Here is a 56723-nt window from a genome sequence, read left to right as displayed (position 1 = left end):
CAGCGTGAGGCCGAACTCCGAAAGCACCTGCCGCGGCCAGCGCACGAGGCGACGGCGGTAGTTGGGTGTCCGGTACCACTCGGGGGAGTTGCCCAGGATCGGGCGCGGGTAGCAGGAGCACAGCGCGCAGACGATCACGTGATGCAGTGTGGGCGTGTCCTCGAGGATCTTGAATGCGACGAAGTCGCTGGGGGTGCCGAAGCCGGTTGGGTCCAACCAGTCGACGCCGACCTCCTTGGCCGCAGCCACCGCGTCGGTCACCGCCAGATCTTTGAAGGCGGGGTCCAGCCAGGCCTTGGCCACCAGTCGGGACGCGGGTGTGGGACCGATCTGTTCGGCGTACTCCGTGAAGACGCGATGCTCTTGCGGGGTGAACAAGCCCTTCTCGATACACAATTCCCGCAGCGCGATCTCCAGAACTTCGAAGTCGGTGATCTCGTCGACCATCGGCTTTACCGTGCGCTCGTGCTGGTGCTCGTGGGTGGTCATCACGCTTCTCTCAATCGACGGCTTGCAGCCAGCGCTCGGGGATCTCGGTCTGCAGGGTGTCGTTCGGCGGCCCGGTGTAGTTGTCCCAGAGCTGCGACTGGTTGAACCGCACGATGTAGAACCACTCGGGCCTGGCGTCCTCGCGGTCCCAGGCTTCGTCCTCGGGGGCGGGGCTCTCGTACGTGACCTCGGCGATGATCCCCTCCGCGCCGCGCACGTACTCGGGCGTGCGGGTGTAGAACATCGCCGGTAACTCGCGCACCCTGACCCGATCGCCGACGTCGAACTTGGCCTTTCCGGCTTGGCCGGCGAACCGCTGCGGGTCACCGATACCGACGGCGGCGAGGTGATGTTCGTTGCGTTGGACGGCGGAGCCGTCCCCTTCGAACTTCGGCTGCGCATCGGGACGGCGACCCTGCAACCCGCCGGCATACCGGTCCTGCACCTCGGCCAGCCGAGCGGTCAGCTCGCCCCACGTGATGTGCTTCTTTTCAATGAGCAGCCGTCCCACCGACCACAGCCAGCGGCTGTAGTAGGGCAGTCCGAGGTAGACCGCCCGCCCCACGTCGACGTTGGCCAGCCGCCGCCGCTCCTCGGACACCCAGATGCCGCGCCAACCGAGAACTTCGCACAGCACGTAGGTCATCAATTCCCACTGCTCTTCTTCTTTGTTCTCGTACGAGTGCGGGTAGTCGAATTCTCCGCCCACGTCGTGGCTGGTCTTCATATAAGCCAGCCAGTGGTCGTGGGTGATCTCGTCCGGGGCCGGCCATTCCGATACCTCGGGATAAATCGTCTTAAGCCGGGAAACCAGCGCAAGCTGAGCGGCACGTTCGGCTGCAGTGCTCACAAAAGCTCCTTCCGCATGGAATCCTCCACATGGACGGACGGGACCATCAAACTACCACTGCCCGGGAGCGCCACGGAAGGTGAAAAAGCGCTGAATCGCAAGCAGTTTCGCGGCAAATCGCGGATGCCCACTGGGACGTGGCCGCCACCACACCACAGTTGCCCGAACCACCGGCCGGTCGTTTATAGAATGCGCGCATGAATCGCGGTACCGGGTCGACGCCCGCGGCGCCTGAGGGGCTGCTGCAGATCGAGGATTGCCTGGACGCTGAAGGCAACATCGTCCTACCGCCGGACACCACGCTGATCTCGCTCATCGACCGCAACATCAGATACGTCGGCGACACCACCGCCTACCGCTTCCTGAACTACGGCGGCTCCGGCGAAGGCCACGCCGACGAGATCAGCTGGGCCGAGTTCGGGGTCCGTTTGCGGGCCGTGGCGGCGCACGTGCAGCAAGTCGCGGGCCCCGGTGACCGGGTGGCGATCCTGGCGCCGCAGAGCATCGACTGGGTCATCGGCTATTACGCGGCGATCAAAGCCGGCGCCATCGCCGTGCCGTTGTTCGCACCCGAGCTGCCCGGCCACGCGCAGCGCCTCGACACGGCGCTGCGCGATTCGCAACCGACCGTCATCCTCACCACAGCAGCGGCCAAGGACGCCATCGAGCAGTTCCTGGCTACCCTGCCGCAACTGCACCGGCTGCGGGTCCTGGTGATCGACCAGATTCCCGACGAGGCGGAGCGCCTCTTCGCCCCCGTTGAACTGGATATGGATGCCGTTGCCTACCTGCAGTACACCTCCGGAGCGACCCGCCCCCCCATCGGAGTGGAGATCACGCACCGGGCGGTGGCGACCAATCTGACGCAGATGATCCTGTCGATCGACCTGCTGAACCGCAACACCCACGGGGTGAGCTGGCTGCCGCTCTACCACGACATGGGTCTGTCGATGATCGGCTTCCCCACCGTGTACGGCGGCCACACCACGCTGATGTCGCCGACGGCGTTCGTGCGCCGCCCGCTGCGCTGGATCCAGGCGTTGTCGGAGAGCTCGCGAATCGGCCAAGTGGTCACCGCCGCACCGAACTTCGCCTACGAGTGGGCGGCACAGCGCGGGCTACCGGCGGCCGGCGACGAGATCGACCTCGCCAATGTGGTGCTGATCATCGGTTCCGAGCCGGTCAGCATCGACGCGGTGACCAGCTTCAACAAAGCGTTCGCGCCGTACGCCCTGCCGCGCACGGCTTTCAAGCCGTCCTACGGCATCGCCGAGGCGACGCTGATGATCGCCACCATCGATCACGCCGCCGAGACGTCGGTCATCTACCTCGACCGCGAGCACCTCGGCGCGGGCCGCGCGGTTCCGGTCCCGGCCGATGCGCCCAATGCCGTCGCGCAGGTGTCGTGCGGTCAGGTTGCCCGCAGCTTGTGGGCGGTGATCGTCGACCCCGAAACGGGCGCCGAGTTGCCGGACGGGCACATCGGCGAACCTTGGCTGCAGGGCGACAACGTCGGGCGCGGTTACTGGGGCAGGCCGCAGGAGACCCGACTGACGTTTCGCGCCAAGTTGAGCGCGACGCTCGAGGACGGCAGCCATGCCGCCGGCGCCGACGTCGACGGCGATTGGCTGCGCACCGGTGACCTGGCCGTATACCTCGACGGCGAGCTCTATGTGACCGGGCGGATGGCGGACCTGGTGACGATCGACGGCAAGAACCACTATCCACAGGACATCGAGGCCACCGTCGCCGAAGCGTCGCCGCTGGTGCGCCGGGGATATGTCACCGCCTTCGCGGTGCCTCAGCAGGACCGCCAGGCTCTGGTCGTGATTGCCGAACGCGCCACCGGCACCAGCCGCGCCGACCCGCAACCCGCGATCGATGCCATCCGCGCGGCAGTGCTCGCCCGGCACGGAGTGTCCGTCGCGGACATGCGTTTCCTGCCCGCCGGCGCCATTCCCCGTACCACCAGCGGCAAACTGGCGCGGGTGGCCTGCCGGGCCCAGTACCTCGACGGCACCCTGGGCGTGCATTAGTCACCACCTTGGCGTAGCGGAATTCGCTCCGAGTCCGGCCTGCCGCGTGAGACTATCCACGGCATCGGGCAATAAGGAGGCACAGTGGTCGACCTGCCGCGGACAGCCGGGCCGTTCGCCGGGGTGATCAATCCGTCGGTGGCGGATTCGACGCCGGTCAAACCGGCGATCACCTACCCACCACAAGGCGCTCCCAACGTCGTGGTGGTCCTGCTCGACGACGTCGGGTTCGGGGCGTCCGCCACGTTCGGCGGGCCGGTGCCGACCCCGGCCCTGGACCGTGTCGCGCGAGACGGGCTGCGCTACAACCAGTTTCATACCACGGCGCTGTGCTCGCCGACCCGCGCCGCGCTGCTGACCGGGCGCAACCATCACAGCGCCCACATGGGCACGATCTGCGAAATCGCCTACGGCTTCCCGGGCTACGACAGCGTCATACCGCAAAGTACCGCCACCGTGGCGGAGATACTGCGCCACAACGGCTACAACACCGCGTTGTTCGGCAAGGCGCACTTCACTCCCACCTGGGAGCTGGGCCCGACCGGACCATTCGACCGGTGGCCCACCGGGCTGGGCTTCGAACGCTTCTACGGCTTCCTCGGCGGCGACACCTCGCAGTACGAGCCGGCATTGTTCGACCAGACCACACCGGTCGAGCCTTATCTCGGCCGCGACGACTACCACCTGACCGAAGATCTTGCCGAGCGGGCGATCGACTGGATTCAGCGTCAACAGACTTCGGCACCCGGAAAGCCGTTCTTCCTCTACTTCGCTCCCGGCGCCACGCACAGTCCCCACCAGGTGTGGCCGGAGTGGTCCGACCGGTTCGCCGGACAGTTTGACGACGGCTGGGATGCGTTGCGGCAGAGCATATATGAGCGCCAGATCGAGCTGGGAATCATCCCGCCCGGCACGCGGCTGACGCCGAGGCCATCACAGATTCCCGCATGGGCGGACTACGAAGACCGCTACAAGCCGGTGGCCCGTCGTCTGATGGAGGTGTACGCCGGCTTCCTGGCCCACACCGACGCGCAGATCGGACGGGTCATCGACGCCATCGACGACCTGGACCAGTGGGACAACACGCTGTTCATCTACATTTGCGGCGACAACGGCGCGTCGGCGGAGGGGACGGTCCACGGCGCGTGGAGTTCCCCGTCGTTCCAGAACGGCCTGCCCGAAGATCCCGAGTGGCTGCTCGCTCATCTGGACGACTTCGGCACCGCGCGGTGCGAAAACCACTACAACGTGGGCTGGGCCTGGGCGCTCGACGCGCCCTTCCAGTGGATGAAGCAGGTCGCCTCCCACTTCGGCGGCACCCGCAACGGGCTAGCGGTTTCGTGGCCGCGCAAGATCGCGGCCAGAGGTGAACAGCGCGGCCAGTTTCACCACGTCATCGACGTGATGCCGACCATCTTGGAGGCGGCCGGCATTCAGCCGCCGGCGCGCGTCAACGGCGTCGAACAGAAACCCGTCGAAGGCGTCAGCATGCAGTACTCCTTCGATCATCCGGATGCCGAAAGCCGGAGATCGACACAGTATTTCGAAATATTCGGGAACCGTGCGATCTACCACGAGGGCTGGATCGCGTCATGCTTTCACGGGCGGCTACCGTGGGTGCGCACCGGGCGTCATCCGTTCGGTGAGACCGAACGCTGGGAGCTCTATAGCCTCGCCGACGACTTCAGTCAGGGCGTCGATCTCGCCGTCCGCTACCCCGAGAAGTTGGGAGACTTGCAGGCCGTCTTCGACTCCGAGGCGCGCAAGTACGACGTGTACCCCCTCAGCGACGCCACGCTGGCCCGGGCCCTGCCCGCCAACCGGCCGAACCTGTTGGGCGACCGCGCTTCTGTCACGTATTACCCCAGTCACGTACGGATCCCCGAGACATCGACGCTGACCTACACCAGCACGTCGTTTCGATTGCGGGCCCACGTGGCGATCCCGGCGGGAGGGGCACAGGGAGTGGTGATCTGTCTCGGTGGCGCGATGGGCGGGTGGAGCCTGTATCTGCAGTACGGCGTTCCGATGTTCACCTACAACTACCTCGGGCATGAAGTCACCACGGTGACCGCTGTCGAGCCGCTACCCGAAGGCCCTGCCGTCATAGGTGTTTCGTTCGACTACGACGGCGGGGGACTAGGGAAGGGGGCGACGGTTTCGCTGCTGGTCGACGAGCGCAACGTGGCCCATGGCCGCATCGAGCGAACCGTCCCGTTCCGCTTCTCGATGAGCGGCGAAACGCTGGACGTAGGTACCGATACGGGGTCACCGGTAGCGCCGTACGGGCGGGCCTTCCGGTTCACCGGGGGTATCGATCGAGTCGAAGCCGTCATCGACCCGCGGCCCGCGGACCTTGCGGCAGCGTTAGCCGAGGCGGAGATGCGCTCGGCGATGGGATCGCAGTAGCGGTGTGGAGCAGCCTCGTTCCGCTGATTCTCGGCGGCGCACTGGAACCGATCGAAATCATGATCACGATCATGCTCCTGGGCACGCCGTCGCGGCTCCGGGCCGCCGGCGCCTGGATCTCCGGTCATGTCGGCACGAGGCTGCTGCAGGGCCTGATCTTCGGCACCATCCTGCATTGGGGAACCCGTAGCGACGACTCGAAACACTCCAATCACTGGGTGGTGTCGACCGTTCTGCTGGTCGTTGCGCTGCTTTTCCTCGTCACCGCCGCCCGAGAGCTGCTCAGCGACGAAGACCCAGACGCACCGCCACCAAGGTGGATGGCGATGCTGATGTCGGCGTCACCCACCAAGGCGTTTTTCATTGGGGCGGGTGTCGTCACGGTGTCGGTGAAAGCGTGGGTGTTCACCCTGGCGGCGATCGGCGTGATCGGCAGCGCCGACCTGGGGCACCCCGCCAAGATGGCCACGTACGTCGCCTTCGTGCTGCTGGCAGCCAGCGCCAACCTGATCATCATCGGCGCGGCCGCGGTTTTCGGCGACCGGTCACGCTCCGTGCTGGACCGGGTGCTGCGCTGGTTGCAGGCCAACGACCGTCCTATCGTGGTCGTCGCCGGGCTGGTTTTCGGGATGTGGTTCGGCTTAAAAGCCCTGCGTGGCTTCGGGATTGTATAGCCGTTAGGCGGACTGCGCGGCGCGCCTGCGACGTAACCATCGCGTATACACGACGCCGACGAGCGCTGTGACTACGCCGTAAAGCGCTACCGCCCCGCGTTCGTCGGCGTTGGGGAAATTCGCCGAGGCGATGGTCAACGCGGTCGCCGGGTGGCGGCAGGCGCTTGCAAAGGCGACCACCGCCGAGAACTGGCGATCGGGCCCACCCAGCAGGTGTCCGACGGCGAAGGCGCCGAGGACGAATATCAGCATGGCGACCACGGTCACCTCGCCCAGCAGCTTCCACATCTGCGGTGCCGCCGCGACCAATAGCACCACCATCGCCACCGGCAACGCCCAGCGCTGCGCGCGTTCGATCGGCCCCCCAATCCGCTGGGCCATTGCGGGCCAGAACTTTCCGATCGCCATCCCGGCAATGAGCGGCGAGAGCACGGAAATCAGCATCAATCTGCCCACCGACCACGGACTGGTGACGTACTGCCGTCCGAACACGTCTCCGAGCACCCGGGCGGCCACAGCCAGCGCCGGCACGGCGAGCACAGCCAGCACGATGACCAGTCCCAGCCCGAACTGCACTTGCCCGCCGGCCTTCTCACCGCGCCGCGGCAGCAGCGGCGGTAGCGGCGAAATAGCCAGTGTGACAAGCGCAATGGCCACCTGCGGTCGCAGATCGACGGCGTTGACCAGCAACACCGCGAGGGCGGGTGCGGCGACGAGCACGGCCAGCAGCGAGCGCGCCAGCAGTCCCGGATGCTGCAGCACGTATCGGACGTCGGCGAATTGCGCCGTCAACCCGTAGCCCAGGATCACCACGAACAGACTCATCTGGAATGCGAGCTTCGCCGCTTCTGCCACCGTCACGACGGACAGCCTGCCACGGCCGAGGTGAGCAATCAGCCCACTCGCGCGTGCCCGCCGGGATTCGATTTACTCGGCGCTGCTCTCTTGGTGCGGTGACGGTCAGCCGCGTCAGGGACTCATCGCCTGGTTGACGATGAGTGGCGGCGGTCCGACTCCGTCGTGAGGGTCGGCCTGGGTCTTGTAGAACCGTGGCAGGGTAGCCGCGCCGGATTCGAATCGGCTGAGATATTCGGCGTCGAATGTCACCTGATACCACTGAATTCCCAGTGACGCGGAGACCTCCGGGTCGTTCATCGTGGCGCCGGTGACCGCGGTGACGCGTACGCAGCGCACATGCTGACGCATGCTCGAGGAGAAGCTGGCCAGGCCGTCCGCGTCCTGCTCGGGCGCGATCGCGCCATATGCCGAACGCACCTGCCGGCCCAGGTACCCCCACGCCGTGAGGTAATCCTTGCTGTTGACCGCCGCGAAGTAGTCGACCAGCACCTGCTGCCCCTTACCCGCTGGCCGGGCGTCCGGCTGGCCGTTGGCGCAGGCCGCGTCGGCGGCAGCCGGTGCAACCGGCGTGAGCATCGCTCCGGAAAGCGCCCACACTGCCAGCCGCGTTCGCCGATTCCATAGCTGACGAATACCCACCCGCATATGGATGACTTTGGCCTCTTATCCGCCGCTGTCAAGGGCGGGACCATGGCGACAGCCCATCACCGAGGAGCACACCATGATCGACTTCGAACTCGACGCGGCTCATTCCGTCCTGCTGGTACGACCGGAGTCGGCGCTGGCCAAGGAGGATTTCGTTGCACTCGCCAAGGTCGTCGACCCGCAGATCGAGGCAAACGGTGACCTCAACGGTCTGATCATCAGCGCTCCCGGATTTCCTGGCTGGGACAGTTTCGCAGCGTTGGTCACCCACTTCCGATTCGTTCGAGATCATCACAAGCACATCAAGAAGGTGGCGGTGGTGACCGACTCCCATTTCGGGGATGCCGCCGAGCATTTGGCGTCGCATTTCGTCTCAGCCGAGATTCGCCACTTTCCCGCCCACGAGCAGGACCAGGCACGGCAGTGGGTCGCGGCGGGCACCTAAGTGCATGCGCTGCAACGCGGCTCACCGCCAAGCTGACTTCCGTGCCAGGATGTTGCGGTGACTGCCTCCCCTGACTTGCCGGGTGCCGGGTCCGACGGGGAGTCGGTCCTGGCCGGTTACCCGGTGACGCCGCCGCCGCTGCGGCGTCCCGTCACGTTCGACCAGCGCTGGATCGACGTGACCTTCGTGCACTGGCCGGTGGCTCCGGAGACCGTCGCCCATTTTTATCCGCCCGGCACCCGTCCGGATGTCTTTGCCGACGGAAGCACCTACGTGGGGTTGATCCCCTTCGCAATGCGCTACACCAAACTTGGTACGGCGCTGCCACTTCCGTATTTCGGGCGCTTTCTGGAGACCAACGTCCGGCTGTACTCGGTCGACGATGCGGGCCGCCACGGTGTGCTGTTCCGGTCGTTGGAGACGGCACGGCTGGCCGTCGTTCCCGTCACCCGGATCGGGCTCGGGGTGCCCTACACCTGGGCGAAGATGCGAATAACCCGGTCCGGCCGCCAAATCAGCTACCACAGCGTGCGCCGCTGGCCCCGGCGCGGACTGCGCAGCCTGCTGACGGTCAACGTCGGCGACGTCGTCGAGCCGACACCGCTGGAGGTCTGGCTCACCGCCCGCTGGGGCGCGCACACCCGCAAGGCGGGCCGAACCTGGTGGGTCCCCAACGAACACGACGTCTGGCCCTTACACGCGGCCGAAATCTCGGAACTGCACGACGAACTGGTAAACGCGGCCGGGGTGCAGCCCACCGGTGACCGACTGCGCGCACTGCATTCGCCAGGCGTGCAAACGTATTTCGGTCGGCCCTGCCTGGTTCAGTGAGCCCGAGTGTGAATCCGACGACACGACACGCCGCAGCGACGTCGTGAGGTTCACCGTCACCGGCGAAGGTCAGTAAGCCAGCACGTGGAAGTGCCCGCGTGGGCAGTCGCCTTCGATGCCGCTGTACGGGTCGTCCTCGAATGTTCGCCAATTCCAGTGCGTACCACAGTAAGACGCGGCGCAGTCCGGGCAGTGAAACGGTGCATAGCTGTACGCGATGCGGTACAGCGCGGCCGCGTCGGCCTCGGCGATCGCTCGGCTCACCGGCCCGATCCGCTCCGCCGACACCGCCACACTCGAGATTCCGAAGAAGGTCTGCACCAGCAGAGCGGCCTGATCGTCGGGCCGCAACAGCACATCCAATTCCGCCAGTGCCTGCAGGCCGGGCCGATGGCACACCGCGTCGGCGGGAGCCACGAACCGCACGCTGCCGGCGACCTCTCCGCAGCGCGCGCAGCGGAATTCAGGGCAGGCAGTATCCACCGTCGATCACCAGATCCGAACCCGTCATGTAGCTGGACGCCGCACTGGCCAGGTAGAGGTACAGCCCGTTGAGCTCTTCTGGCCGCCCGATGCGGCCCATCGGGATCTTCGGCTCCCACAGCCGGTGGTATTCGGCGAGGGGTTCGACGAGCTCGGTCATGATGTAGCCAGGGCTGATGCTGTTGACCCGAATGTGGTGCGGCGCGAATTCCACCGCCATCGCCTTGGTCAGATGAATCACCGCCGCCTTGGACGTGCAGTAGTGGCCCACTTGCTGAGGGATGTTGATGATGTGGCCGGACATCGATGCCGTGGTGATGATGGAACCGCCGCGGCCCTGGGCGACCATCGCCCTGGCCGCCGCCTGCGCGGTGAGGAAGACTCCCGTCACATTCGTGTGCTGAATCCGTTCGAACTCTTCCAGCGACATGTCCAACATCGGGGTCACCGAGACGATGCCGGCGTTGCAGACCGCGATGTCGATCCCGCCCAACTCCGCGGTCATCCGATCGACCATGGCGGTCACCTGATCTTGCCGGGTCACGTCACACGCTATCGGTACGGCGGTGCCGCCGGCCGCCGCGATCTCCTCAGCGAGCGCCTCCAGGGCATCCAGATGCCTTGCCGCCAACGCTACTTCGGCGCCCGCCTCCGCATAAGCCAGAGCCACCGTGCGGCCGATGCCGCTGGATGCCCCGGTGATCAGAGCCTTCTTGCCGCGCAAGTCGAACAGTTCCAGCACGCTCATGCCTCTAGTGTGTCCGCTATGGGCAGGTTCACCAAAGCAGAGATCGAAGAGGCCGTCCGCAACTACACCACCGTCGTCGAGGGATGCAGCGCATCGGGTGACTGGCGCCCGTTCGCCGACCTCTTCACCGAGGACGTGGTCTACATAGAGCACCACTACGGCGTCTTCCATGGTCGCGAGGAAGTGCGCCAGTGGATCGTCGACGTCATGGCGCCGTTCCCGCACATGCGGTTCCCGTCGGATTGGACCGCTTATGACGAAGACAATGACGCCGTGGTCATCATGATCAAGAACCTGCTCGACCATCCCAGCGACCCGGACGGGGAGCCGTTCTGGTTCCCCAACTGGACCCGGCTGGTCTACGCCGGTGACGGCCTGTTCTCCAGCGAGGAGGACATCTACAACCCCAACCGCGACGCGCCGCGCGTGGTGGCAGCGTGGATGCAGGCCGGCGGCAAGCTGGCCACCGACGCGATCCCCGCGCCTAAACGCTGACGGGCTGCCGCTTGCGCCGGCGGGATCGCGCCGCCGCGAGGGCCTGCTCCCAGGCCAGCAACGTGGTGGCCTTCAGATTGGCCGGCTTGAGGCTGTCCTTGGAGAGCAACGCGGTAGCCGAGGCTTTCGTCGTCGCCGACGCCTTCGACATGTGACCGGAGTCGAACGGGGGCTGGGGGTCGTACTCGATCGCCAGCTGGATCGCCTTCGCGCGACCTTCGCCACCGAGCTGCGCGGCCAGCCACAACGCGAGGTCAAGTCCGGCGGAGACCCCGGCGCTGGTGATGATGTTGCCTTCGTGCACGATCCGCTGGTCACCGACGGGCGTGACCCCGAACGCTTTCAGCGCCGGGAGTGCGATCCAGTGCGAGGTGGCCCGCTTGTCCCGCAACAGGCCGGCCGCCGCGAGAATCACCGAACCGGAGCACACCGAGGCGGTCCAGGCTGCGCTCTGATGAGCCTGCCGAAGCCAGTCGAGCAGCTTCTCGTCGCGGGCATGCACTGGAGTCGCGGGCCCACCGGGCACGAGAACCACGTCGGGGGAGGGGGTTTCGGCGAACGAATGGGTCGCACCCACCACCAGGACGCCGGAGTCGGCGGTGATCGGACCCACGTCGTGCCAGACGAACCGGACGTCGGCGTCGGGTAGCTGGCGCAACACCTCGTAGGGACCGATCATGTCCAATGCGGTGAACCCCGGGTAGGCCACGAACGCGATCTGAGTCATAGCGGTTTCCTTTCTAGGCGAACGCTTTCCGGTACTGGTCGGGTGGTATGCCCACGCGCCGAATGAAATTGCGCCGCATGGTTTCCGCGGTGCCGAAGCCGCAGCGCGATGCGATCGCCACCACGGTGTCGTCGGTCTCCTCCAACTGCCGGCGTGCCGCCTCGGTGCGCACCCGCTCCACGTACTGGCCGGGTGCCTCACCGACCTCCTCGGTGAAGATCCGGGTGAAGTGCCGCGGACTCATCGCGGCCCGCCGGGCAAGTTCGTCGATGCGGTGCGGGCCCCCCGGTTCGGCCTCGATGGCTTCCTGAACCTCGCGGATCGAGGGCCGTTTTGCGCGTGGCATCCATACCGGCGCGGCGAACTGGGTCTGTCCGCCGGGGCGCCGCAGATACAGCACCAGCCACCGCGCCACCGTCTGGGCCACCTCGGTGCCGTGATCGTCCTCGACAAGGGAAAGCGCGAGATCGATTCCGGAGGCCACGCCGGCGGCGGTCCAGATCCGCTCTCCGCTGCGGATGAAGATCGGGTCCGGATCGACCTCGACATCCGGGAACTGCGCGGCCAGTTGTTCGGCGAAGGCCCAGTGGGTGGTGACGCGATGCCCGTCCAGCAGTCCGGCTTCGGCGGCCAGGAAGGCACCGGTGCAGACGGTGACGACGCGGCGGGCGGTGCGGGCGATCGCTGTGATCCAGTCCAACAGGCCGGCATCGGCCCGCGCGGCTTCGACGCCGAAGCCGCCGGGCAGCACCACGGTGTCGACCTGCTCATGCGGATCGGGCAGCGGTACGGCGGTGAAACCCAGGCCGCCCGCCGTGGTGATCGGTTGCCCGCCGCGCGAGGCTATGACTACGTCGTACCCGCCCTCAGTGAGCAGCGACGCACCCGTGAAGACCTCGTAGGGTCCCACCAGGTCGAGCGCCTGAGCGCCGGGAAAGCCGGCGATGACCACGGTGCGAGCCATGACCCCAGTGTTGGCCACCACCGCTCATGTCGTCTAGGCCATGCACCCCACCAATCAGGACATGCGACCTTGCCGCAGACCACCGCCGGCGCCTTTGGCAGACTGTGCCTATGGCACAGATAACCTTGCGGGGAAATGCGATCAACACCGTCGGCGAGCTTCCGGCCGTTGGGTCTCCGGCTCCGGCCTTCACGATGACCGGTGCCGATCTGAGCCCTTTCAGCAGTGCCCAGTTTGACGGTAAACCGGTGCTGCTCAACATCTTTCCGTCTATCGACACCCCCGTGTGCGCCGCCAGCGTGCGGACCTTCAACGAGCGCGTCGCAGACGGCGGCGTGTCGGTGGTGTGCGTGTCCAACGACCTGCCGTTTGCGCAGAAGCGCTTCTGTGGCGCCGAAGGTATCGAGAACGTCAGTGTGGCGTCGGCGTTCCGGGACAGCTTCGGCGAGGACTACGGCGTCACGATCGTCGACGGGCCGATGGCCGGCCTGCTGGCCCGGGCGGTCGTCGTGATCGGCGCCGACGGCAAGGTCGCGCACACCGAGTTGGTGCCCGAGATCGCACAGGAGCCCGACTACGACGCCGCCCTCGCCGCGCTGAAGTAGCGAGAGTTCCCTCAGCGCCCCGGGACCTCGACGGCCACGGTGTGGGCGGCCCGCGGCGCAAGGGGCGGTTGCGCACCCACCGGGCAGCCGGTCAGCATCGTGGCTCCCATGACGGTCATCAACAGGGCCAGCACCGCCCGGACTGCCAGCACTCGACCTCTGTCGGTCATCGCTTCCTCCTAGCAGGCCGACGCCACGGCGGCGGCGCGCAGTTTCGAATTCTGTCCCATGTCGATCGCGCATCCGGCCAGTGTCATGCCGACCAGCACCGCCAGCGCCGCACCCAGCACCCGGACTGTCCGCCGTCGATTACCGGTGGTCATAGGACCCCCTTTTTTTGTCGGCAGGGAATTATCACAACGGCACGAGGGTATCGCCGAATGAACGTCGCGGGAAGTGCCAGATCATGGAAATTATTGTGATGCAGTGGCTTTCGCGGACCTCAATTGTCCAACCGTTTTACATCGGCCAATCCTAAGCCCAATGACCGCGCCGCGTGTACACGCAAATCGACTTTGCGGACTTTCCCGTTTGCAGTCATCGGGAAATTGTCCACCAGGTGGACATAGCGCGGAATCTTATAGTGCGCTATCCGCCCGGAACAGAACCGCCGCACGGCATCGGCGTCCAGCACCTGCCGCCCGGGGCGCATCCGGATGCAGGCGCAGACCTCCTCGCCGTACCTGTCGTCAGGTACGCCCACCACCTGAACATCGTCGACATCGGGGTGGGTGTGCAGGAAGTCTTCGATCTCCCGCGGCGACAGATTCTCACCGCCACGGATGATCAAGTCCTTGATTCGTCCGGTCACCACGCAGTACCCGTCCGCACGCATCACCGCGAGGTCACCGGTGTGCATCCACCCCTCGTCGTCGACCACCTCACGGGTCCGCTCGTCGTCACGCCAGTACCCCTGCATCACCGAGTAGGCGCGGGTGCACAGTTCGCCGGCCTGGCCTCGCGGCACGATCCGGCCACTGCCCGGGTCGACGACCTTGACCTCGACGTGCGGGTGCGCCCGGCCGACCGTCGCGGTGCGGCGCTCCAGGTCATCGTCCACCATGGTCTGGCAGGACACCGGTGAGGTTTCGGTCATGCCGTAGGCGATCGACACCTGCCTCATGTGGAGTTCGTCGATGCAGCGCTTCATCACCGCGACGGGGCAGGAGGCGCCGGCCATGATTCCGGTGCGCAGAGACGACACATCTCGGCCGGGCAGGTCGGGGTGCCCGAGCATGGCGATGAACATGGTGGGCACGCCGTAGACGCCGGTGCAATGCTCCCGCTCGATGGCCAGCAACGTCGCCGCGGGGTCGAAACCTGCCGCCGGGATCACCATGGTGGCGCCGTGGGTGGTACAGCCGAGGTTGCCCATCACCATGCCGAAGCAATGGTAGAACGGCACCGGGATGCACAGTCGTTCGCCGGACCGGAGGCCGATCTGCTCGGTGACGAAAAACCCGTTATTCAGGATGTTGCGGTGCGAAAGCGTGACGCCCTTGGGTGAACCCGTTGTGCCCGAGGTGTATTGGATGTTGATCGGATCCGTGGGCCGCAGGTCCGCCATCCTGGCCCGCAGGCGCTCGCTTTCCGACCCGTACCCCCGCCGCTGAAAGCACTCCCAGTCATCGGTGCCGAGGAACACCACATCGGTCAGACCCGTTGCTTGACAACGAACTTCGTCGACCATGCGCCGGTAATCCGAGGTCTTGAATGTCTGGGCCGAGACCAGCAGTCGGGTGCCGGAGTGGCGCAACACGTGGGACAACTCGTGGCTGCGGTATGCCGGGTTGATGGTCACCAGGATTGCGCCGACCTTGGCGGTGGCGTACTGCAGGATCGTCCACTCCGGGCAGTTGGGCGACCAGATGCCGACCCGGTCCCCGTGCTCGATACCGCTGGCCAGCAGGGCCATTGCCAGCCGGTCGATATCGGCGTCAAGTTCGGCATAAGTCCAGCGCCGCCCGCTGGGCACATCGACGAGAGCCTCGGTGTCAGGCAAGGCACGGGCGGTGCGCTCGAAGTTGGCACCGATAGTTTCCTCGAGCAGTGGGACGTCGACCGGCCCGGCCGCGTAGGAGTCCACCGCTACAGACCCGCGCGGTCGGCGAGCAGGGCGCGGTGTTGCGCGCTGCTGCCGAACAGTGCCGCGGTCGTGGTGGCTCGCCGGAAATACAGGTGCAGGTCGTGCTCCCAGGTGAACGCGATGCCACCGTGGACCTGGATCGCCGCGCCGGCGCACTGCACGAAGGTGTCGGCGGCCTGCGCCTTCGCCAACGGCGCGGCGAGGTGCAACTCGTCTCCGGTGGTGGTGCTCATCGCGGCGTACATCACCGCCGCGCGGGTGGCGTCGATTTCGATCATCATTTCGGCGCAGGTGTGCTTGACCGCCTGGAACGAGCCGATCGGCCGATCGAATTGAGTTCGCCGGCAGGCATACTCGACCGCCATGTCAAGGCAGGCTTCCGCCCCGCCGAGCATCTCGGCGGCCAACCAGACCCGCGCCACGTCCATCACCCGGCCGAAGTCGCCGGGGGAGCCCGCGGCAAGGACATCGGCGGGCGCCTGGGAAAGCCGCACCCGGGCCACCGGGCGGGTGAGGTCGAACGAAGGGAGACGTTCGACGCAGACACCCGGAGCGTCGGCCGCTACGACGTGCAGCACCACCCGGTCATCCACCATCGCCGGGACCACGATCAGATCTGCGACGTGGCCGTGCAGCACCGGCCCGCACTCGCCGGTGAGCAGAGTCCTCTCGCCGCGCCGTTCGCCCCGCACCGCGGACAGCTCGGCGCTGTCGTGCCCGCCGGCTGCCAGCGTTGCGACCTGTTCTCCGGTGAGCAGTCCGGCCAGCAGCTTCTTGCGCTGTTCGTCATCGCCCATCCGCAGCACGGCCTCGATCGCGAACATCGTGGCCGCGAAGGGAACTGGTGTCAGCGACCTGCCGAGTTCACTGAAGGCGATCGCCGTTTCGACCATGGTGGCGCCGACTCCGCCGTACTGGGAGGGCGTATGCAGTGCGGTCAGCTCGAACTCGCCGCACAACCGCTGCCACAACCGCCGGTCATGACCGTCATCCGCCGTCGCCTCGCGCATCCGCGCCGGCGGTGCCTGTTGACGCAGAAAGCGCCGCAGTGACGCTTGGAAGTCTGCTTGTTCGGTGCTGTAACGAAAGTCCATGTCAGATTTTCAGTTCGTGCCGGGTGTCCCGGCGTGGTTCCTTCGGGAGACCGAGCAATTGCTCACCGATGACGTTGCGCTGAATCTGGGAGCTGCCGGCATAGATGGTGGCGGCCCGCCCATAGAGCAGCTCGTCCAGCCAGCACGCGGCCGAGTTAGGAGTGCCGACCGCCGGGACGATCAGCGCTTCGCCGTTACCGGCGCCCTGCGCGCTCAGCGCCTCCAGGCTCAGGATCTCGACGGCCAGTTCGGTATAGCGCTGGAAATACTCGCTCCACATGACCTTGCTGATCGCGGCCTCGGGCCCGGGGCGTTGACCGTTGATCAATGCGGTCAGACCGCGATAACCCTGGTAGCGCATGATCTGAACCCGCGAATAGCACCACGCCAGAGCATCGCGGATCCGTGGATCGGAGCGCAGCCCGCGGTCCCGGGCGAGTTCGCACAGCCGGTCGAGCTCGCGCCCGAAGTTGATGGCGGCGGTGGTGACCTGGGAGGCGCGCTCGAACCCGAGCAGCGTCATCGCCACTTGCCAGCCGTCACCGACTCGACCGATCACATTGGCGGCCGGGGTGCGGGCGTCGTCAAAGAAGACCTCGCTGAAGGAAGCGTGCCCGGCCGCGTTGACGATCGGGCGAACCACGACACCGGGCTGGTCCATGGGGACTAGCAGCATCGACAAGCCGGTGTGCTTGGGTCCGTCCGGATCGGTGCGCGCCAGCACGAATATCCAATTCGCGGTGGGTCCCGCCGACGTCCAGATCTTCTGCCCGTTCAGTGTCCACTCGTCACCATCGAGCACCGCCCTGGTCCGCACCGACGCCAGGTCCGAACCAGCTTCGGGCTCGGAAAAACCTTGGCACCAACGGTCTTCACCGCTGAGAATGCGTGGCAGGTAGTGCGCCTTCTGCTGCTCGGAACCCAGCGCGATCAGCGTATTGCCCAACAGCTGGATGCCGAGCAAGTCATTCTCCAGGCCCTCCGGCGCGCCCGCACGGGCGAATTCCTCGTCGAGTACCGCCTGCGACATCGCCGAGAGACCGGCGCCGCCATACTCCTGCGGCCAGGACACGGCGACCAGGCCGTTGTCCGCCAGCAACTGCCGCCATTGCCGCGCAAACTCATTCCGCGCGGCCGGCGGTAGGGCCCCGGGTCCCGACCAGCCCGCGGGCAGGTGCTCGCGCAGGAAGTCACGGATCCGTTCCCGGAAGGCTTCGGCTTCCGGCGGGTAGGTGATGTCCATCGCCGGCCGACCTCAAGGGCGATTCTTGGTCGCGGGCAGGATCTCCGGCGCGGCGCGCCAGTCGACGAGTCCGTACTCGACGGTGCCGTAAGACAGTTTCCCGCCCGTGACTTCACCCCAGTGCGCGTGGTTGAGCTGATGGATCTTGAAGCAACCGTCCAACGCGGTGGAGAAACCCATCGCATCGACGGTCTGGTTCACCGACTCTTTGATCAGCAGCGCGGCCATGGTCGGCACTTTGGCGATCCGGCGTGCGAATTCAATTGCGTTGCTGGTCAATTCATCGTTCGGGAAAACCTTCGAGACCATCCCGAGCGCATGCGCCTCGTCCGCGCCGATCGAGTCGCCGGTGAGCAGAAGTTCCTTGGCTTTGCGGGGCCCGAACTCCCAGGGATGGCCGAAGTACTCCACCCCGCACATGCCCAACCGCGTCCCTACGACATCGGCGAACACGGTGTCCTCGGCGGCGACGATCAGATCGCAACACCACGCCAGCATCAGGCCCGCCGACAGGACCGTGCCGTGCACCTGGGCGATCGTGATCTTGCGCAGATCGCGCCATCTCTTGGTGTTCTGGAAGAAGTAGTGCCACTCCTGCCGGTTACGCGACTCAACGCCGCCGAAGGTGCCGCCATTGCATTGGTAGGTGGGGTGCTGGTCGGGACCGGGGGTGCGCTCCCGCACGTCGTCGGCCGAACCGAGGTCGTGTCCGGCCGAAAATGCGGAACCGGCACCCCTCAGGATGACGACCCGGACCCGGTCGTCGGTCTCGGCGATTTCGAACGCGGTACCCAACTCCACGAGCAGTCCGCGGGTCTGGGCGTTGCGCTGCTTCGGCCGGTCGAGGGTGATGACCGCTATCAGGCCGTCGTCGAGCGTCTCGTAGCGGATGAAACGGAAGTCTCCCGCGGGGCGCTCCCCGTTCGACCGGTGATCGACCGGACCGACCCCGGTGACACTCATGGCTACTCCTAGCTGGTGGCTGCGCGCAGAACGCGTGACGTGTGCGAGGTTACGCGGAAGTTCGTCATTATGTCCATAGCCGATACGCGGCTGTCTGGCGTCTGTGCTGGCGAATCACCAAGCAAAAAGCATCTTGTGTACAACGAAGTATCTTGCTAGTACTGTGATATACCTAGAGACGAGCCAACCGCGGCGCGCCGGAATCCCGGCCCCGGGCACACACCAAGAAGGGTTACAGATGGAAATCGGAATTTTCCTCATGCCGGCCCATCCACCGGAGCGCACGCTGTACGACGCGACCCAGTGGGATCTCGACATCATCGAGCTGGCAGACCAGCTGGGTTACGTGGAAGCCTGGGTCGGCGAGCACTTCACGGTGCCCTGGGAACCGATCTGCGCACCCGACCTGTTGTTGGCGCAGGCGCTGCTGCGCACCAAGAACATCAAGCTCGCGCCCGGCGCACACCTGCTGCCGTATCACCATCCGGTCGAATTGGCGCACCGCGTCGCCTATTTCGACCATCTGGCGCAGGGCCGGTTCATGCTCGGCGTAGGCGCCAGCGGCATTCCCGGCGACTGGGCTCTCTACGACGTCGACGGCAAGAACGGCGAGCACCGTGATATGACGCGGGAAGCGCTCGAGATCATGTTGCGCATCTGGACCGAGGACGAGCCCTGGGAACATCGGGGAAAGTACTGGAACGCCAACGGAATTGCACCCATGTTCGAGGGCCTGATGAAACGCCACATCAAGCCGTTCCAGCAGCCTCATCCCCCCATCGGGGTCACCGGGTTCAGCGCCGGCTCGGAGACACTGAAGCTGGCCGGCGAACGTGGTTATCTGCCAATGAGTCTGGACCTCAACGCCGAATATGTGGCCACTCACTGGGACGCTGTGCTGGAGGGAGCCGAACGCAGCGGCCGCACCCCTGACCGCCGCGACTGGCGACTGGTACGTGAGGTGCTGGTTGCCGAGACCGACGAGCAGGCGTTCCGTTACGCCGTGGACGGCGCGATGGGCCGGGCCATGCGCGAGTACACGCTGCCCACGTTCCGCATGTTCGGCATGACGAAGTTCTACAAGCACAACCCGACGGTGCCCGACGACGACGTGACCGCGGAGTACCTGGCCGAGAACACCTTCGTCGTGGGTTCGGTGGAAACGGTCGTCGACAAACTCGAGGCAACCTACGACCAGGTGGGCGGCTTCGGTCACCTGCTGGTGCTCGGCTTCGACTACCGGGAGAATCCCGGGCCGTGGAAGGAGTCGCTGCGTCTGCTGGCCGAAGAGGTCATGCCCAGACTCAACGCCCGCATCGCCAGGAAACCGGTAGCCCTGGTCGTCTAGCGCGGCCAGTCCAGGAAGGGCACGTTCCAATGTCGGTTCGCCAAGTCACCGTCGGCTATTCGGACGGAACAACCAAGACGATGCCGGTGCGACCGGACCAGTCCATGCTGGATGCCGCCGAAGAGCACGGCGTCGCCATCGTCAACGAATGCCAGAGCGGCATCTGCGGTACCTGCGTGGCCGGCTGCGTCTCCGGCCAGTACGAGATGGGCCGCACCGAGGGACTGTCCGACGTGGAGCGGGCGGCGCGAAAGATCCTGACCTGCCAGACGTTCCCCACGTCGGATTGCCGCATCGAACTGCAGTACCCAGCCGACGACAACGCCGCGCTGCTGGTCACCGGCGACGGTGTGGTGACCGGTGTCGACCTGGTGTCGCCCAGCACGGCCATCCTGCGGGTCGACGCCTCCGGTCTGGGTACCCCGCTGCGCTACCGGGCGGGCCAGTTCGCGCAGTTGCAGGTTCCGGGCACCGACACCTGGCGCAACTACTCCTATGCCCATCGCGACGGCGGCACCGAACTGGAGTTCATCATCAGGCTGCTGCCCGACGGCGTGATGTCGAACTACCTTCGCGACCGCGCGCAGCCCGGTGACCGAATCGCCCTGCGCTGCAGCAAGGGCAGCTTCTATCTGCGTCCGATCGTGCGACCGGTCATCCTGGTCGCCGGTGGCACCGGATTATCGGCGATCTTGGCAATGGCCGACAGTCTCGAGGCTGACACCAGCCAACCCGTATATCTGCTGTATGGCGTCACCGCGCCCGAAGACCTGTGCAAGCTCGACGAGCTCACCTCGTTGCGGCGCCGGGTCGCCGCCCTGGAAGTGCACGTCACCGTGTCGAATCCGGACGCCACCTGGGATGGGCGCGCCGGGCTGGTCACCGATCTGCTCGACGAGCGGATGCTGGCCGGTGGCGACGCCGACGTCTACCTGTGCGGTCCGGCGGCGATGGTCGAGGCTACTCGAACGTGGTTGGACAACAACGGCTTCCACCGCGTGGGCCTGTACTACGAGAAGTTCGTGCCCAGTGGCGCCGCGCGCCGGCGCACCCCGGCGCGTCTGGACTACGCAGGCGTGAATGTCGGCGAGGTGCGTCGGCGCGGCCGCGGAACCGCGGTGGTCATCGGCGGCAGTATCGCGGGCATCGCGGCAGCCAAAGTGTGCAGCGAGACCTTCGAACGCGTGATCGTGCTCGAGAAGGACGACCCGCACCGCCGGCGGGAGGGCCGGCCCGGCGCCGCGCAGGGCTGGCACCTGCACCACCTGCTCACCGCCGGGCAGATCGAGCTGGAGCGTTTCTTTCCCGGCATCGTCGACGACATGGTCCGCGAGGGCGCCTTCAAGGTCGACATGGCGGCGCAGTACCGGATTCGGCTGGGCGGCTCCTGGAAGAAGCCGGGCACCAGCGACATCGAGATCGTCTGCGCCGGAAGGCCACTGCTGGAATGGTGCGTACGACGCCGGCTGGATGAGGAGCCGCGGATCGACTTCCGATACGAGTCGGAGGTCACCGACCTGGTGTTCGACCGCGAGAACAATGCGGTCATCGGAGTCGCCGTCGGGGCCGAAGCCGAGGTGATACCGGCCGAGTTCGTCGTGGACGCCTCGGGCAAGAACACCCGCGTCCCGGAATTCCTGGACCGCATCGGGATCGGCGCTCCGGAAGTGGAGCAGGACATCATCAACTGCTTCTACTCGACGATGCAGCACCACGTTCCGCCCGAGCGCCAGTGGCAGGACAAGGTCATGGTGATCTGTTACGCGTACCGCCCGTTCGAGGACACCTACGCCGCGCAGTACTACACCGACAGCTCGCGCACGCTGTTGTCGACCTCGCTGGTGGCTTACAACTGCTATTCGCCTCCGCGAACGGCCGCGGAGTTCCGCGAATTCGCGGACCTAATGCCATCGCCGGTGATCGGGGAGAATATCGACGGCCTCGAACCGGCCTCACCGATCTACAACTTCCGCTATCCCAACATGCTGCGCCTGCACTACGAGAAGAAGCGCAATCTGCCGCGGGCACTGGTCGCGGTCGGTGATGCCTACACCAGCGCTGATCCGGTGTCCGGTTTGGGAATGAGCCTGGCGCTGAAGGAAGTCCGCGAAATGCAGCTGCTGCTGGCCAGATACGGCCCCGGCCACCGCGACCTGCCGCGCCGCTACTACCGCACGATCGCCAAGATGGCCGACACGGCGTGGTTCGTGATCCGGGAGCAGAACCTGCGCTTCGACTGGATGAAGGACGTGGACAGGAAGCGTCCCTTCTACTTCGGTGTCCTCACCTGGTACATGGACCGGCTGCTGGAGCTGGTGCACGACGATATCGACGCCTACCGGCGGTTCCTGGCCGTCGTGCACCTCGTCGATCCACCGTCGGCGCTGATGAAGCCGGGTATCGCCGGCCGCGTCATCGGCAAGTGGGCGCGAACGCGGTTGTCCGGCCAGAAGACCCTGATCGCCCGCAACTACGAAAATCGGGTCGTCCCAACCGAGTCCGCGAATCAACTCGTGGGCGCGGCCGCGGGTCACGGACACTGATAGAGAGGTCAGCATGGTTCATCGGATCTTGAACTGCCGGGGCACCCGGATCCACGCCTATGAGAAGGGGCCAGAAAAGGCTGAGGCGCCGCTGGTGGTGCTGATCCACGGTTTTCCGGAATCGTGGTATTCCTGGCGCCACCAGATTCCCGCACTGGCCGAAGCGGGCTACCGGGTGGTGGCCATCGATCAGCGCGGCTATGGCCGTTCATCGAAGTATTTCCTGAATTCCGCCTACCGCATCAAGGAATTGGTCGGCGACATCGTCGGCGTCGTCGACGCCTACGGCGCGGACAAGGCCGTCGTCGTGGGCCATGACTGGGGCGCTCCGGTCGCCTGGACCTTCGCCTGGCTGCACCCCGAGCGCTGCGCCGGCGTGGTCGGAATCAGCGTCCCGTTCGCCGGCCGCGGCGTAATCGGTTTGCCGGGAAGCCCTTTCGGCGAGCATCGCCCCAACGACTACCACCTGGAACTGGCCGGTGAGGGCCGCGTCTGGTATCAGGACTACTTCTCCGCGCAGGACGGCATCATCGCCGAGATCGAGGAGGACGTGCGCGGCTGGCTGCTCGGGCTCACCTACACCGTCTCCGGTGAGGGAATGATGGCCGCCACCAAGGCAGCCGTAGACGCCGGCGTCGATCTGACCGCGATGGACCCGATAGATGTCATCCGGGCTGGCCCGCTGTGCATGGCCGAGGGCGCCAAGCTCAAGGACGCCTTCGTCTATCCCGAGACGATGCCGTCCTGGTTCACCGACGCCGATCTCGATTTCTACGCAGGGGAATTCGAGCGCAGCGGATTCGGCGGTCCGTTGAGCTTCTATCACAACATCGACAACGACTGGCACGACCTGGCCGACCGGGAAGGCACACCACTCACCCCGCCGGCCCTGTTCATCGGTGGCCAGTACGACGTCGGCACCACGTGGGGTGCTGAGGCCGTGGAGCGGGCGGAAGAGGTCATGTCGGATTACCGCGGCACACACATGATCGCCGACGTCGGGCACTGGATTCAGCAGGAGGCGCCGGACGAGACCAACCGGCTCCTGCTCGATTTCCTTGGCGGGCTGCGTGGGTCATGAGTGAGGTGACGACCGAACGCCTCGACGCTGCCGCGTTGCGCACGGCGTTCGGCTGCTTCCCGTCCGGGGTCGTCGCGATCTGCGCAGCCGTGGACGGCACACCACTGGGCATGGCGGCCAGTTCCTTCACCGGTGTCTCACTCGACCCGCCATTGGTGTCCGTGTGCATCCAGCACAGCTCGACGACGTGGCCCCGGTTACGGGAACGCCCGTACCTCGGCGTCAGCGTGCTCGCCGAAGGACACAGCGACGCCTGTATGAGCCTGTCGCGCAAGGCCGGTGACCGGTTCGCCGGAGTGACCTGGACGGAGCTGCCCGGCGGTGGTGTCACCGTGCACGGTTCCACCGCCCGGTTGAATTGCCGCCTGCGCGACGAGATCACTGCCGGTGATCACCTCATCGTGCTGCTCGAGATATGTTCCCTGCAGGCCGATCCCGACACCGCGCCACTGGTCTTTCACGGCAGCCGATTTCGCGCGTTGGCCGCACCCACCACAGGGGAGCTGCGATGAAGACCACCGATCTGCGGGTCAGCCGTGCGGTCACCGCGGTGGCCGCCGGGCGCCCCGTCCTGCTGCGAGACGACGTCGCCGAGGACGCCGACGGCTACCTGGTTTTCGCGGCGGACGCCGCGACTTCCCAGCTGCTGAGTTTCACCATCCGCCACACGTCGGGTTATGTGCGGGTGGCGTTGCCGGGCGCCGAGTGCGAGCGGTTGAACCTACCGCCGATGTGCCATGGCGACGACAGCTTCTGCGTGTCTGTCGACGCGCGCGGCGTTGGAACCGGGATCTCGGCACGGGATCGCGCCCACACCATCGCGGCGCTGGGCTCGGCCTCGTCCCAGCCCGCGGATTTTCTGCGGCCCGGCCACGTGGTCCCCGTACAGGCCGGTGCTGACGGGGTTCTGGGACGACCGGCACCGGCCGAGGCGGCCGTCGACCTCGCCTACCTGGCCGGGCGGCGGCCGGCCGCCGCGCTGTGCGAAATCGTGTCCCGACGCAATCCCGTGCTGATGGCCCGCGGGGCCGAATTGGTCGAATTCGCCGTCCAGCACCGGCTTCCGGTGGTGTCGGTCTCCGAGCTGGTGGCATTTCGGCGCCGCACCGAACCGCAGGTGGTCCGCCTGACCGAAACGGTCATACCCACCTGGGCCGGCGATTCCCGAGTCATCGGCTTCCGCAACAGCCATGGCGGGGGCGAGCACCTGGCGGTCATCATCGGAGCCGTGGACGCGGGAGTCCCCGTTCCGCTTCACATCCACGTCGAGTGCCTGACCGGCGACGTGTTCGGATCCGGCGCGTGCCGGTGCGGCGGCGAACTCCGGGGTGCCCTGTCCCGGATGTCGGTCCAGGGCGGGGGAATGGTGCTGTATCTGAGGCCCTCCGGTACGCCGCGTGCCTGCGGCCTGTTCGACGGTGGTGCCGCGCGCGGGGACTTCACCTCGGCGACGGTGTCGTGGATGCTGCGCGATCTCGGCGTGTACGCCATCCGGCTTTCCGAGGACATGCCAGGATTCGGCCTGGTGTTGTTCGGAGCCATTAGGCAGAGTGGTATCCGATCGCCGCAACCGGACGCCACCTGGGCGGCCGTCGGCTGAGTCAGCTCACCAAGTGGTGCAACGGGATTCGTGAGGAGATCGGTGAGTCATCCAGACCTGGCCGGCAAAGCGGCGATCGTCACCGGGGCAGGCGCCGGTATCGGTCTAGCGGTCGCCACGCGGCTGGCGGCCGAGGGCTGCAACGTGCTGTGCGCGGACATCGACGGCAACACCGCCGACGCCACCGCAGCCAAGATCGGATCCGCAGCGGTGGGCCACAAAGTCGATGTCAGCGACGAGGAACAGGTCATTGGGATGGTCGCGGCGTGCGCCGACGCGTTCGGCGGGGTCGACAAGCTGGTCGCCAATGCCGGTGTCGTGCATTTCGCGTCGCTCACCGACACCACCGTGGCCGATTTCGACCGCGTCATGGCGATCAACCTGCGCGGTGCGTGGTTGTGCACCAAGCACGCCGCGCCGAGGATGATCGAACGGGGCGGGGGAGCGATCGTCAACATGTCGTCGCTGGCCGGCCATATCGCGGTGAACGGCTCAGGGGCCTACGGCATGTCCAAGGCTGCCATCAGCCACCTCAGCCGCGTCACCGCCGCGGAGTTGCGTCCGCACAACATCCGCGCCAATGCGTTGCTGCCGGCATTCGTCGACACCCCGATGCAACAGACCGCCATGACGATGTTCGACGAGGCGCTCGGCGAAGGCGGCGCGCTGGCACTGATCGCCCGGTTGCAGGGCCGCATGGCCGCCCCGGAGGAGATGGCCGGCATCGTCGCGTTTCTGTTGTCCGACGACGCTTCGATGGTCACCGGCACCACGCAGATCGCCGATGGCGGAACCATCGCCGCGCTGTGGTAGCTCAGTCGGCGGGCCGGCACGGCAACTGGCCGAGGAAGTCCAGGAGCAGCCGGTTCGTTTCGGCGGGCTTCTCCTGCTGAATCCAGTGGCCCGCACCGGGAATGAGGTGGCTGCCCCGGTTGTCGCACATCTTCTCGTCGGCCCGCGCGATCGCCTCGGCGCCCCAGATCGACGCCACGTCGTACTCGCCACCGATGAACAGCGCCGGCGGCGTCAGCTTCCGGTGCTCGACGTCGGCGAGCACCTCCCAGCCGGCATCGACGTTGTGGTAGAACGCCAAACCGCCGGAGAAGCCGGCCCGTTCGAACTCCTCAGCGTAAAAGTCGAGATCCTCCGCGGTGAACCACTCCGGCATCGATTCCGGCCAGACGAATGCATCGTCCAGCCTGGCGCCGTCGGCCATACACAGTGGCCCGAAGCGCAGTGCCTCGATCGGATCGGCCGGCATCGAACCGGCGGCGACCGCCGCCGCGGCGGCCTCGCCCGACACCGTATAAGTCAAGCCCAGCAACCACTTTCGGAGATCCTCCTCGATCTCATTGATGATTCCGTCCTGCTCGGAGAAGTAGTCCTGATAGAACGTCCTGCCCGGGCCGGCGAGTTCGACGTGGTAGTCCCGTGGGCGGGTCTCCCCGAACGGGCAGCCGGGGAGACCGATCAGGCCGCGCCCGGCGAATGGAACGCTCAAACCGACCACGCCTCGGCAGCGTTGGGGACGAAGCCAGGCGAAGGTCCAGGCGACCGGCGCGCCCCAGTCGTGCCCGACGACGACGGCCCGGTCCGCACCGTAGGCATCGATCACCGCTTCGACGTCCGCGACCGTCTTGTCGATGCGGTATGCGCTGTTGACCCGGAATTTCGACGACCTCCCGAACCCTCGCTGATCGATTGCGACGACCCGGTAACCGGCGTCGGCCAGCACCGGAATCTGGTGCCGCCAGGAGTACCAGGACTCCGGAAAACCGTGCAGCAGAATGATCAACGGTCCGGATCCCTGCTCGACCGCATGGATGCGGGTCCCGTTGCAGTCGATGTTCAGGTGCTTCATCGTCACTCTCGTCTCTGTGTCGTCCGACATGTTTCGCTACTGAGCCACCAGTCCACCGTCGACCAGCAGCGGGTGTCCGGTGACGAAGCTCGCCTCCTCCGATCCCAGCCAGATCGCGGAGCGCGCGACTTCTTCCGGTGTGGCCACCCGTCCGAGCGGCGTCTGCTGATCCAGCGAATCGCGAAGGCCTGGAATCTCGTTGGTCACCTTGTCCAGCATCGGGGTGTTAACCAGATGCGGGCAGATGGCGTTGACCCGGATGCCGTAGCGCGCCACATTCGTGGCGGTCGACTTCACCAGCCCCACCACGGCGTGCTTGCTCGCCACGTACGCGGGGAGCCCCGGGGGCCCGATGACGCCGGCCGCCGATGCGGTGGCGACGACGACACCACGCCGCCGCTCGATCATTCCCGGCAGGACCGCACGAAAGGTTCTCCAGGTGCCGGTGACATTGATATCGAGGATCGTGGTGAAGTCCTCTTCCGGATAGGTCCACACGTCGCCCGGGATCCCGAGGACGCCGGCGTTGGCGAATGCCACGTCCACCGGACCGGTCTCGTCGGACCCACGGCGTACCAGTTCGTCAACGTCGCTGGTCCGGGAGATGTCGCACCGCGAGTAATAGACAGCCGCGCCGGCCGCCCTCAGCTCCGCTGCCGTGTCGGCGAGCCGATCGACCTGCACGTCACCGAGGATCAGCCCCGCGCCTTCGCGGGCAGCCGCGAATGCGATGGCGCGGCCGATGCCGGAGGCTGCTCCGGTGACCAACACCGTCTTGCCGCGATATCGTTCGTTCACACTCGCCGTTCCGCTCAGACATCTGTGGAAAGTCGGCCCTGACGCTAACTTTCAGGCCATGGGGTGTATACGGGTTAGCAAGAACGTCCAACCAGATGCGCAATCACATCCCATGCTGGGCCGCCACTCATTCGACGACGGGGGGCAGGCCGCGGGCCTACAATCTCGGTAGCGCAACTCAGCGTCACGGCAGGTGGGGCTGCGTTACTTCGGAGGTACGATGACGCCCAAGGGTTTCGAGGACGTGGATGCCACGGGTGTGGATCGCCTGGTCCCGGCCAAGTGCGTGGTCGCCACCCGCGACGGTGAGTTGCCCGGAGCGGATCTCCGTGTCTACCAATTCCATTCCTGCCACACCGAAGTCCCTCCGCTGCGCGACATCGCCGTCATCGCCTGGCACACGCCCGCCCAGATCGCGCTGCGCTGCGGCGCCATTCGCAGTCGCACGCAGATGGTCCCGGGCGACTTCTCCATCCTGCGGCCAGGCTATGAATCGACCTGGCAATGGAGCAGGTCGTTCCAGGCGACCGTGCTCTATCTCAACGAACGCCGGCTGGCGGATTTCGCGTCGGAGGTTTTCGACCGCCACGTCGAATCCGTTGCGATTCGCGAGGCGTTCCAGGTCAGGGACCCGGTCATCCAGCACGGAATCGAGGCCCTGGCAACGGAGTTGCGCCGGGACGAATTCGGCGGCGCCCTCTACAAGGAGGCGCTGCTGACGCAGCTCGGCGTCCACATATTGCGCCACCACGCCGAGGCGCGACTGCGGGCGCCCAGATGTCCGGGAGCACTGAGCGCCTCCCAAGCGCGCCAAGTCGCCGAGTTCATCGACGCCAATCTCGCTGCGGACCTGTCCCTGCGCGCGCTGGCCCGAATCGGGGGTATGAGCCAGTACCATTTCGCGCGGCTGTTCAAACGGCGCTTCGGCGCTCCACCACACGCCTACGTTCAGCAGCGGCGCATCCAGCGGGCTCGCCACCTCATCCTGCAGACCGACATGGCGCTCAAGGAAGTGGTCGGCGCGACGGGCTTCTGCGATCAGAGCCATATGACCAGATTGTTCAAGCGCGCCTTCGGCATGACACCGGCCGAGCTGCGCAACGGGGCGTCCGGTCAGTAGCGGCCGCCCGCCGGGCGCAAACCCGAACCAAGAACGGCGCAAGGCCGTCCAAGACGGCGCGCCGCGGCGGTTTGCAGACTTCGATCATGACTGGAAAAACCATGGTCCGGTATGGCGGCCTGGGCGGTCGGCACGCCGTCGTGATCGGTGCCAGCACCACCGGTATGGCCGCATCCGCTGTTGCGGCAAGGCATTTCGACTTGGTGACGACCATCGACCGGGATCGCATGCCGGGCGAACCGCGATGGCGCAAAGGCGTTCCGCAGTCGCACCACGGTCACATCCTGCTGCGCGGCGGGCAGAACGTTTTCAACCACTACTTTCCGGGACTGACCACCGACCTGCTCAGCAAGGGTTCGGTCGAAGTCGACATGGCCAACGACATCTGCTGGTACCACTCGGGGGGCTGGAAGAAGCGTTTCGACAGCGGGCTGACCATGCTGTGCCAGACCAGGGGTTTCCTGGAGCACTACATCCGGCAGCGGTTGATGCAGCTGCCCAACGTGACAATGCTGGAAAACACCAAGGTCAATGGCTACCGGGCTCACAGTGGCCGCATCACCGGGGTAGAACTCGCCGACGGAACCTTCCTGGATGCCGACCTCGTCATCGACGCGAGCGGACGCAACTCCGAGACCCCGCGGCACCTCGCCTCGCTGGGGTTCGGTTCCCCGGAGGTCAGTGAGCTCAAGGTGGATATCGGTTATTCCACTACGCTTTTCACACCGCCGGACGGACCCCGCGACTGGAAGGCAATGCTGATCCACTCCCGGCCTCCCGCCACTCGGACCGCTGCGCTGCTGCCCACCGAAGGCGGCCGCTGGATAGTCACCCTGCTCGGTTGGCAGGGTGATTACGCCGGGACCGATATCGAGAGCTTTCTCGACTGGACGAAGGGCCTGCCGGTGCCCGATCTGTACGAGGCCTTGCGCGGCGCGACCTGCGTGGAAGACGTTCACCGCTGGCGTTTCCCGGCGAATCTTCGGCGCCACTACGACAAGTTGACGTCGGCGCCCGACGGCTTGGTCGTCATCGGCGACGCCAATACATCGCTGAACCCGCTTTATGCGCAGGGCATGTCACACGGCGCCGTGGGGACGAGCATTCTGGACAAATGTCTGAGCGACCACCGGCTGGCGGCGGGTCCCGGCCGGATCGACGGCCTGGCCAAGCGCTTCCATCACGCATACAGCCGATTCCTCGACGAGTGCTGGTTCACGTCGACCGTTGAGGATTACGGTGCTGTCTCCGCCAATGGCGGGGCCCGGCTGGTGTCCAAACTCGCGAGCTGGTACTTCGGCAAGGTCACCGAGATGACGTGGTACGACGCAAATGTCGCCCGCGAGTTCATCGACGTGATGCACCTGCAGCGCGCGCCGCTGACCCTGATGCGGCCTTCTGTCGTCATGAAGGCGCTGCTGCCGACTTCGTCCGCCGCCTATCAATCGCGGCCGGTGCGCGCGTGATCGGGGCAGCGGCCGGCCGTCAGCCGGATTCGGTCCGGCTGGTCAGAATCGCCAGGGCGAGCGCGGTGATCTCGTCGGCGACGCCTGCGTAGCGGGTGAGATGCCAGGTGCGGGCGACGTCTTCGATGAGGGTGATCGCCGCCGCGATCAGCAGTCGCGCTTCGATGACCGTCGTGAGGGGATTCAACGCCATGATCAGGTCGGCCCAGACCGACTCTCGGTCGGCCTTGTTCCTCAGGTAGCTGTCGCGCACTTCGCCGGAGGCGTGCGGCAGTTCGGTGACGCAGACCGCCACCAGGTCGGGCGCATCCAGGCTGAGCCGGACGTGCCCCTCGACGAGGCCGCGTAACCGTTGTGCCGCTTCGGGATTCGCACGTATCGCCCGGACGCATTCCAGGCTGTGCCATTCGTCGAGGCGGCGCAGCAGCGCGTCGAGGATCGCCTGCTTGGAGGAGAAGGAACGGTACAGCCCGGGACCTGCGATACCCGCGCCCTTACCGATCTCGCTGGTGCTGACGGCCGGGTAGCCCTTGGCACGGAACAGGCGCGCGCCGGTTGCCAGCAGGGTTTCGTAGCGCGAGAAGAGCACGTCGTGGCCGTCGTCGTCGGTGGTGGGGTCGAGTGGCCGTAACTCACTCACCGGAGGAGTCCGCGCCGCGGCCAGCGAAGCTTGGGACAGGCACTTTTCGAGTTCGTCAGCCGGAAGGGTGAGATTGTGCCCCCCCAACCCGGTCAGGGTGCTCGACACGGCCCACGCTCGCAGCTCCGCATGCTGCGGGCCAAGACCAGGCACCTCCAAGACAACGTTGTCCCGTATGCCCGCGACGATCGCGTTGATGCGGCGTCGGACCTCCGCGCGGTCGTTCTCGTTGAGGTAGCGCGCCTCACGCTGCCACAGGACCATCAAGGAGCGCGATTCGACGGCCGCCGCGATGAGGTTGGGCAATTCGAGATGCAGCGGCTGAGGTTCTGGCTCGGCCTGCCCATCGGTGAGACGGCGCGCACTCTGGTATTGATCCTGCCCGGCCCGGATCACCTCAGCGAGCAGTGCCTGCTTGTTGTCGTAGTGGCGGTACAACGCACGGGCGGTGACGCCGGCGGCTTCGGCGATGTCCTCCAGCTTGACCGAGTGAAACCCACGCTCGGTGAAGAGCCCGACGGCCTGTTCGAGAATCTGCTGCTTTCGGTCCTTGGGTCTGCGCTTAACGGGTTGAAGCGATGTCTCCGTCAACTTGCCCCCCTTCATGCGCGCCGGAGCCGAACATCCTGCCGAACACGGCCTACAGCTTCATGCCGCTCTGCCCCTCGAAGTCCGCGAGGTCAAAGTAATCGCTGAAGCGCGTGATTTTGCCATTCTTCACCTCGAACACGCCGGTGACCGGTAGCACCACCTTGCGGCCGTCGTTCATGGTGAAGTAGTCGACGCGCTCGACGAGCACCCGGCCGGGCTCAGCGGCCAGCGTGACGATATCGAGCTTGGCAGCGGAGAACGCGGCTAGGAAAGCTTCGAAGATCCCGCGAATCCCGGCAATGCCCTCGATCGGCGCGACCGGCACATTGTGATAGACCGCGTCGTCGGCGAACCCACTGCAGATAGTGTCGAGGCTGCGCGCCTCCCACGAGCCGAGGAAATCGCGGACGACTTGCTCGCTGGCTTCTTTGGTGTCGGTCATCCGGTTTGCCCCTCCTCGGGTTGCGCAGGGTACACCACGATCAACATGATCGAATTGCTAAGATACATCATTGAGTGAAATTCAGCTATTACATGGGTTTTGGTTGTCAGATAGGGTGCCGTATTACATATCGCTCATGGACATACCGATGGTTGTAGGTCGCGTATGAGTTCAGTCGAAGTGCATGCGATCGACAGCGGACGGCGCGACGGCCCCGTCGTGGTGCTGTCGAACTCGTTGGGATCGACACACCGCATGTGGGACGCTCAGATCGGCACCCTCGAACGCCACTTTCGGGTGCTGCGGTACGACACCCGCGGCCATGGTGCCTCACCGGTACCCGACGGTCCCTATGGAATCGAGGCCCTGACCGACGACCTCGTGGCGCTGCTCGATCGCTTCCGCATCGAACGCGCGCATGTCGTCGGCTTGTCACTCGGCGGCATGACCGCGCTGCATCTGGCGGCGCGCAACCCTGATCGAGTCAATCGAATTGTCGTGCTGTGCACCGCGGTGCAGCTTGCGCCCGCCAGCGCGTGGACGCAGCGAGCCACCTTGGTGCGCGCGCGGGGGACTGCGGCCGTGGCGTCGGCGGTAGTGGCGCGGTGGTTCACCGGCGACTATCGGCGAACCCACCCCGAGGTCGCTGCCGCGCACGAAAGTATGGTTGCGGCAACGCCTGCCGAAGGATATGCCGCCTGCTGCGAGGCGATCGCCGCGGTTGATTTGCGGGCAGCACTGTCGAGCGTCAGGGCACCGACGCTGGCTGTCGCCGGCGCCGATGACTCGGCCACCCCACCCGCCAGGCTCCAAGAGATCGTCGCCGGTGTCGCCGACTCGCAACTACTGGTCGTCGATCACGCCGCGCATCTGGCCAACGCCGAACGCCCCGCTGAGGTCACCGCAGCGATCGTCGCCCACCTGCAACACCCGTGACCGTCAGCGGCCCAGCGCCGCCAACTCCGCTCTCGAGCGCACGCCCAGCTTCGTGTAGACACGGCTCAGGTGGTACTGGACGGTCTTGGGGGACACGTATAACTCGGCAGCCACTTCACGATTCGACAGTCCCTTGGCCACGAGCACTGCCACCGCCTCCTCCTGCGGCGTCAGTTCGGCGCTGTCTCGCATGTCACGAGTTTGATGAAGTCCGCCGGCCTTCAGTTCGCGATCGCACCGAGCGACGTCGATGACGGCGCCGAGCGCGGCATAGAGTTCACGCGCGGTGCCTATGACGGCGTCGGCGGCACGCCGTTTACCGGCTCGCCGCAGCGTCTGGCCGTAGGCCATATTCACCCGCGCGGCGTCGTAGCGCAACGCCAGCCCGTCGAGCAGTGTCAGCGATTCCTCGAAAACCTCGCGGGCTGCTGTGACGTCGCCGAGCGCACCGAGCAACCGGCCCCGCGCACAGCCCAGACGGGCCTGCGCGCTGCGATGCTCGCGTTCCCGCGCGCGCTGTTCATGGGGACGCAAGAAAGCGTCGGCGGCCTCGAGTTCACCGTTGAGCACCAAGGCGTTTCCCATCGCGTCGGCCCACGGCCAGTAACCCGGCTCCTGCAGTGACGTGCCCGCGGCGATCTGGCTCAGCGGCTCGAGCACCCGACGGACGGTGGCGTAATCGGCCTGTACCTCCGCGATCTGGGCGCGCAGCAGCAACGTTGGAATGCGCATCATCTCGTACTCGCCGCTATTCGCCGAGGCGGTACACGCCGCTGACTCGGCCGCCGCCCAATCCCCACGCAAGGCAGCGATCTGGCCGGCGGTCCACTCCAACAGCGGCGTCGTCAGCACGATCCCACTCGACCGGGCCAGCGTGCGGCCTTGCTCCACGCTGCCGAGGGCGTTGTCCCATTCGCCCATCACAAACTGCACCCGGGCCAACCATGCCCACGCCCACAACGTAATTCGCGTCGAGCCACCGAGGGGGGCCGACGCCACAGCGCTCTCGAGGCTCGACCGCGCCCCTTCGATGTCGTCGCACATCAACTGCACCCACCCGCTGCCCATCACCACCCGTTGCGCTTGGGCCCCATGGCGAACCCGTGTCCTCAAGTCCTGGTAGGCGGCCACCGCGCGCTCGGGGTGGCCGGCGGCGAGGAGACCGAGACCACGGATAGCGGCGGCCTCGATTCCCGCGGAAGAATCGCGACCGGCCAATTGCACTGCCCGGTCAGCCCACTGAACCACCTGCTCGCCCCGACAGTGCACGAGGGCGTGCAACACGTGCCGCTGGGCGATGAAGGCGGCCGTCTCGGGCTCGCTATCGATGTCCACGATGTCCCATGCCCGCCGGAGTCTCAGCTCAGCCTCGGTCGCCCTGCCCCGTAGGATCGCCAGGTAAGCCAAAACGACGTTGCGCAGCGGTGTTTCGCGCAGGCTCTGCACCGCGGGGACGAGTGTGCCGGCGCCGACGCAATCCCCGGCGGCCACTAGCGCGTCGACCGAATGAGTCAGGCGCCGATCGCGTAGTAGCGGGTCGTCGGTCAGGCGGCTCGCATCGCGGAACAGGGTGGCGGCCAGCGACCAGGCGCCGTCCGCGCCGCATTCGCGGGCAAGCGCGTCGACCTCATCTGCCAGCACCGGATCGGGCAGCGGCGTCGCCGCAACGCGATGTCGCAACCGTGCCGCCGGGTCGGCGACAATGCCGGCAGCGCGCTGGTGGGCGTCGGCAACGGCTTGCGGTCCGGCCAGATCGAGCACCGCGGCCCGGGTGAGGCCGTCACGCAACCGGGGGAGCAGGGGGTCGCCGGCCGTGAGCAGTCCTGCGCGGGTAGCCGCTTCCACCGCGGCGAAGGGCCGACCCAGGTCGGCCAACCGTGCGGCATCGGCCAGGGTCGCCTGCCCGTCAAGCACGGCCAGGGCGAGAGCCAGTGTGCGCCCGTCGGATTCGGCTTGCTGCAACTGTTCGGCTACCCGCCTCGTCACCTGCCGCGGTGCGGGCAGGTCCGACTCCAGCTGCGCCCACGTCTGCGGTGGCAGCTCGTCGAGCAGGGCACGGACGTGTCCAGGGTTCCCGTTGGTGTGGCGGGTCAGCCGGTCGACCATCGACGGGTGCAGGATCCGGCCGTAAGCGGACGCCAGGTCGGCGACATCAGCCGGGGGAAGCCCCGCCAGCCGGAGCTCGCCGCCAATCAGGTCCCGCACCGCCGACGCATCACCATCGCTGATCATCACGACGAGCAGGGGCAGCTCCCGATGGTGTCGTGTCAGGGTCGAAAGTGCCTGCAGCGAAAACGTATCAGCGTGCTGGGCATCATCGATGACGAGTAGCGTCGGCCCTCGGCCGGCCAGATCGCGCACCAATCCGGCGGCCGCGACCACCGGATCGGGAGGCGCGGGGGTCTGCGAGAGTTGGGCCAGCACACCCCCGGCCAGTGATTTCTCCCAGGCGGTCGCCGCGGCCCACCGGCTGGCTGGATGACGTTCGGCGAATCGGCGCAGCAGCGCGGTCTTGCCGATGCCCGGCTGACCCGTCACCGCGATGACCTCGAGGCCGTCGGTTCCGCGAGCCGTCAGGCGCCGGGACAGATCGTCGAACTCGCTTGCGCGGCCGACGAACGCGACGGGCGCGATGGTCACGTCCATCATCGTAAGTGCTGCTGGTCTTGCCACCTCGGCCGCGGCGTCATGGCGGTCAGCCGATGTCCCCACCCGCGACGGGCAGGATTGTGCCGGTGATGTAGGAAGCTTCGTCGGAAGCCACGAAGCAGATTGCCGCGGCTTGTTCGTCCAGAGTGGCGTACCGCTTCATCAGTGACGACGCGATCGTCTGCTCGATGTGGGCGTCGAACCAGCCTTGCTCGGCGGCGTTCGCCGGCACCGGCGTGCCCCGCGGGATCCGCCGCGGCGGCGCCGTGGTGCCCCCGGGCGCGGTGGCCACCACCCGGACACCCGCGTCGGCGTACTCCATAGCCAATGATGCGGTGAGCGCGTTGACTCCGCCCTTGGCGGCCGAATACGGAATCCGATGGATACTGCGAGTGGCGGCGGACGAGACGTTGACGATGACGCCGCGCCCGCGGTCGACCATCGTGGGCAGCACGGCGCGGCATGCGTACAACGTCGTCATCAGCGACCGGTCGATCTCGGCACGGATCTCGGCGGCGCTGAACTCGGTGAACGGTTTGAAGTTGATCGCCCCGCCGACGTTGTTGATCAGGACGTCGATCCGGCCGAAGGCCCGAATAGCCTGGCACACCATCGCTTCCGCGCCCTCATAGTGCTCGAGGTCCACCGTTATCGCTGCCACCCGGCAGGTGCCCGCAGTCAAATCGTCGGCGACTTCGGTGACCAATTCGGACCGATCGGCCAGCACGAGTGCGCCGCCCTCGGCATGAATCCGCCGGGCTGTGCGCTCGCCGATGCCTTGCGCCGCGCCGGTGACGACCACGACCTTGCCGGCAAAGCGGCCAGGGGTGATGAACGACTGGTGGCTCACGGTTGCCTCGGCGGGAACACCAGTTGCCCGGCGATGCGACGGGCACCCGACTCGTACAGGTGCGGATCGTCACGGTCGAGTGAACCGGACGGCCGCGGGGCCGGCGTGAACTTCTCGTAGTAGAAGTCCTGTGGTGCGCCTTGCGCGGTCGTGACATATGCGCGCACCGCCTCCACCATCGGCGGAGGACCACAGAGGTAGATGGCGACGTCGCCGCCGTTGAGATGCCCGGGTTCAATCAGACTGGTTACGACGCCGCGGTCGGGCCCTTTGTTCGGTGCGGTGCTGGCCGGATCGTAGACGCAGTAGTCCCACGTGAATGCCGGTGATGCCGAGGCGATTTCGCCTATCTCGTCCAAGGCGACGAGATCGTCGTCGGTGCTGACCCCGTAGATGAGATGTGTTCTGCGTGCGTCGCCGGTGGTGCCCATGCTGTGCAACATCGCCAGGATCGGCGCCAGGCCGGTGCCGCCCGCGAGCAGGAGCAACGAGCGGTCGCCCTCCCGCAGAAAAAAACAGCCGTGTGGACCGGTGAAGCAGATGCGGTCACCGACAGCGGCGCGGTGCGTCAGGTACTGTGACATCGCTCCGCCCGGGGTCAGCTTGATCAGGAACGTGAGTCGGGTTGCCCGGGGGGAGTTGCAGAACGAATACGACCGCACCTGATCGGTGCCCGGTACCGCGATGTTCACGTACTGACCCGGCAGGAACTCCAGTTCGTTGCGGTTGGGTATGTCGATTCGGAGCTTGACCGTGGTGGCCGACAGCGATTCCAGCTGCGTGAGGGTGCCGGTATAGGTGGTGGCCTTCGTCCTGGCGGATTCGGAGGTGCCCGCAATGAGCATGACGAGATCGGAGCGGGGCCGCATTTGGCACGGCAGCACGTAGCCGGCGGCGGCCTCAGCACGTGACAACGCATCTTCGAGATACCTGCCGCCGTCATAGCTACCGCTGGTGCACAACGCTTTACAGGTTCCGCACGCACCGTCGCGGCAGTCGAGTGGAATGTTGATCCGCTGCTGGTAGGAGGCGTCAGCCACCGTCTGATCGGTTCGGCAGGTAATGAACCGGGTGACACCGTCTTCGAACGAGAGCGCCACCGAGAAAGCGGGTGCTGACACGGCGGTCGCCTCAGACGTGGTAGATGTCCACCACGTGGTGGATGTAGTCGTTTTTGAGCACCACCGTCTTGCGCCGAATGACCGGGTTCTCTCCGGAGAAGTCGATGGCACAGAAGGATGTCCCGTAATAGACGTCCACTGTCTTGTAGCGGAAATACATGGTGTGCCAATTGAATCGGACATCGACCAGCTGTCCCCGACGCTCGATCACTTCCACGTTGGTGATGTTGTGACTGGTGCGTGGTTCAGGTATCGACGTGGCCGAGGACCGCTCGGTGCGGATGCGGAATACCCGGTCGGCCAATCCACCCTTGTTCGGGTAGTAGATCAGCGAGATGTCCCGTTGCGGATCATCCACCAGCTGATCATCGTCTGTCCAGGCGGGCATCCAATAGACGACATCCTCGGCGTAGCAGGCCAGCCATTTCTCGAATTCGCGGTCGTCGAGATAACGCGCCTCGCGGTAGAGGAACTGCTCGATGGCGTTCTGCGTGATCATGGTGGACGCCGCCGCTGCGGGGCTCGTTGTAGTCATGGCGACCGCTCCAGTTCCTTGTCCAGGGCTCTGCGCATCGATTCCAGCCAGAAACCATGCTGTACGGGGTAGAGGCCTTCGTCTTCGTTCTTGGTTCCGGCCGAGATGACGCCGCGCATGGCAAGGGAGGCGGCTACCTCGTCCGGGCCCTGCAGCCGGTGCGCCGCACCACGGCTCAGGTCGTTCCACTTGGCGGCCCGCGCACGGAATGTCAGCTGGCAGGACCGAAACTCCTCCAGGTCATCGGGCGTGGCCATGCCCGACGCGTTGAAGAAGTCTTCGTATTGCCGGATGCGTTGCGCCCGCGCTGCCGCGGCTTCTCCCTTGGGTGCGATGCAGTAGATGGTCACCTCGGTCCGATCCGGCGCGATCGGGCGGAAATGCCGGATCTGGGTCGAAAACTGGTCCATCACATAGACATTCGGATACAGGCAGAGGTTGCGTGAGCCCTTGACCATGAATTCGCCCTTGGCGTCGCCGAACGTGGCCTTGAGTTTGTCGAGTCTGTCCCACAGTGGCCGGTCCTGGGGATTGGCCGCCCAGGTCCACAGACACAGGTGGCCGTGCGGAAATGACCAATATCCGCCGCCGGACTTGCCCCAGCTGCCCGCGTCGAGTGTCTTCGTGTCGTTCGTGGACTCTCCGACGGTGCGCCGGCTGGTGGTAGCGGCATAGTTCCAATGCGTCGCCGTCACGTGGTAGCCGTCGGCCCCGTTCTCGGCCTGCACCTTCCAATTTCCGTCGTAGACATAGGTCGACGAGCCGCGCAGCACCTCCACTCCGTCGGGGGACTGGTCGACCAGCATGTCGATCACCTTGGCTGCGTCGCCCAGATGCTCGGCAAGGGCGACGACGTCGGGATTCAGGCTGGCAAAAAGGAATCCGCGGTATTCGTCGAATCGGGCGACCCTGGTCATGTCGTGCGAACCGTCGACGTTGAACGTCTGTGGATACCCGGCCTCGTCGGGGTCCTTGACCTTGAGCAGCGTCCCGTCGTTGCGAAACGTCCATCCGTGGAACGGGCAGGTCAGCGTCATCCGGTTGTCTGTCTTGCGGCGACAGATCATCGCGCCGCGATGTGCGCAGGCGTTGATCAGGCAGTGCAGCCGGCCGTCCTTGTCGCGGGTGATGACGACCGGCTGGCGACCGATGTAGGTGGTGAAGTAGTCGCCTGAATTGGGAATCTGACTGTCGTGGGCCAAATAGACCCAGTTGCCTTCGAAGATGTGCTTCATCTCGAGCTCGAAAACGTCGTCATCGGTGAAGATTCGGCGGTTGACGCGGAACACTCCGGCCTCCGGATCATCGACGACCGCATCGGCCAGGACGGCGGCCACATGCGTCAGGGAGCGCTTCGCGGACATGGTCTGCACCATCGCATCGGGTAGCCGCGGTCACACTGGGTGTTTGGCTAGTCCTGACTAGGCCATTGATCGACGGATATTGACGATGAATATCCCGATGCCTATGTCTGTGTCATGGATAAATCCGGCTCCTACCGTCGACGGACCGGGTGTGAACGGTGAAAATCACTGCGGTTGAGGCGATCCCATTCACGATTCCCTACGTCAAGCCGGTGAAGTTCGCCTCGGGACAGGTGCACGCAGCCGAGCACGTGCTGGTCCGGATACACACCGACGAAGGCGTCGTCGGCGTCGCCGAGGCGCCGCCGCGCCCTTACACCTACGGTGAGACGCGAGACGGAATCCTCGCGGTCATCCGGGGTGTTTTCGCGCCCCAGATCCTCGGACTGACGCTGACCGAACGCGAGGTCATCACCTACCGGCTCGCACGTACCGTCGGCAACCCGACGGCGAAAGCGGCGATCGACATGGCGGCCTGGGATGCACTGGGGCGTAGCCTCGACCTACCGGTGAGCGCGCTCCTGGGCGGATTCACCGACCGCATGCGGGTCAGCCACATGCTCGGGTTCGACACGCCGTCGGCGATGGTGGCCGAGGCCGAGCGCATGGTCGACGAATACGGCATCACCACCTTCAAGGTGAAGGTCGGACGCAGGCCGGTCGCCGTGGATACCGCCGCGGTGCGAGCGCTGCGCGAACGCTTCGGCGACACCGTGGAACTCTACGTCGACGGCAACCGGGGATGGACGGCGTCGGAGTCGCTGCGCGCGATGCAGGAGATGGCCGACCTGGACCTGCTCTTCGCCGAAGAGCTGTGCCCGGCCGACGACGTGCTGGGCCGACGGTGGCTGCTGCAGCACATCGACGTCCCCTTCATCGCCGACGAATCGGTTCCTACGCCGGCCGACGTGATCCGCCAGGTGCTCGGTGGGTCGGCTACCGCTATCAGCATCAAGACGGCCCGCACGGGATTCACCGGCTCGCAACGTGTCCATCACCTCGCCGAAGGTCTGGGCCTCGAGGTGGTGATCGGCAACCAGTTCGACGGTCAGCTCGGCACGGCATGCGCCGTGAGCTTCGGCGCCGCGTTCGAGCTGACGTCGCGACGAGCCGGTGAACTGTCCAACTTCTTGGACATGTCCGGCGACCTGCTCGCCGCACCGCTGTGCATCCGGGACGGCGAGCTGCACCTGCCGGCAGGGCCGGGTCTGGGCGTCGATGTCGACCCGGCCAAGCTCGACCACTACCGCACGGACCGATGAGAATTACCGGACAGAAAGGCGCCGGAGGAGATGATCACCGTTGAGGAACTGACCGCCGCCGCGGCGGGTGCATCGGCAACCGAGCGATTTCGCACCGACAAGTCACCGTTCACGGCAGTCACGGAGACACCGAAGGATCGGGTGAGCGAGCTTGCGCGCGAGGTCCTTTCCGCGTTGCACGACACCATTCGCCGGCACCGGGTGACCTACGCCGAGTACAACGCCCTCAAGGCGTGGCTCATCGACGTCGGGTCCGATGGTGAATGGCCGCTGTTCCTGGACGTTTGGATCGAGCATGTTGTCGAGGAGGTGGCCACGGAACATCGCAGCGGCAGCAAGGGCACCATCGAAGGCCCCTACTATGTGCCGGGCTCTCCGCACTGCGGTGCGCGCGCAACCATCCCGATGCGCGACGACGAGCCGGGCACCCCGGTGCACTGGACAGGAAGAATCAGCTCCGTCGACGGCAGCCCGTTGCAGGGCGACATCGAATTGTGGCACGCCGATGCCGACGGCCGGTATTCCCAGTTCGCGCCGAACCTGCCCGAGTGGAACCTGCGCGGCACCTTTACCGCCGATCCCGACGGGACATTCGAGATCACCACGATCCGGCCCGCCCCGTATGAGATCCCGACCGACGGATCGTGCGGGCGGCTGATCGCCGCCGCGGGTTGGCACGCCTGGCGGCCGGCGCATCTGCACGTGAAGGTTTCGGCCGTCGGCCATCAGCCGCTCACGACGCAGCTGTACTTCCCCGATGACCCGCACAACGACGATGACATCGCCTCCGCGGTCAAGCCCGAGCTGATGCTCGAGCCCCAGACCCAGGCCGACGGTTCGCAGAAAGTCGTCTACGACTTCCTCCTCGACCCGGAGAAGGCCTGAGCTGCAATGCTTTTCCACATACGCATGGATGTACACCTGCCACCCGACCTCGACCCGCAGCAGCGGTCAGCCCTGGTGGCACGGGAGAAGGACTACTCACAAGAGCTGCAGCGAGCCGGCAAGTGGCCACACATCTGGCGCATCGTCGGCGAGTACGCCAACTTCTCCGTCTTTGATGTCGAATCGAATGACGAACTGCATCAACTGCTCTCCGGGTTACCGCTCTTTCCCTTCCTGACCATTCGCGTGACGCCGCTGGCGGCCCACCCGTCGGCGATGTCCGAGACACGCTGAATGTCAGCCTCATTCGGATACGGTGGCCAGGCGCACATAGGCCGATGCCGCCTCCGCACGGTTCGTCGCACGCAGCTTTCGCAACACTCGCTTGACATGTGACTTGACCGTGCCCGACGAGATCACCAGCTCGTCGGCGATCTGCTGGTTGGTACGGCCCGCCGCCATCAGCCGCAGTACTTCGACCTCACGGCGGGTCAGCACGGCCATCACCTTCGTCTCGACCTCGGCCAGTGACCTTGCGGCAGGACCACGTTCAACAGGCTCGATCTTGCGCAAGTCCAGATCGGCGTCCTGCAGCGCGCGGGCGGCCTCGTCCGCGGACGCCAGGGCACGCCGCACCTCCGTGTGCTGGCGGCGCATCCGCTCCAGCAGCACCGTGCGTTCATAGGCGTAACCGAAGCCTTCGGCGAATGCCCAGACGGTGTCGCGATCGATCTCGTCAACCACCCGGCCGGAATACAGCCGGTCGGCGTGCAGAAAGCCGATCACCTTCCCGGTAGGCATGACCGGCGCGGCCACGTAGGAATGGGTCAGCGAGAAATCGATGATCGGCCGGTTGACGCGCGGGTCGGTGCGGGCATCCCGCACGATCGCGGGCGCCTGCCGGCGAATCATCTCCGTTTCCAACAACATATGGTCCAACGGCGGCGCCACCGACTGCGCAAAGGCGACCATCTTCTCCGCACCGGCACTATCATCACCGAAATAGGCGGACTCCATCACCATCCGACCCTCGTGGACGCGGAACAACACAGCGCGGTCGAATCCGCACGACTCGACCAGTTCTCGCGGTGCCCGGTCGACGATCGCGGCGACATCCTCGACGGCGCGCAACTTGCTCAGGCCTTCCTGGACCTGTAGCAAGGCAAAGGTGCGCCGCTTGGCGCCGTCTTCGAGCAGGTCCCGTTCCAGCGCCGACAGGTCCAGCACAGCCTCGAGCGCATTGAGCGCGCGCACGTCGCCGAGAGACTCCAGGGCGGCGCGCACGACAGCAGCCTTGGCATCGATGGCCTCGGCGACCACGGCCATCGGGTCGTCAGTCGGATCCACGGCGCATCCACGGAAGGCTTCGCGGTACTGGCGTGCGGCCTCGGTCTCCCTGACCGGACGGGACGCCCAGCCCGGGTGGTCTCCGTCGGCCAGGGTCGCAAACGATGCGGGATCGGGTGTACCGCTGGCAACCATCACGTGCTTACTGTCCTCCCAGGGCTGGCGTGGCGCGGCGAAAAATCCAAATTCCTCTCCTCTGGGGGCAGGAGTCCTCCCCAACGGGGGATCGCTTTGCCACCGGCGGGGGCCCAGGCTGGTCCGCATGTCATCTGCGACCGTTCCGGACACCACATCTACCCCCGAAGCCCGCGAAGCCCTGCACTTGCTCACAACGCCCGGGGGCATCGCCGACCCCTATCCGCTCTATGACCGGCTCAGGGCACTCTCACCCGTTGCGGGTTATCGGGATTGGCCGCCTGGGACGGTGCCCGGCGCCGACGAACCCGTCACCGCGTGGGCGCTGTTCAGTTACGACCAGGTGTTCCAGGCCGCACGGGACAGCGCGACATTCTCGTCCCGGGATCCGCTGCAGGAGGCCTCGTCCGCACCGAGCCTGATGCTGGTCAATACCGACCCGCCCCAGCACGAAGTGGAACGAAAGTTGGTCAGCCAGGCGTTTTCTCCGCGCCGCGTCAAGCGGCTGGAGGCCTGGCTCACCGAGCTGGTCCCGCGCCTGCTCGCCGACCTTGACGAGGCTTCCCGCGGCGGCACTGCCGAGGTGATGGAGTTCGCCGCCGAGATCCCCACCCGAGCCATGGTGCGACTGCTGGGTTTACCGGACGGCGACCACGTGCGCTTCCGGCGCTGGGCCAACGCATTCATGCTGTCCTCGTCGCTGACCCCGCAAGAACGCATCGCCAGCAACGAGGAGATGGTGGCGGCCTTTGCGGCGCGGCTGGCCGAGCGCACCGAGCATCTGGCCAACGAAGGAGCCGGATGCCCGAGCAGTCAGGACGTCGAGGACGCGGAGGATCTGATCTCCGCGCTGCTGCGCGCCGAGGTGGACGGGCAACGGCTCACGCCGGAGGAGATAGTGCGGTTCTGCGTCACGCTGGTGGTTGCCGGCAGCGAAACCACTACCTTTCTCATCGGCAACCTGCTGCACGCGCTGGCACGGGAACCCCAGGTGCAGAACCGTGTTCGCGCCGACCGCACCCTGCTCAACATCTTCGTCGAAGAAACGATGCGACTCGACGGGCCACCACAGCGCCTCTTTCGCATCGCCACCCGCGACGTCGAGATCGACGGCAAGATGATCCGTGCGGGGGACTGGGTGGCGCTGTTCTTCGGATCCGCCAACCGCGATCCGGCCGTATTCCCGGACCCGGGACGCCTCGACATCGACCGGCTCAACATCCGCCAACAGCTCTCACTGGGGCACGGCCTGCATTTCTGCCTCGGCGCCGCACTGGCCAGGCTGGAAGTCATGTCGGTGCTCAACGCGGTGCTGGATCGCTATCCGACGATCACCCTGACCGACGACCCCGGCACCAAACAGACCGCCAGCCTGCTGACGCATGCGTATGTGCGCCTGCCCCTTCACCTTTCATCATGACGGTCGAACGCAATATCGCCGCCACCAGAGCTGTCTACGCCGCGGTGCCGGCGGGCGACCTGCAGACCGCGCTGGCACATCTGGATCCGGAAATCCGCATCACCTACTACGGCACCGACAGCATTCCGTACGCCGGTGATTACCGGGGCATCGACGAAGCGGTGATGTTCTTCACCAAGGTCGGGCAGCATATCGAGATCGTCGAGATGCAGACGTGGAAATTCATCGCTCAGGGCGACGACCTCGCCACCTGGGGGCGACAGCGGTTCCGTCGGGTCACCACCGGACACGAATGGGAATCGGAATTCGCTCACATCATCACCCTGCGCGACGGTCGCTGGCTGCACTTTCGCGACTTCATGAATTCCGCCCTGACACTGGATGCGTTCAGCCGATGAGGGTCACCGCCGACCGCGAGATCTGCATGGCAGCAGGGATGTGCCGGACAGCCGGCAACAGCAGGCGGGTGGCCCAACCCGTGGGCGGTGCCCTCCGGAGCGTCGCGACTGGCACCGGAGTGCACTTGCCTATCGCCGCTCTAGGCGATACTAGCAAGATACATGATCTGCGGTAAGTGGTTATTTGCTTGGCTATTTACCACCCAAGGCAGGAATTATGCGCGTATCGTCTATGGACATGAGCGCCGTGTGCCGCGTACTCTCTCCGATGTCACACGTCCACATCGAGCAGGCCGGGGGGTGCGCGGCGACATGGTGATCGCGGTCGGCCAGGCGGCCAAGCCGGTCCGTGCGATCGGTGACTTCTTCGCGATGTCACTGGACACCTTCATGGCGGCGTTCCGGCCGCCGTTCGCCTGGCGCGAGTACCTGTTGCAGTGCTGGTTCGTCGCCCGGGTGTCAACGCTCCCAGGCATTTTGATGACCATTCCGTGGGCGGTGATTTCGGGTTTCTTGTTCAATGTCCTGCTGACCGACATCGGCGCCGCCGATTTCTCCGGCACCGGTTGCGCGATCTTCACCGTGGACCAGAGCGCCCCCATCGTGACGGTGCTGGTGGTGGCCGGCGCGGGCTCCACCGCGATGTGTGCCGATCTGGGCGCGCGAACCATCCGCGAGGAACTCGATGCACTGCGGGTCATGGGCATCAATCCCATTCAGGCGCTTGCGGTTCCGCGGGTTCTGGCGGCTACTACCATCTCGCTGGCCTTGAGTTCGATCGTGACCGCGACCGGTCTGATCGGCGCCTTCTTCTGCTCCGTCTTTCTCATGCACGTCTCGGCCGGCGCCTGGGTGAGCGGTCTGACCACGCTGACCCACACCATCGACGTCGTCATCTCCATGATCAAGGCGACCCTGTTCGGTTTGATGGCAGGACTGATCGCCTGCTACAAGGGCATGTCGGTCGGCGGGGGCCCGGCCGGGGTCGGGCGGGCCGTCAACGAGACGGTGGTGTTCGCGTTCATCGTCCTTTTCGTCATCAACATCATCGTCACCGCCGTCGGCATGCCGTTCATGGTGTCGTGAGGTGCAGCCATGACGATGACGCAAAGCGTTGCAGCCGAATGGAATCGCCTGGGAGCCCAGATGCGGTTCTATGTCAGCACACTGACCGGTATCCCTGATGTCGTGCTGCACTACCGCGGCGAACTTTTCCGGGTCATCGCCCAGATGGGTTTGGGTGTCGGCACTCTCGCGGTGATCGGCGGCACGGTGGTCATCGTCGGGTTCCTGGCGATGACCACCGGCGCGATCGTTGCGGTGCAAGGCTACAACCAGTTTGCGTCGGTCGGCGTCGAGGCATTGACCGGCTTCGCGTCCGCCTTCTTCAATACCCGTGAGATCCAGCCGGGAACCGTGATGGTCGCCCTGGCGGCCACGGTGGGGGCCGGGGCCACCGCCCAGCTGGGTGCGATGCGGATCAACGAGGAGATCGACGCTCTCGAGGTGATCGGAATCCGGAGCGTCAGCTACCTGGCGAGCACCCGGGTGCTGGCCGGCGTCGTGGTGGCCGTGCCACTGTTCTGCGTCGGGCTCATGACGGCCTATCTGGCCGCTCGGCTGGGCACCACGGCGGTCTACGGGCAGGGCTCCGGTGTCTACGACCACTACTTCAACACGTTCCTGCGTCCTACCGACGTGCTCTGGTCGTCGTTCGAAGTCGTCGTCGTGGCCCTGGTGATCATGCTGGTGTGCACCTATTACGGCTACACCGCGCACGGCGGCCCGGCCGGGGTGGGCGAGGCCGTCGGGCGGGCGGTGCGTGCCTCGATGGTCATCGCGTCGATCGCCATCGTCATCATGACGCTCGCCATCTATGGCCAGTCCCCGAACTTCCACCTGGCGAGCTAGCCGACATGAACCGTGGACCGGACCGGCACCGTCTGCACGACGGGTGGTGGACGCTGATCCTGCTGGCCACCATCGGGATCGTCGTCCTGGTGACGGCGGTGTCGTTCGACGGCACCCTGCGCTCGTATGTACCCGTCACGCTGACCTCGGACCGCTCCGGGCTGGTGATGGACACCGACGCCAAGGTCATGATGCGCGGCGTGCAGATAGGCCGGGTCAGCCACATCGCCGACGACAGGTCGGGGACGCGGCTGGCGCTGCAGCTGGACCCCGACCAGATGCGTTACATCCCAGCCAATGTCGAGGCGCAGATCAGTGCCACCACCGCATTCGGCGCGAAGTTCGTCGAACTGGTGGTACCGCAGCAGCCGAGTCGCGCGCGACTGGCCGCCGGGGCGGTGCTGCACTCGAAGAACGTCAGCACCGAGATCAATACCGTCTTCGAAAATGTGGTCAGCCTGCTCAACGTGATCGACCCGCTCAAACTGAACGCGGTGTTGACCGCGGTTGCCGACGCCGTCCGAGGCCAAGGAGAACGGATCGGCAGGGCCACCACCGACCTCAACGAGGTGTTGACGGCGCTCAACGCCCGCAGCGACACCATCCGCCGCGACTGGAAGTCCCTGCAGAACTTCTCCGACACCTACAACGCGGCCGCACAGGACATCTTGACGATCATGGACGCCGCCAGCACCACCAGCACCACCGTCGTCAGCCACGCCAAGGAGCTGGATTCGTTGCTCCTCAACGTCATCGGCCTGTCCAATTCCGGGACCACCCTGCTCGGCGGGAGCAGAGACAACCTCGCCGCATCGGTCAACCTGCTGGAGCCGACGGCGCGACTACTGGGCAAGTACAGCCCCGAATACACCTGCTTCCTGCAAGGCGTCACCTGGTATCTCAACAACGGCGGCTACGAGGCGTGGGGTGGCGGCGACGGGCGCACCCTCCAGCTCGATGTCGCGTTGCTGCTCGGCAATGACCCGTATGCCTTCCCGGACAACCTGCCGCTGGTCGCTGCCAAGGGAGGTCCCGGCGGCAGGCCCGGCTGCGGGTCACTACCCGACGCCAGCAAGAACTTCCCGGTACGCGAACTGGTGACCAACACCGGCTGGGGAACCGGCATCGACATCCGCCCCAATCCTGGACTCGGACATCCCTGTTGGGCCGATTACTTCCCGGTGACCCGCGCCGTACCCAAGCCGCCGTCGATTCGACAATGCATCCCCGGACCGGCCGTCGGCCCCAACCCGGGTGGGCCGCCGTACGGGGCGGCGCTGTACGGCCCCGGAGGAGTGCCGCTGTGGCCTGGGGTTCCGCCGGCAGAACCGGGACCGCCGTGATCCACCAAAAAAGCATCGAAGCAGGAGAAAAGCCATGCGGGACAATCTGAGAGGGGTCGTCCTGCGCCTCGGGGTTTTCCTGGCGGTCTGCGCACTGACCGCGTTCGCGCTGGTTGCCGTCTTCGGCGAGGTGCGCTTCGCGGCCGGCAAGATCTACTACGCGGAGTTCACCAACGTCTCAAACCTGCGGCAGGGCAAGCTTGTTCGCATCGCCGGCGTGGAAGTCGGCAAGGTCACCAAGATCTCGATCAACCCGGATGCGACGGTGCGTGTCGCGTTCACTGCCGAGGATTCGGTCACGCTAACCGAAGGCACCCAGGCCGTCATCCGCTACGACAACCTGTTCGGCGACCGCTACCTGGCGCTGGAAGAAGGGGCCGGCGGTCTCGCCGTTCTGCGCCCCGGTCAGACGATTCCGTTGGCGCGCACCAAGCCGGCGCTGGATCTGGACGCCCTGATCGGCGGCTTCAAGCCGCTGTTCCGGGCGCTGAATCCGGATCAGGTCAACGCGCTGAGCGAACAACTCCTCCAAGCGTTCCAGGGGCAGGGACCGACCATCGCCTCTTTCCTGGATCAGGCCGCTGCCCTGACCAACACGCTGGCCGACCGCGATCAGTTGATCGGCCAGGTCGTCGACAACCTCAACGTCGTGTTGGGTTCCCTTGGTGGGCAGAGCGATCGGCTCGACCAGGCAGTGCTGTCGCTGTCGCAGCTGGTGCACGGACTGGCCGAACGCAAGACAGAAATCTCCAACGCGGTGGCCTACACCAACGCCGCGGCGGGATCGATCGCCGACCTGCTGTCACAGGCCCGCACACCGTTCACCAAAGTGGTGCACGAAACCGATCGGGTCGCCGGTATAGCGCTGGCCGATCACGACTATCTCGACAACCTGCTCAACACGCTGCCCGACCGATACCAGGCACTGGTGCGCCAAGGCATGTACGGCGACTTCTTCGCCTTCTATCTGTGCGACGTCGTACTCAAGGTCAACGGCAAGGGCGGCCAGCCCGTGTACGTCAAGGTGGCCGGCCAGCCGACGGGACGGTGCGCGCCGAAATGAAAAGCTTCGCCGAACGCAACCTGCTGACCATCGGCGCGGTCGGCATCGCCAGCGTGACCGCAGCGGTGGTGGGCGCCTTGGAGTACCGGCATTTACCGTTCTTCGATCACGGGAAGACGGTGTCCGCCTACTTCGCCGACGCCGGCGGGCTACGCACCGACAACACCGTCGAGGTGTCCGGCTACCCGGTGGGCAAGGTGTCCAGCATCGAGCTCGACGGCCCGGGCGTGCTGGTCACCTTCAACATCGATGACGACATCCGGCTCGGCAACCGCACCGAAGCGGCGATCAAGACCAAAGGTCTGCTGGGCAGCAAGTTCCTCGATGTGCTGCCGCGCGGTGACGGCCAGCTCACCGGTCCGATCCCGATCGAGCGGACCATGTCGCCTTATCAATTACCGGACGCGCTGGGCGATTTGGCCACCACGATCAGCGGACTGAACACCAGCCAGCTGTCGGCGTCGCTGGATATGCTCTCGCAGACCTTCGCCGACACGCCGGCGGATTTCCGGAACGCGGTCAAGGGCGTGGCCCGGCTCGCGCAAACACTCGACGAACGGGATGCCCAGCTGCGCAGTCTGCTCGACAACGCGGCCAAAGCGACCGGGGTACTGGCCAAGCGCACCGACCAGATCGTCGACCTGGTGCGCGACACGAATGCGTTGCTCGCCCAATTGCGAACGCAGAGCGCCGCACTGGATCAGATCTGGGGGAACATATCCGCGGTGTCGAAGCAGTTGCAGGGCTTCATCAGTGAGAACCGGCAGCAGCTGCGTCCGGCTCTGGACAAGCTCAACGGGGTGCTGGCCATCGTGGAGAATCGCAAAGAACGTGTGCAACAGGCGATTCCGCTGCTCAACTCCTACGTGATGTCACTCGGTGAATCACTGTCGTCGGGCCCGTTCTTCAAGGCGTACGTGGTCAATCTGCTGCCGGGCCAATTCGTCCAGCCATTCATCAGCGCCGCCTTCTCCGACCTCGGGTTGGACCCGGCCACGCTGCTCCCGTCGCAACTGACCGACCCGCCGACCGGCCAGCCCGGGACCCCGGCGTTGCCGGTCCCGTACCCACGAACCGGGCAGGGCGGCGAACCACGTCTGAATCTGCCCGACGCCATCACCGGCAATCCCGACGATCCGCGCTATCCGTACCGCCCGGAGCCGCCCGCTCCGCCGCCCGGCGGTCCGCCACCCGGGCCGCCGGCGCAACAGCCACCGCGAGGCACTCCATGACCGCGAAGCTGCGGCGTGCCCGCTCGGTGCTGGCGACCACCCTTGCCCTGATCTTCGTCGCGGGTGTGATCGTGTCGATGCGGACGGCGGAGGAGACCGGCCGAACGGTCGTCGTCGCCTATTTCGACAACAGCAGCGGCCTGTTCGCCGGGGACGACGTCCGCATCCGCGGCGTGGCGGTGGGCAAGGTCCTCAAAATCGAACCGCAACCGCTGCGCTCCAAGATCACCTTGTGGTTCGACCCCCGGCACAAGGTCCCCGCCGACGCGAAGGCGGCGATCCTGTCACCGCAACTTGTAACCGGTCGGGCAATTCAGCTGACGCCGCCGTATACCGGCGGGCCCGCCATGGCCGACGGCGCGATCATCCCGCAGGACCGCACGGCGGTTCCGGTCGAGTGGGACGACCTGCGGACTCAACTGCAGCGGCTCACCGAATTGCTGAAACCCACCCGGCCCGGCGGCGTCAGCACGTTGGGTGCACTGATCAACACCGCCGCCGACAATCTGCGCGGCCAGGGCGCCAGCATCCGCGACACCGTCATCAAACTCTCCCAAGCAGTTTCGGCACTGAGTGATCACAGCAACGACATCTTCGCCACCCTGAAGAACCTGTCAACGTTGGTGACGGCCTTGCACGACAGCGCCGATCTGCTCGAGCGCCTCAACCAGAATCTGGCGTCAGTCTCGTCGCTGCTGGCCGACGATCCGCACAAAGTCGCCGCGGCGGCCGAGGACCTCAATGCCGTCGTGACCGACGTCCAGAGCTTCACCGCGGACAACCGTGAGGCCGTCGGCACGGCCTCGGAGAAGCTCTCGTCGATTAGCAGGACGCTGGTGGCCAGCCTCGACGACATCAAGCAGACACTGCACATCAGCCCCACGGTGTTGCAGAACTTCAACAACATTTTCGAGCCGGCCAACGGATCGCTGACCGGCGCGCTGGCGGGCGCCAACATGGCCAATCCGATCGCGTTCCTGTGCGGGGCTATTCAGGCGGCCTCGCGACTGGGCGGCGAGCAGGCGGCGAAACTCTGCGCCCAGTACATGGCGCCGATCGTGAAGAACCGCCAGTACAACTTCCCGCCGTTGGGGGAGAACCTATTCGTGGGGGCCCAAGCCAGGCCCAACGAGATCACCTACAGCGAGGACTGGATGCGCCCTGACTTCGTGCCCCCGGGCGCCCCGGTGCATCCCGACCCCGCGGCCGGCCTGCCCGGTCTGATGCTCCCCCAGGGAGACGGCTCATGAACCGGCTCGCGGCCTTAGTGGTGGTGCTCGCGGTTGTGGCCGGAGTCTCCGGGTGCGGCTGGCACGGGCTGAACTCACTGCCGCTGCCCGGCACCGAAGGCAACGGACCCGGCTCTTACGTGATTTCGGCGCAGCTGCCCGACGTCAACAACATTCAAGCGAACTCACGGGTGCGGGTCGCGGACGTGACGGTCGGCCACGTGACCAAGATCGAGCGTCAGGGCTGGCATGCGTTGGTGACCATGCAGCTCAACGCCGACGTCAACCTGCCCGCGAACGCGACGGCCAAGATAGGCACCACCAGCCTGCTGGGCTCGTATCACATCGAGCTGGCACCACCGAAAACGGAAGCGCCACAGGGCAAGCTGGCTGCGGGCTCCGTCATCGCCCTGTCCCGCGGCAGCGCATATCCGAGCACCGAGCAGACGCTGGCCGCGTTGTCCTTGGTGCTCAACGGCGGCGGGTTGGGCCAGATTCAGGACATCACCGAGGCCTTGAGTACGGCGTTCCGCGGCCGTGAGCACGACGTGCGCAGATTGATCGGGCAACTGGACCGCTTTTCCGCCTACCTCAACGACCAGTCCGGCGACATCATCGCAGCCACTGAGAGTGTGAACCGCCTTGCCGGTAAGTTCGCCGCTCAGCAACCGGTACTGGACCGCGCCCTGGCGACCGTCCCCGACGCGCTCGCGGTACTCAACGAGGAGCGCGGCAAGCTCGTCGAGGCGGCTGATCAGCTGAGCAAGTTCAGCGCCCTGACCGTGGACGCGGTCAACACGACCAAGGCGAGCCTGGTCAGTGAATTGTCGCAACTGGGGCCGGTTCTGGAGTCTTTGGCCAACGCCGGTCCGAGCCTCACCCGGTCGCTGTCCCTGCTGGGCACCTTCCCGTTCCCGAACGAGACCTTCCAGAATTTCCAGCGCGGTGATTACGCGAATCTGACGGCGATCGTCGACCTCACGCTCAGCCGGATCGACCAGGGGTTGTTCACCGGCACCCGCTGGGAGTGCCATCTGACCCAGCTTGAGCTGCAGTGGGGCCGCACCATCGGCCAGTTCCCCAGCCCCTGCACCGGAGGCTTCCGGGGCACGCCCGGCAACCCGTTGACCGCGCCTTACCACTTCGAGCAGGGGCCCTGAATGCTGCACCTGCCGCGACGAATCATCGTGCAATTGGCCGTCTTCAGCGTCATCGCGCTGGGCGTGCTGACCGTGACGTTCCTGCACTTCGTGAAATTGCCGGCCATGCTGTTCGGCGTCGGCCGGTACACGGTGACGATGCAGCTGCCGGAGTCCGGGGGCCTGTACGGCACCGGCAACGTCACCTATCGCGGCTTCGAGGTGGGCCGGGTGGAGTCCGTGCGGCTCACCGACGCCGGGGTCGAAGCGGTGCTGTCCTTGAAGTCGGGCATCGACATCCCGTCCGACCTGAAAGCGGAGGTGCACAGCCACACCGCGATCGGCGAATCATACGTCGAACTGCTGCCGCGCAACGCCACCTCACCGCCGCTGAAAGACGGTGACGTCATCGCACTGGCCGACACCTCGGTGCCGCCGGACATCAACGGATTGCTCAGCGCCGCCAACTCGGCGATAGCTGCGATACCGCGGGACAACCTGCAGACCGTTGTCGACGAGTCCTATACCGCCGTGGGCGGTCTGGGTCCCGAGCTGTCCCGGCTGGTGGCAGGTTCGACAACCTTGGCGACGGACGCCCGCAAGAATCTCGACCCCCTGCTGACGCTGATCGACCGTGCGCCGCCGGTGCTCGACTCGCAGACGCACACCTCGGATGCGATCGCGGGCTGGGCGTCACACCTGGCCGCGGTCACCGCGGATCTGCAGGCGCACGACGGAGCTGTCGGCGGAGTGATCGACCGCGGCGGCCCGGCGCTGCAAGAAGTGCGGCAGCTGATTGATCGCGTGCAACCGACCCTGCCGATCCTGCTGGCCAACCTGGTCAGCGTAGGCCAGGTGGCGTTGACCTACCAGAACGACATCGAACAACTGCTCGTCGTCTTCCCGCGGTCGATCGAGGCTGAACAGGCCGGAATCTTGGCCAATCTCAATACCAAGCAGGCATATCGGGGTCAGTATCTGAGCTTCAACCTGAACTTGAACCTGCCGCCGCCGTGTATGACCGGTTTCCTGCCGGCCCAGCAGCAACGCGTTCCGACATTCGAGGACTACCCGGGCCGCCCGGCCGGCGATCTGTACTGCCGGGTGCCGCAAGACTCGCCGCTCAATGTGCGTGGTGCACGGAACATTCCGTGCGAGACGGTGCCCGGTAAGCGGGCGCCCACCGTCAAGCTCTGCGAAAGCAACGAGCAGTACGTGCCTCTCAACGACGGCTTCAACTGGAAGGGTGACCCCAACGCAACCTTGTCAGGTCAGGGCATCCCGCAGTTGCCGCCCGGGCCTGCACCCGTGGCCCCGCCGATACCCCCACCGCTGGCCGCCGCCGAATACGACCCGGCCACCGGCACGTACGCCGGGCCGGGCCAACCCGCTCCAAAGGACAAGACATGGCAATCGATGCTGCTGCCGCCGGGCAGCTGACGCCCGAATCCGTGGCAGCTGACGACACCCCTCCGGCCCCACGCACGCGACGATCCCTTTCCGCCCATGGGTGGGCGACGGTGTTCGGCGTGGTCGCGGTGGTGTGTTTGGCAGCGCTGACGGGCTGGCTCGGGTTCCGCGCCCACCAGTCGCAGCAGGCGCAGTCGCAACGCAGTCAGTTCCTCCAGGTAGCCAGGCAGGGCGCGCTGAACCTGACGACCATCGATTGGCAGCATGCCGATGCTGACGTGCGCCGGATACTTGACGGCGCGACGGGCGAGTTCTACAACGACTTCGCCAGGCGCTCAGGACCGTTTATCGAGGTGCTGCAACAGGCCAAGGCCAGCACGGTCGGCACGGTGACGGAGGCGGGGCTGGAGTCCCAGAGCGCCGATTCCGCTCAGGCGCTGGTTGAAGTGTCGGTGCAGACGTCCAATGCGGGCGAAACCGAACCGGTTCCCCGGTTGTGGCGAATGCGGATAACAGTTACCAGGATCGGTGATCACGTGAAGGTGTCCGACGTAGGATTCGTGCCATGAGCGCGATCAAGTGGTCGCGGGTGCTCACTTACGGGCTGCTGCCGGCGCTGGCACTCACGCTGGCGGCGGCATCCGGCTGGCTGAAATGGCAGGACATGTCAGTCCGCGACGCGGCGGCGGCCCGGTCGGAATCCATGCGGGCTGCCACTGAGGGCACCATCGCCCTGCTGTCCTACAAGCCAGACACCGTGCAGCACGATCTGGACGCCGCGCGCGGCAGACTGACGGGGGCATTCCTGGACGCTTACACCCAATTGACGCACGATGTAGTGATTCCCGGCGCCAAACAGAAACAGATATCAGCGGTGGCGACCGTTCCGGGCGCCGCGTCGGTGTCGGTGACAGCCGACCATGCCGTAATACTGCTGTTCGTGAGCCAGACCGTCGTCGTCGGCCAGGATGCCCCGACCAGCACCGCGTCCAACGTTCGGGTCACCCTCGACAAACGCGACGGCCGTTGGCTGATATCGCGATTCGATCCGGTCTGAGGTGACGCCAATGCGCCGTTTCGGTTTCGTCGTGGTGGTAGCAGCTCTGCTGGTCACAGGTGCACCACCGCGCGCGAACGCTGATGCGGTGGCCTATCTGGTCAACGTCACCATGCGCCCCGGGTACAACTTCGCCAACGCCGACGATGCCCTGCAGTATGGGAATGGATTGTGCGACAAGATATCTCAGGGACGCGGATACGCCTTGCTGATCGGCGACATCAAGGGCGACTTCAACACCACCGATGAATACCAGGCGTCGTATCTGCTGAGCCAGGCCGTGAACGAATTGTGCCCGGCCCTGATCTGGCAGTTGCGACACTCCGCGGCCAACTATCGGATTGGAGGCTGACATGAGGCGGATCCTGCTCACGCTCTCCGCAATATCGTTGGGCGCCGCGGCGGGGGTTCCGGTGGCACACGCGGACAACAAGCGCCTCAACGACAGCGTGGTCGCCAACGTGTTCACCGTTCAACATCAGGCGGGCTGCACCAACGATGTCAAGATCAATCCGCAGCTGCAGCAGGCCGCCCAGTGGCACACGCTCGATGTGTTGAACAACCGGGACCTCAACGGCGACATCGGTTCAGACGGGTCCGCGCCCCAGGACCGGGCAGCCGCCGCCGGCTATCACGGCAAGGTCGCGGAAACGGTGGCGATCAATCCCGCCATGGCGATCAGCGGCGTCGAGTTGATCAACCGGTGGTATTACGAGCCGGCGTATTTCGCGATCATGTCCAATTGCGCCAACACTCAGATCGGCGTGTGGTCGGAGAACAGCCCGGATCGGACCGTCGTGGTAGCGGTCTACGGACAGCCCGATGTCCCTGCCGCGGGGCCGCCCAGACCGCCGTCGGTGGTGGCACTGCAGGAGAACGTTCCTCTTGATCCCCGACCGGATTACGACGCGACCGACGAGATCGAGTACGCCATCGACTGGTTCCCGTGGATTCTGCGCGGAGTGAACCCGCCGCCCGGTATCCCGCCGGAGTGAGTTCTCACGTGGCACATGCCGTGCCGCGAACGTGATATCACCGGTGCTATCAACGTGATTCGCTGTGTCGTCGCCATCCGAACTTGTCGGTGGTCCTTCGTAAAATTCTGGTATGGCAGCGAGCACGCGTGTGGAGATCATCGAGGCCTTCGACGCGTCCGACGATGCCCAGGACCGCTTGTGCGCGTTGACGTTTGCGGCAATGACCACCCCCGAGCTGATGCGGTTGATGGAGCGCGAGGAACGCCGGGAACGCCGAGAGCGCTCCGTGCGCCACGCCTTGATCAACCAACTCGCCGCCCAGGCC

55 protein-coding genes and 2 pseudogenes (1 of these 57 running past the window's edge) are annotated in these 56723 nt (G+C 65.9%); 34 read left to right on the top strand and 23 right to left on the bottom strand.

Features of this window, described 5'->3' with window-relative positions; translation table 11 throughout:
- Both scnC and AWC08_RS31170 read right to left on the bottom strand, forming a co-directional pair.
- Window positions 1–489 carry the 5' portion of a thiocyanate hydrolase subunit gamma gene (gene scnC / locus AWC08_RS31175; RefSeq protein WP_065131823.1) on the bottom strand. 213 nt of this gene lie to the left of the window's left edge, so the window shows 489 of its 702 coding nt (coding positions 1–489); its start codon is at window positions 487–489; its stop codon lies off the left edge, out of view.
- A 10-nt stretch (window positions 490–499) separates the two neighbouring features.
- Window positions 500–1339, bottom strand: a complete 840-nt coding sequence (locus AWC08_RS31170; protein WP_069433207.1) for an SH3-like domain-containing protein — start codon at window positions 1337–1339, stop codon at window positions 500–502.
- Between the two features lie 197 nt (window positions 1340–1536).
- On the opposite strand from AWC08_RS31170, the gene AWC08_RS31165 reads away from it, so the two are divergent.
- The 3 genes from AWC08_RS31165 (at window position 1537) to AWC08_RS31155 (ending at window position 6458) form a co-directional block, all read left to right on the top strand.
- A complete protein-coding gene (locus AWC08_RS31165; RefSeq protein ID WP_069433206.1) occupies window positions 1537–3375 on the top strand; it encodes a fatty acyl-AMP ligase in 1839 nt (612 codons plus the stop codon).
- Between the two features lie 84 nt (window positions 3376–3459).
- The gene (locus tag AWC08_RS31160; RefSeq protein WP_069433205.1) at window positions 3460–5784 is read left to right on the top strand and encodes an arylsulfatase; all 2325 of its coding nucleotides are present in this window, start codon (window positions 3460–3462) and stop codon (window positions 5782–5784) included.
- Between the two features lie 2 nt (window positions 5785–5786).
- A complete protein-coding gene (locus tag AWC08_RS31155; RefSeq protein WP_069433204.1) occupies window positions 5787–6458 on the top strand; it encodes a GAP family protein in 672 nt (223 codons plus the stop codon).
- A 3-nt stretch (window positions 6459–6461) separates the two neighbouring features.
- Here AWC08_RS31155 and AWC08_RS31150 read toward each other — a convergent pair whose 3' ends face one another.
- Both AWC08_RS31150 and AWC08_RS31145 read right to left on the bottom strand, forming a co-directional pair.
- Window positions 6462–7319, bottom strand: coding sequence for a bile acid:sodium symporter family protein (locus AWC08_RS31150; RefSeq protein WP_065131828.1), 858 nt, complete (start codon window positions 7317–7319; stop codon window positions 6462–6464).
- Between the two features lie 108 nt (window positions 7320–7427).
- Window positions 7428–7961, bottom strand: a complete 534-nt coding sequence (locus AWC08_RS31145; protein ID WP_232007797.1) for a hypothetical protein — start codon at window positions 7959–7961, stop codon at window positions 7428–7430.
- Between the two features lie 76 nt (window positions 7962–8037).
- On the opposite strand from AWC08_RS31145, the gene AWC08_RS31140 reads away from it, so the two are divergent.
- Complete coding sequence (locus tag AWC08_RS31140; protein ID WP_065131829.1) at window positions 8038–8406, top strand: SpoIIAA family protein; 369 nt, start codon at window positions 8038–8040, stop codon at window positions 8404–8406.
- A gap of 57 nt (window positions 8407–8463) precedes the next feature.
- Window positions 8464–9237 carry a YqjF family protein gene (locus tag AWC08_RS31135; protein ID WP_232007796.1) on the top strand — a complete coding sequence of 258 codons (774 nt, stop codon included), beginning with the start codon at window positions 8464–8466 and terminating at the stop codon, window positions 9235–9237.
- Between the two features lie 69 nt (window positions 9238–9306).
- On the opposite strand, the gene AWC08_RS31130 is transcribed toward AWC08_RS31135, so the two are convergent.
- Together AWC08_RS31130 and AWC08_RS31125 are read right to left on the bottom strand one after the other, a co-directional pair.
- Window positions 9307–9654: a hypothetical protein gene (locus AWC08_RS31130; protein WP_142283929.1), complete on the bottom strand. Its 348-nt coding sequence runs from the start codon at window positions 9652–9654 to the stop codon at window positions 9307–9309.
- Between the two features lie 46 nt (window positions 9655–9700).
- Window positions 9701–10468 (bottom strand): SDR family oxidoreductase, encoded by a 768-nt coding sequence (locus tag AWC08_RS31125; protein WP_069433203.1) that lies wholly within the window; start codon window positions 10466–10468, stop codon window positions 9701–9703.
- Between the two features lie 18 nt (window positions 10469–10486).
- Here AWC08_RS31125 and AWC08_RS31120 point away from each other — a divergent pair, with 18 nt between their 5' ends.
- Entirely contained in the window at window positions 10487–10963 is a 477-nt protein-coding gene (locus AWC08_RS31120) for a nuclear transport factor 2 family protein (RefSeq protein ID WP_065131832.1), read from the top strand.
- Here AWC08_RS31120 and AWC08_RS31115 read toward each other — a convergent pair.
- Together AWC08_RS31115 and AWC08_RS31110 are read right to left on the bottom strand one after the other, a co-directional pair.
- A complete protein-coding gene (locus tag AWC08_RS31115; protein WP_065131833.1) occupies window positions 10953–11690 on the bottom strand; it encodes a DJ-1/PfpI family protein in 738 nt (245 codons plus the stop codon). The two genes, AWC08_RS31120 and AWC08_RS31115, sit on opposite strands and share 11 nt — an antisense overlap.
- A 13-nt stretch (window positions 11691–11703) precedes the next feature.
- A complete protein-coding gene (locus tag AWC08_RS31110; RefSeq protein WP_069433215.1) occupies window positions 11704–12654 on the bottom strand; it encodes a GlxA family transcriptional regulator in 951 nt (316 codons plus the stop codon).
- Window positions 12655–12764: 110 nt separating this feature from the next.
- Here AWC08_RS31110 and tpx point away from each other — a divergent pair, with 110 nt between their 5' ends.
- Window positions 12765–13259: a thiol peroxidase gene (gene tpx, locus AWC08_RS31105; protein ID WP_069433202.1), complete on the top strand. Its 495-nt coding sequence runs from the start codon at window positions 12765–12767 to the stop codon at window positions 13257–13259.
- Between the two features lie 11 nt (window positions 13260–13270).
- Here tpx and AWC08_RS36890 read toward each other — a convergent pair whose 3' ends face one another.
- From AWC08_RS36890 to AWC08_RS31085, 6 genes are all read right to left on the bottom strand, one after another.
- Window positions 13271–13429, bottom strand: coding sequence for a hypothetical protein (locus AWC08_RS36890; protein ID WP_156781014.1), 159 nt, complete (start codon window positions 13427–13429; stop codon window positions 13271–13273).
- 9 nt (window positions 13430–13438) lie between these two features.
- Window positions 13439–13582, bottom strand: a complete 144-nt coding sequence (locus AWC08_RS36885; RefSeq protein WP_156803064.1) for a hypothetical protein — start codon at window positions 13580–13582, stop codon at window positions 13439–13441.
- Between the two features lie 119 nt (window positions 13583–13701).
- Complete coding sequence (locus tag AWC08_RS31100; protein ID WP_069433201.1) at window positions 13702–15345, bottom strand: AMP-binding protein; 1644 nt, start codon at window positions 15343–15345, stop codon at window positions 13702–13704.
- 2 nt (window positions 15346–15347) lie between these two features.
- Entirely contained in the window at window positions 15348–16439 is a 1092-nt protein-coding gene (locus tag AWC08_RS31095; protein WP_069433200.1) for an acyl-CoA dehydrogenase family protein, read from the bottom strand.
- A 1-nt stretch (window position 16440) separates the two neighbouring features.
- A complete protein-coding gene (locus AWC08_RS31090) occupies window positions 16441–17682 on the bottom strand; it encodes an acyl-CoA dehydrogenase (RefSeq protein ID WP_069433199.1) in 1242 nt (413 codons plus the stop codon).
- 12 nt (window positions 17683–17694) lie between these two features.
- Window positions 17695–18645, bottom strand: a complete 951-nt coding sequence (locus tag AWC08_RS31085; protein WP_065131838.1) for an enoyl-CoA hydratase — start codon at window positions 18643–18645, stop codon at window positions 17695–17697.
- 238 nt (window positions 18646–18883) lie between these two features.
- On the opposite strand from AWC08_RS31085, the gene AWC08_RS31075 reads away from it, so the two are divergent.
- The 6 genes from AWC08_RS31075 to AWC08_RS31050 are packed head-to-tail and all read left to right on the top strand — an operon-like array spanning window position 18884 to window position 26030.
- Complete coding sequence (locus AWC08_RS31075; protein WP_065131839.1) at window positions 18884–19993, top strand: LLM class flavin-dependent oxidoreductase; 1110 nt, start codon at window positions 18884–18886, stop codon at window positions 19991–19993.
- A gap of 29 nt (window positions 19994–20022) precedes the next feature.
- Window positions 20023–22536: a 2Fe-2S iron-sulfur cluster-binding protein gene (locus AWC08_RS31070; RefSeq protein WP_069433198.1), complete on the top strand. Its 2514-nt coding sequence runs from the start codon at window positions 20023–20025 to the stop codon at window positions 22534–22536.
- A gap of 13 nt (window positions 22537–22549) precedes the next feature.
- Window positions 22550–23617 carry an alpha/beta fold hydrolase gene (locus AWC08_RS31065; RefSeq protein WP_069433197.1) on the top strand — a complete coding sequence of 356 codons (1068 nt, stop codon included), beginning with the start codon at window positions 22550–22552 and terminating at the stop codon, window positions 23615–23617.
- The gene (locus AWC08_RS31060; protein ID WP_069433196.1) at window positions 23614–24129 is read left to right on the top strand and encodes a flavin reductase family protein; all 516 of its coding nucleotides are present in this window, start codon (window positions 23614–23616) and stop codon (window positions 24127–24129) included. The genes AWC08_RS31065 and AWC08_RS31060 overlap by 4 nt, the downstream gene beginning before the upstream one ends.
- A complete protein-coding gene (locus tag AWC08_RS31055) occupies window positions 24126–25217 on the top strand; it encodes a 3,4-dihydroxy-2-butanone-4-phosphate synthase (protein ID WP_069433195.1) in 1092 nt (363 codons plus the stop codon). The genes AWC08_RS31060 and AWC08_RS31055 overlap by 4 nt, the downstream gene beginning before the upstream one ends.
- 42 nt (window positions 25218–25259) lie before the next feature.
- Entirely contained in the window at window positions 25260–26030 is a 771-nt protein-coding gene (locus AWC08_RS31050; RefSeq protein WP_069433194.1) for a glucose 1-dehydrogenase, read from the top strand.
- Between the two features lies 1 nt (window position 26031).
- Here the strand turns inward: AWC08_RS31050 and AWC08_RS31045 are convergent, their stop codons facing one another.
- Both AWC08_RS31045 and AWC08_RS31040 read right to left on the bottom strand, forming a co-directional pair.
- Entirely contained in the window at window positions 26032–27078 is a 1047-nt protein-coding gene (locus tag AWC08_RS31045; RefSeq protein ID WP_069433214.1) for an alpha/beta fold hydrolase, read from the bottom strand.
- A gap of 36 nt (window positions 27079–27114) precedes the next feature.
- Window positions 27115–27876 (bottom strand): SDR family NAD(P)-dependent oxidoreductase, encoded by a 762-nt coding sequence (locus tag AWC08_RS31040; protein WP_069433193.1) that lies wholly within the window; start codon window positions 27874–27876, stop codon window positions 27115–27117.
- Between the two features lie 220 nt (window positions 27877–28096).
- On the opposite strand from AWC08_RS31040, the gene AWC08_RS31035 reads away from it, so the two are divergent.
- Together AWC08_RS31035 and AWC08_RS31030 are read left to right on the top strand one after the other, a co-directional pair.
- On the top strand, window positions 28097–28996 hold the full coding sequence (locus AWC08_RS31035) for an AraC family transcriptional regulator (protein WP_069433192.1): 900 nt from the start codon (window positions 28097–28099) through the stop codon (window positions 28994–28996).
- 86 nt (window positions 28997–29082) lie between these two features.
- A complete protein-coding gene (locus AWC08_RS31030) occupies window positions 29083–30462 on the top strand; it encodes an NAD(P)/FAD-dependent oxidoreductase (protein WP_232007795.1) in 1380 nt (459 codons plus the stop codon).
- A 19-nt stretch (window positions 30463–30481) separates the two neighbouring features.
- Here AWC08_RS31030 and AWC08_RS31025 read toward each other — a convergent pair whose 3' ends face one another.
- Complete coding sequence (locus AWC08_RS31025) at window positions 30482–31693, bottom strand: TetR/AcrR family transcriptional regulator (protein WP_232007794.1); 1212 nt, start codon at window positions 31691–31693, stop codon at window positions 30482–30484.
- Between the two features lie 49 nt (window positions 31694–31742).
- Complete coding sequence (locus AWC08_RS31020; protein WP_065135364.1) at window positions 31743–32135, bottom strand: limonene-1,2-epoxide hydrolase family protein; 393 nt, start codon at window positions 32133–32135, stop codon at window positions 31743–31745.
- A gap of 165 nt (window positions 32136–32300) precedes the next feature.
- On the opposite strand from AWC08_RS31020, the gene pcaD reads away from it, so the two are divergent.
- Entirely contained in the window at window positions 32301–33071 is a 771-nt protein-coding gene (gene pcaD / locus AWC08_RS31015; RefSeq protein WP_065135365.1) for a 3-oxoadipate enol-lactonase, read from the top strand.
- 3 nt (window positions 33072–33074) lie between these two features.
- Here the strand turns inward: pcaD and AWC08_RS31010 are convergent, their stop codons facing one another.
- The 4 genes and pseudogenes from AWC08_RS31010 to benA form a co-directional block, all read right to left on the bottom strand.
- Window positions 33075–35717, bottom strand: a complete 2643-nt coding sequence (locus AWC08_RS31010) for a helix-turn-helix transcriptional regulator (RefSeq protein ID WP_069433213.1) — start codon at window positions 35715–35717, stop codon at window positions 33075–33077.
- A 49-nt stretch (window positions 35718–35766) separates the two neighbouring features.
- Window positions 35767–37691: pseudogene (benC, locus tag AWC08_RS39285) on the bottom strand (benzoate 1,2-dioxygenase electron transfer component BenC).
- A 10-nt stretch (window positions 37692–37701) separates the two neighbouring features.
- The gene (gene benB / locus AWC08_RS31000) at window positions 37702–38226 is read right to left on the bottom strand and encodes a benzoate 1,2-dioxygenase small subunit (protein WP_069433191.1); all 525 of its coding nucleotides are present in this window, start codon (window positions 38224–38226) and stop codon (window positions 37702–37704) included.
- On the bottom strand, window positions 38223–39590 hold the full coding sequence (gene benA, locus AWC08_RS30995) for a benzoate 1,2-dioxygenase large subunit (RefSeq protein WP_082986511.1): 1368 nt from the start codon (window positions 39588–39590) through the stop codon (window positions 38223–38225). The genes benB and benA overlap by 4 nt, the downstream gene beginning before the upstream one ends.
- 158 nt (window positions 39591–39748) lie before the next feature.
- Here benA and AWC08_RS30990 point away from each other — a divergent pair, with 158 nt between their 5' ends.
- The 3 genes from AWC08_RS30990 to catC are packed head-to-tail and all read left to right on the top strand — an operon-like array spanning window position 39749 to window position 42031.
- Entirely contained in the window at window positions 39749–40852 is a 1104-nt protein-coding gene (locus AWC08_RS30990; RefSeq protein ID WP_065135368.1) for a mandelate racemase/muconate lactonizing enzyme family protein, read from the top strand.
- Between the two features lie 30 nt (window positions 40853–40882).
- Entirely contained in the window at window positions 40883–41737 is an 855-nt protein-coding gene (gene catA, locus AWC08_RS30985) for a catechol 1,2-dioxygenase (protein ID WP_065135369.1), read from the top strand.
- Between the two features lie 6 nt (window positions 41738–41743).
- On the top strand, window positions 41744–42031 hold the full coding sequence (gene catC / locus AWC08_RS30980) for a muconolactone Delta-isomerase (protein ID WP_069435315.1): 288 nt from the start codon (window positions 41744–41746) through the stop codon (window positions 42029–42031).
- Window positions 42032–42040: 9 nt separating this feature from the next.
- Here catC and AWC08_RS30975 read toward each other — a convergent pair whose 3' ends face one another.
- Complete coding sequence (locus AWC08_RS30975; RefSeq protein ID WP_065135395.1) at window positions 42041–43219, bottom strand: LuxR C-terminal-related transcriptional regulator; 1179 nt, start codon at window positions 43217–43219, stop codon at window positions 42041–42043.
- Between the two features lie 127 nt (window positions 43220–43346).
- Here AWC08_RS30975 and AWC08_RS30970 point away from each other — a divergent pair, with 127 nt between their 5' ends.
- The 15 genes and pseudogenes from AWC08_RS30970 to AWC08_RS30900 all read left to right on the top strand — a co-directional run.
- Entirely contained in the window at window positions 43347–44639 is a 1293-nt protein-coding gene (locus tag AWC08_RS30970) for a cytochrome P450 (protein ID WP_069435314.1), read from the top strand.
- On the top strand, window positions 44636–45037 hold the full coding sequence (locus tag AWC08_RS30965; protein ID WP_065135372.1) for a nuclear transport factor 2 family protein: 402 nt from the start codon (window positions 44636–44638) through the stop codon (window positions 45035–45037). The genes AWC08_RS30970 and AWC08_RS30965 overlap by 4 nt, the downstream gene beginning before the upstream one ends.
- Before the next feature lie 312 nt (window positions 45038–45349).
- Complete coding sequence (locus tag AWC08_RS30960) at window positions 45350–46123, top strand: MlaE family ABC transporter permease (RefSeq protein WP_069435316.1); 774 nt, start codon at window positions 45350–45352, stop codon at window positions 46121–46123.
- A 9-nt stretch (window positions 46124–46132) separates the two neighbouring features.
- Window positions 46133–46948 carry an ABC transporter permease gene (locus AWC08_RS30955; RefSeq protein ID WP_065135373.1) on the top strand — a complete coding sequence of 272 codons (816 nt, stop codon included), beginning with the start codon at window positions 46133–46135 and terminating at the stop codon, window positions 46946–46948.
- 5 nt (window positions 46949–46953) lie between these two features.
- Complete coding sequence (locus tag AWC08_RS30950; protein ID WP_069435313.1) at window positions 46954–48291, top strand: MCE family protein; 1338 nt, start codon at window positions 46954–46956, stop codon at window positions 48289–48291.
- Between the two features lie 34 nt (window positions 48292–48325).
- Complete coding sequence (locus AWC08_RS30945) at window positions 48326–49354, top strand: virulence factor Mce family protein (RefSeq protein ID WP_069435312.1); 1029 nt, start codon at window positions 48326–48328, stop codon at window positions 49352–49354.
- On the top strand, window positions 49351–50586 hold the full coding sequence (locus tag AWC08_RS30940; protein ID WP_085088693.1) for a virulence factor Mce family protein: 1236 nt from the start codon (window positions 49351–49353) through the stop codon (window positions 50584–50586). The genes AWC08_RS30945 and AWC08_RS30940 overlap by 4 nt, the downstream gene beginning before the upstream one ends.
- Window positions 50583–51836: a virulence factor Mce family protein gene (locus tag AWC08_RS30935; protein ID WP_065135376.1), complete on the top strand. Its 1254-nt coding sequence runs from the start codon at window positions 50583–50585 to the stop codon at window positions 51834–51836. The genes AWC08_RS30940 and AWC08_RS30935 overlap by 4 nt, the downstream gene beginning before the upstream one ends.
- Window positions 51833–52975, top strand: coding sequence for a virulence factor Mce family protein (locus AWC08_RS30930; RefSeq protein WP_069435422.1), 1143 nt, complete (start codon window positions 51833–51835; stop codon window positions 52973–52975). The genes AWC08_RS30935 and AWC08_RS30930 overlap by 4 nt, the downstream gene beginning before the upstream one ends.
- On the top strand, window positions 52976–54394 hold the full coding sequence (locus AWC08_RS30925) for an MCE family protein (RefSeq protein ID WP_069435423.1): 1419 nt from the start codon (window positions 52976–52978) through the stop codon (window positions 54392–54394).
- The gene (locus tag AWC08_RS30920; protein WP_372513501.1) at window positions 54361–54933 is read left to right on the top strand and encodes a mammalian cell entry protein; all 573 of its coding nucleotides are present in this window, start codon (window positions 54361–54363) and stop codon (window positions 54931–54933) included. The genes AWC08_RS30925 and AWC08_RS30920 overlap by 34 nt, the downstream gene beginning before the upstream one ends.
- A gap of 5 nt (window positions 54934–54938) precedes the next feature.
- Complete coding sequence (locus tag AWC08_RS30915; protein ID WP_065135398.1) at window positions 54939–55421, top strand: hypothetical protein; 483 nt, start codon at window positions 54939–54941, stop codon at window positions 55419–55421.
- A 10-nt stretch (window positions 55422–55431) separates the two neighbouring features.
- Complete coding sequence (locus AWC08_RS30910) at window positions 55432–55773, top strand: DUF732 domain-containing protein (RefSeq protein ID WP_069435424.1); 342 nt, start codon at window positions 55432–55434, stop codon at window positions 55771–55773.
- 1 nt (window position 55774) lies between these two features.
- Window positions 55775–56416 (top strand): CAP domain-containing protein, encoded by a 642-nt coding sequence (locus AWC08_RS30905; protein ID WP_069435425.1) that lies wholly within the window; start codon window positions 55775–55777, stop codon window positions 56414–56416.
- A 112-nt stretch (window positions 56417–56528) separates the two neighbouring features.
- Window positions 56529–56723 (top strand): annotated as a pseudogene (locus AWC08_RS30900) (hypothetical protein); the annotation flags it as partial.

The organism is Mycobacterium gordonae (assembly GCF_002101675.1).
GTDB classification, from domain to species: Bacteria; Actinomycetota; Actinomycetes; order Mycobacteriales; family Mycobacteriaceae; genus Mycobacterium; species Mycobacterium gordonae.
The sequence above is the reverse complement of the archived record's forward strand: the minus strand, read 5'-3'. Positions and strand labels throughout refer to the sequence as shown.

Coding starts and splice junctions, on each gene's coding strand:
- AWC08_RS31165 (WP_069433206.1), top strand. CDS start 1,537: ATGAATCGCGGTACCGGGTCGACGCCCGCGGCGCCTGAGGGGCTGCTG.
- AWC08_RS31145 (WP_232007797.1), bottom strand. CDS start 7,961: ATGCGGGTGGGTATTCGTCAGCTATGGAATCGGCGAACGCGGCTGGCA.
- AWC08_RS31140 (WP_065131829.1), top strand. CDS start 8,038: ATGATCGACTTCGAACTCGACGCGGCTCATTCCGTCCTGCTGGTACGA.
- AWC08_RS31125 (WP_069433203.1), bottom strand. CDS start 10,468: ATGAGCGTGCTGGAACTGTTCGACTTGCGCGGCAAGAAGGCTCTGATC.
- AWC08_RS31120 (WP_065131832.1), top strand. CDS start 10,487: ATGGGCAGGTTCACCAAAGCAGAGATCGAAGAGGCCGTCCGCAACTAC.
- AWC08_RS31115 (WP_065131833.1), bottom strand. CDS start 11,690: ATGACTCAGATCGCGTTCGTGGCCTACCCGGGGTTCACCGCATTGGAC.
- AWC08_RS31110 (WP_069433215.1), bottom strand. CDS start 12,654: ATGGCTCGCACCGTGGTCATCGCCGGCTTTCCCGGCGCTCAGGCGCTC.
- tpx (WP_069433202.1), top strand. CDS start 12,765: ATGGCACAGATAACCTTGCGGGGAAATGCGATCAACACCGTCGGCGAG.
- AWC08_RS36890 (WP_156781014.1), bottom strand. CDS start 13,429: ATGACCGACAGAGGTCGAGTGCTGGCAGTCCGGGCGGTGCTGGCCCTG.
- AWC08_RS36885 (WP_156803064.1), bottom strand. CDS start 13,582: ATGACCACCGGTAATCGACGGCGGACAGTCCGGGTGCTGGGTGCGGCG.
- AWC08_RS31095 (WP_069433200.1), bottom strand. CDS start 16,439: ATGGACTTTCGTTACAGCACCGAACAAGCAGACTTCCAAGCGTCACTG.
- AWC08_RS31090 (WP_069433199.1), bottom strand. CDS start 17,682: ATGGACATCACCTACCCGCCGGAAGCCGAAGCCTTCCGGGAACGGATC.
- AWC08_RS31085 (WP_065131838.1), bottom strand. CDS start 18,645: ATGAGTGTCACCGGGGTCGGTCCGGTCGATCACCGGTCGAACGGGGAG.
- AWC08_RS31075 (WP_065131839.1), top strand. CDS start 18,884: ATGGAAATCGGAATTTTCCTCATGCCGGCCCATCCACCGGAGCGCACG.
- AWC08_RS31070 (WP_069433198.1), top strand. CDS start 20,023: ATGTCGGTTCGCCAAGTCACCGTCGGCTATTCGGACGGAACAACCAAG.
- AWC08_RS31065 (WP_069433197.1), top strand. CDS start 22,550: ATGGTTCATCGGATCTTGAACTGCCGGGGCACCCGGATCCACGCCTAT.
- AWC08_RS31060 (WP_069433196.1), top strand. CDS start 23,614: ATGAGTGAGGTGACGACCGAACGCCTCGACGCTGCCGCGTTGCGCACG.
- AWC08_RS31055 (WP_069433195.1), top strand. CDS start 24,126: ATGAAGACCACCGATCTGCGGGTCAGCCGTGCGGTCACCGCGGTGGCC.
- AWC08_RS31045 (WP_069433214.1), bottom strand. CDS start 27,078: ATGAAGCACCTGAACATCGACTGCAACGGGACCCGCATCCATGCGGTC.
- AWC08_RS31035 (WP_069433192.1), top strand. CDS start 28,097: ATGACGCCCAAGGGTTTCGAGGACGTGGATGCCACGGGTGTGGATCGC.
- AWC08_RS31030 (WP_232007795.1), top strand. CDS start 29,083: ATGACTGGAAAAACCATGGTCCGGTATGGCGGCCTGGGCGGTCGGCAC.
- AWC08_RS31020 (WP_065135364.1), bottom strand. CDS start 32,135: ATGACCGACACCAAAGAAGCCAGCGAGCAAGTCGTCCGCGATTTCCTC.
- pcaD (WP_065135365.1), top strand. CDS start 32,301: ATGAGTTCAGTCGAAGTGCATGCGATCGACAGCGGACGGCGCGACGGC.
- AWC08_RS31010 (WP_069433213.1), bottom strand. CDS start 35,717: ATGGACGTGACCATCGCGCCCGTCGCGTTCGTCGGCCGCGCAAGCGAG.
- benB (WP_069433191.1), bottom strand. CDS start 38,226: ATGACTACAACGAGCCCCGCAGCGGCGGCGTCCACCATGATCACGCAG.
- benA (WP_082986511.1), bottom strand. CDS start 39,590: ATGTCCGCGAAGCGCTCCCTGACGCATGTGGCCGCCGTCCTGGCCGAT.
- catA (WP_065135369.1), top strand. CDS start 40,883: ATGATCACCGTTGAGGAACTGACCGCCGCCGCGGCGGGTGCATCGGCA.
- catC (WP_069435315.1), top strand. CDS start 41,744: ATGCTTTTCCACATACGCATGGATGTACACCTGCCACCCGACCTCGAC.
- AWC08_RS30975 (WP_065135395.1), bottom strand. CDS start 43,219: ATGGTTGCCAGCGGTACACCCGATCCCGCATCGTTTGCGACCCTGGCC.
- AWC08_RS30970 (WP_069435314.1), top strand. CDS start 43,347: ATGTCATCTGCGACCGTTCCGGACACCACATCTACCCCCGAAGCCCGC.
- AWC08_RS30965 (WP_065135372.1), top strand. CDS start 44,636: ATGACGGTCGAACGCAATATCGCCGCCACCAGAGCTGTCTACGCCGCG.
- AWC08_RS30960 (WP_069435316.1), top strand. CDS start 45,350: ATGGTGATCGCGGTCGGCCAGGCGGCCAAGCCGGTCCGTGCGATCGGT.
- AWC08_RS30955 (WP_065135373.1), top strand. CDS start 46,133: ATGACGATGACGCAAAGCGTTGCAGCCGAATGGAATCGCCTGGGAGCC.
- AWC08_RS30950 (WP_069435313.1), top strand. CDS start 46,954: ATGAACCGTGGACCGGACCGGCACCGTCTGCACGACGGGTGGTGGACG.
- AWC08_RS30945 (WP_069435312.1), top strand. CDS start 48,326: ATGCGGGACAATCTGAGAGGGGTCGTCCTGCGCCTCGGGGTTTTCCTG.
- AWC08_RS30940 (WP_085088693.1), top strand. CDS start 49,351: ATGAAAAGCTTCGCCGAACGCAACCTGCTGACCATCGGCGCGGTCGGC.
- AWC08_RS30935 (WP_065135376.1), top strand. CDS start 50,583: ATGACCGCGAAGCTGCGGCGTGCCCGCTCGGTGCTGGCGACCACCCTT.
- AWC08_RS30930 (WP_069435422.1), top strand. CDS start 51,833: ATGAACCGGCTCGCGGCCTTAGTGGTGGTGCTCGCGGTTGTGGCCGGA.
- AWC08_RS30925 (WP_069435423.1), top strand. CDS start 52,976: ATGCTGCACCTGCCGCGACGAATCATCGTGCAATTGGCCGTCTTCAGC.
- AWC08_RS30920 (WP_372513501.1), top strand. CDS start 54,361: ATGGCAATCGATGCTGCTGCCGCCGGGCAGCTGACGCCCGAATCCGTG.
- AWC08_RS30910 (WP_069435424.1), top strand. CDS start 55,432: ATGCGCCGTTTCGGTTTCGTCGTGGTGGTAGCAGCTCTGCTGGTCACA.
- AWC08_RS30905 (WP_069435425.1), top strand. CDS start 55,775: ATGAGGCGGATCCTGCTCACGCTCTCCGCAATATCGTTGGGCGCCGCG.